Below are 57671 nucleotides of genomic sequence, written 5' to 3' on the forward strand. Positions count from 1 at the left end.
ATCGCTCACTCGGATCGCGGCAGCCAATACGCCAGCGCGAGCTATAGAGCACTGTTGGCCAGAAACGATATGCAGCAGAGCATGAGTCGTAAAGGTAACTGCTGGGATAACTCAGTGATGGAGCGCTTCTTCCTGAGCTTGAAAATGGAGCGGGTATGGCGGCGCGATTATGCCAACCATGCCGAAGCGACACGCGACATCACTGAATATATCGTTGGGTTTTACAATAACGAGCGACTGCATTCGAAACTGGGATATCTGCCACCGACCGTTTACGAACAAACGATGGCGTCGGAACGACCTATCGAGGTGTCCGGGATTAGTTGACCACTACAGTCGGTTGTTGATGAGGGCTTTATCGCGAATAAAGGCTAGGCGCCCCCTTAGCTCCTACAGGTGGGTTAGTCAGCAGGTGTTGTGGGGCTGGCCCCCTCAAGGAGAGGGCCAGAGGGTGACGATCAGGTGCGCAGGATTTCGTTGATTGAGCTTTTTTGCGGGCGCAGGGCGCTGTAGACCTGCCACAGCACAAAGGCCAGGGCCAGGCCGAGGAAGGTGGCGGCAATCGGGTTGGCCAGGAAGGCCAGGAAGTTGCCATCCGAGAGCATCAGGCCACGGCGCAGGTTGGTCTCCGCCATCGGCCCGAGGATAAAGCCGATGATGAATGGCGCCGCTGGCATGCCCGCCTTGACGAAGGCGAAGCCGAGCAGGCCGAACAGCAGGATCGACCAGACGTCGAACAGGCGGCTGGACAAACCGAAGGCACCGACCACGCAGAGCACCAGGATGATCGGCAGGAGGATGTGCTTAGGCACGTCGAGCAGCTTGATAAACAGGCGCAGGCCGTAGAACTCCATAAACAGCATCATGAAGGTGGCGACGATCAGCGCAGCGAAGATGGTGTACACCAGCGGTCCCTGGCTGATGAACAGCAACGGACCGGGCTGGATGCCGTGGATCAGGAAGCCGCCGAGCAGGATCGCGGTCACGGTATCGCCGGGGATGCCCAGGGTCATCAACGGCAGCATGGCGCCGCCGATACCGGCGTTGTTGGCGGTTTCACTGGCGACCACGCCACCGATGTTGCCCTTGCCGTAGGACTCGGGGTCTTTGGCGCGCTTTTTGGCGATGATGTAGGCCACCAGGTTGGAGGTACCCGCACCGATGCCCGGCAGGATGCCGATACCCAGGCCGATCAGCCCGGAGCGTCCGGCGTTGGGCAGTTGTTCGCGAAACTCCTTGAGCGAGAAGCCGAAGCCTTTGATGTTTTTCATGCTCACCGATTTGGCCTTGCCCTGTTGGGCACGGCGACCGGTTTCGGCTACGCGGATGATTTCGGCCACGGCGAACATGCCGATCATTACCGTGAGCATGGCGAAGCCGCCATTCAGTTCGGCGACGCCGAAGGTGAAGCGGCGGACCGCTTCCACTGGCGCAATGCCGACGGTTGAAACGGCGAAGCCCAGGGCGCCGGCGAACAGGCCTTTGACCATGGAGCCGGCCGAGAGGGTGGCGATCAGGGTCAGGGAGAACACGGCGATGGCGAAGTATTCATGGGGGCCGAAGCGCAGGGCTATCTTGGCCAGTTGCGGGGCAATCAGCATCAGTGCAGCAATGCTGAACAGGGTGCCGAGGAACGAGAACACAATGCCGACGCCCAGCGCCTTGACGCCATGACCCTGCTCCATCAGCGGGCCGCCATCGAACACCGTGGCGATGGATGAGGGCGTGCCGGGGATTTTCAACAGGATCGCCGAGATCAGCCCCCCGGAGGTGGCGCCGATAAACAGTGAGACCAGCAGTGACAGGCCGGCTTGTGGGCCCATGGTGAAGGTCAGCGGCAGGCACAGGGCCACGGCCATGGTGGCCGACAGGCCAGGCACGGCGCCGAAGACGATGCCCACGGCCACGCCGATGGCCATCAGCAACAGAATGTTCAGTGAGAAGACAGCGCCGAAGCCTTGCTGCAGTAAGTCGAGCATGGTCGATCCTCCTTAGAACGGCAGCAGCCCGGAAGGCAGCATCAGATCGAAGGCCTCGCGGAACAGCAGGTAGATGAGGGCCGAGGTGACCACGGCGATCAGGGCGTAGAGCAGGTGGTTGCAGCGGGTGTCGAGCGGGGTGAGCACGACGAACTGCAGGTACAGGTAGACCGCGGTCATGATCGGAAAACCGACCGGGTTGAGCAGGGCGACATAGCCGACGATCAGGGTCAGGGTTTTGATCACCGTGGCCACGTCGCTGCGCTCGGCAGGTGCGGCGTCACTTTCACTGTCGCTGGGTGCCACGTTGGCTGGGACACTGGTGAAAGCGCTGAACAGTTGCAGGGCGCCGAGCAGGCAGAGCATCGCGGACAGCAGGGTGGGCACGAAGGCGGCGTCGATGCCGCTGTGGCCCGGCAGCTGCAGGGTCATCAACAGGTAGCCGAGCGCAACGCCGAGCATGACAACGCCGATCAGCAGTTCCTTTTTATTGCAGGTAGCCATCAGAACACCTCGAATAGGGGCGCCGGCCAGCGCGAGCGGGCCGGCGCCATGGCTTACTTGGACTGACGCAGGACGTCCTTGAACTGCATGAAGTCGTCACGGGTCTTGGCCAGTACAGCCTTGGCCTCTTCGGTACCGAAGTAGGCGACTGGCTGCTTGAAGGTTTTCTTCAGCTCATCGGCGTACTCAGGCTTCTCGGTGATCTGCTTCATGATGTCGGCCATCTTGGCCACGATTGCCGGGTCGGTGCCTTTCGGGAACGCCACGACATAGGGCTTGTCGATGGTGAAGTCGACGCCTTGCTCTTTGAACGTCGGGATCTCACCGAGCAGGGCGTTACGCTCGCTGTTGGGTTGGCCAAGGGCGAACATCTGGCCGCCGGTGACGTAGTCCTGTACCGAGCCGTAGCTGATGGCGCCCAGGTCGATACGATTGCCAAGCAGAGCGACGACCTTCTCCGACACGGTGCCGGCATCGACCATCTTCAGTTTCACGCCGGCCAGCTGTTCGAACATCAGCCCCTGGATATGCGAGAAGCTGCCCATCTCGGTGCCGTAGCTGACGCTGTTGGGGTTGGCTTTGGCCTTGTCGATCAGCTCTTGCAGGGTTTTCACCCCGGCGCTCTCGCCGGCGACGAACACGGCGCCTTTGTCCACGCCTGCGATGCAGGAAATATCGAAGGCGTCATAGCTGTCATCCGACAGACCGGCCACTTCGTTGACGATCAACTGGCCGGTGTGGGTGAACAGGATGGTATTGCCGTCCGCCGCCGCGCCTTTTACCTGCTCGGCAGCCAGGGTGCCGCCACCGCCGGCGACGTTGGTGACCACCATGTTCTTGCCGGTGATCTGGGTGAAGTGCTTGGCCATCATGCGCGCGTTGAAGTCGGTGTCACCGCCGGGGTTGGCGATGACCACGACCTGCACCGGGCGAGTCGGCCAATTGACGCTGTCAGCGGCAAAGGTGTGGCTGGCAGTGAAGGTCATGACAGCAGAGAGCATGGATGCGCAGAGTGTTTTTTTCATTGTAGGTCTCCGGTTTTGGTGAAGCCTGTGAGGTGCGGGGTGTAGTCAGTGGGTTTAACGGCCGAGGCTCGGCTGCTTGGGATCGTATTGCCAGCCAGGTACCAGGTACTGCATGGCCATGGCGTCGTCGCGGGCGCCGCTGGCGACCTGTTTGTACAACTCGTGGGCGGCCATGATGCGGTCCATGTCCGGCTCGATGCCCAGGCCCGGTTTGTCGGGCACCTGGACCTGGCCACCGACGATCTGCAGAGGCTCGCGGGTCAGGCGTTCTTCGCCTTCCTGCCAGATCCAGTGAGTGTCGATGGCGGTGATGCGCCCCGGTACGGCGGCGGCCGCGTGGGTGAACATGGCCAGGGAAATGTCGAAATGGTTGTTGGAGTGCGAGCCCCAGGTCAGACCGAACTCTTCGCACACCTGGCCAAGGCGCACGGCGCCCTGCATGGTCCAGAAGTGCGGGTCGGCCAGCGGGATGTCGACGGCTTCCAGGCGCAGCGAGTGGCCCATCTGCCGCCAGTCGGTGGCAACCATGTTGGTGGCGGTGGGGATGCCGGTGGCGCGCTTGAACTCGGCCATCACTTCGCGGCCCGAGTAGCCGTTTTCCGGGCCGCAGGGGTCTTCGGCGTAGGCCAGCACATCACCTTGGCCGCTGCACAGGGCGATGGCCTCGGCCAGCGACCAGGCGCCGTTGGGGTCGAGGGTGACGCGGGCATCGGGGAAGCGTGTCTTGATCGCGCGCACGGCGGCCATTTCATCTTCGCCGCGCATCACGCCGCCCTTGAGTTTGAAATCCTTGAAGCCGTAGCGCGCATGGGCCGCTTCTGCCAGACGGGCGATGGCCTCGGGCGTCATCGCGGCCTGGTGGCGCAGGTGATACCAGTCGTCGGCTGCGCCCTGGCCGGCCAGGTAGGGCAGGTCGGTGCGCTGGCGATCGCCTATATAGAAGAGGTAGGCGAGCATCGGCACCTGGTCGCGCTGCTGGCCGCTGCCGAGTAGGTCGGCCACCGGCACATCGAGGTGCTGGCCAAGCAGGTCGAGCAGGGCGGCCTCCACAGCGGTGATGACGTTGTCCAGGCGCAGGTTGATTTCGTGAGGCTGCTTGAGCACCCGCGCTTCGGCTTCCGAGGTCACCTTGTGCTGGGTGGTCTGCGGTCCTTTGGCCGGGCCGGCGATGGCCTGGCGCAAGCGATTGAGGGTACGGTTATAGCGGCCAATCGGTTGGCCGATGACCAGTTCGCGGCAGCGTTCCAGTGCCTGACGGATGCCTTCGCCGCCCGGTACTTCACCGCACCCGGTGCGTCCGGCGCTGTCGCTGAGCAGTACCAGGTTACGGGTGAAATAGGGTGCGTGGGCGCCGCACAGGTTGAGCAGCATGCTGTCGCGGCCGGCCACGGGGATGACTTGCATGGCGGTGACGGTCGGGGTGATGGCGTGGGGCATGACAGTCGCCTTGGGTCAGGGCGCAGTGCGCGGCAGTGAATGGAGAGGGGCGGGTGTAGCGGCGTGGGCAACCTGGCGAACGGGCGCGGGGCCGCTGACGGAGACGGTCTGGGTGGCCTGCTGAGCGGCGGCTCGTGGGGCCATGGATGCGCAGGAGATCGCAGGCATGGGGCAAAGCTCTGTTTTGTTTTTATTGGTATGTCATAGGTTGTCGTATGACTTGCTGAGGTTTTTACCAGCGCTGTCACGCCTTTGTCAACGCGCACTGGTAGACGGCATGCGTGGCCGCTGGCGCTATCCCTGGGCTCGCGCGGCAGCTGCTGGATGCCTTATATTCCGCTCTAGGCCGGTTATTTCGCCGGTGTCTGGCGGATGCACGACGGGGTGCCAGGAAAGGCGGGGAGATGAGCGAAAACATGCCGTCATGCAAAAGGGGGATGTTTTTTTTATTGTTGTACGATAACGTATCTCTACAGCTGCGGCTGCCGATTCCCACTACAACAACTCGCTTTACAGGGTGTTCGAATAATGAATCCACAAGAACTGAAGTCCATCCTCTCTTCCGGTCTACTGTCTTTCCCCGTGACCGATTTCGATGCTGCCGGTGATTTCCGTGCCGATACCTATGCGCGCCGCCTGGAATGGCTGGCCCCTTACGGTGCCTCGGCGCTGTTCGCTGCTGGCGGCACAGGCGAGTTTTTCTCCCTGACCGGTAAAGAGTATTCGGCGATCATCAAGACCGCTGTCGACACCTGCGCCGGCAGCGTGCCGATCCTCGCCGGTGTTGGCGGCCCGACCCGTCAGGCCATCGAGATGGCGCAGGAAGCCGAGCGCCTGGGCGCCAAGGGCCTGCTGCTGCTGCCGCACTACCTGACCGAAGCGAGCCAGGAAGGTGTTGCCCTGCACGTTGAGCAAGTGTGCAAGTCGGTGAAGATCGGTGTGGTGGTGTACAACCGCAACGTCTGCCGTCTCAACGCCCCGCTGCTGGAGCAACTGGCCGAGCGTTGCCCGAACCTGATCGGCTACAAGGATGGCCTGGGCGATATCGAGCTGATGGTGTCGATCCGTCGCCGTCTGGGCGATCGCTTCAGCTACCTCGGCGGCCTGCCGACCGCTGAAGTCTACGCGGCGGCCTACAAGGCCCTGGGCGTACCGGTGTACTCCTCGGCGGTGTTCAACTTCATCCCGAAAACTGCCATGGACTTCTACAAGGCCATCGCCCGTGATGACCACGAAACCGTCGGCAAGATCATCGATGACTTCTTCCTGCCGTACCTGGACATCCGCAACAAGCGTTCCGGTTATGCCGTGAGCATCGTCAAGGCCGGCGCAAAAATCTCCGGTTACGACGCCGGCCCCGTACGTGCGCCGCTGACCGACCTGCTGCCCGAGGAATACGAGCAGCTCGCGGCGCTGATCAAGGCCCAGGGCGCTCAATAAGCACCGCACCTATCGGGTTGCACGCGGCACATCGCGTTCAGCCCGGCAGGCCGCTCGGGGCCCGTCTCGGCACCTTGCGCACAGTGGAGGTAATGTGTGGCCAATCCCCCGCGTTATGACAACTACATCAACGGCCAGTGGGTTGCAGGTGCGACCTATTTGAGCAACCTCAATCCGTCGGACCTGTCCGATGTGGTTGGCGAATATGCCCAGGCCGATGCCGAGCAGGTCAGCCAGGCGGTCAGCGCTGCGCGTGCCGCGTTCCCGGCGTGGTCGACGGCGGGCATTCAGGCGCGCAGTGATGCCCTGGACAAGGTCGGCAGCGAGATCCTCGCGCGTCGCGAAGAGCTTGGTGTGCTGCTGGCCCGGGAGGAGGGCAAGACCCTGCCCGAAGCCATCGGCGAAGTGACCCGCGCCGGCAATATCTTCAAGTTCTTCGGCGGCGAGTGTTTGCGCCAGTCTGGCGAGGTGCTGGCCTCGGTACGCCCTGGCGTATCGGTCGAAATCACCCGCGAGCCTCTGGGCGTGATCGGCCTGATTACCCCGTGGAACTTCCCCATTGCGATTCCTGCCTGGAAGGTTGCCCCAGCCCTGGCCTACGGCAACTGCGTGGTGCTCAAACCGGCCGATCTGGTGCCGGGTTGCGCCTGGGCGATTGCCGAGATCATCTCCCGGGCGGGTTTTCCGGCGGGGGTGTTCAACCTGGTGATGGGCAACGGTCGGGTGGCGGGGGAGACCCTGGTGCAGCACGCGCAGGTCGACGGCGTCAGCTTCACCGGCTCGGTGGGCGTAGGCCGTACCATCGCCGCCAACTGTGTGGCACGCGGTGCCAAGGTACAGCTGGAGATGGGCGGCAAAAATCCGCAGGTGATCCTCGACGATGCCGACCTCAAGACCGCGGTCGAGTTGTCGGTGCAGAGTGCGTTCTACTCCAGCGGTCAGCGCTGCACGGCTTCCAGCCGTTTGATCGTGACGGCCGGCATCTATGACCAGTTCGTCGCGGCCATGGCCGAGCGGATGAAGTCGATCACCGTCGGCAATGCTTTGGAAAAAGGCGTGGATGTCGGCCCGGTGGTGTCCCAGGCCCAGCTGGATCAGGACCTGCGTTACATCGAGATCGGCAAGCAGGAAGGCGCTCGCCTGGTCTGCGGTGGCGAACGGGTACGCTGCGCGAAGGACGGCTACTACCTGGCGCCGACCCTGTTTGCCGACAGCACCGCCGAGATGCGCATCAACCGCGAGGAAATCTTCGGTCCGGTGGCCAATATCGTGAAGGTCGCCAACTACGAAGAAGCCCTGGCCATGGCCAACGACACCGAGTTCGGCCTGTCGGCGGGCATCTGCACCACCTCGCTGAAATATGCCAACCATTTCAAGCGGCATGCCCAGGCCGGGATGGTCATGGTCAACCTGCCCACTGCCGGGGTGGATTACCACGTGCCGTTCGGTGGTCGCAAAGGCTCGTCCTATGGCAGCCGCGAGCAGGGCAAGTACGCCCAGGAGTTCTATACCACGGTGAAAACAACCTATATCGGATGAGTACTGCAGGTGGATGGGAGGCTGTGGGAGGGGCTTTAGCCGCGACAGTTTGCGAACGGTTTTCGCGGCTAAAGCGGTTCGCCGCCCGGCCCCTCCCACATAGTCTTCGCCACACCTACACCCGCTAACAACAATAAGGGAACGGTCATGAGTACACAGAACACTGCCGGCGCCGTTGCAGGTGCCCCGATCATCACCGAGCTGCAGGTCGTTCCGGTTGCCGGTCACGACAGCATGCTGCTCAACCTGAGTGGTGCCCACGGCCCATTCTTTACCCGCAATATCCTGATTCTCAAAGACAACGCCGGGCATATCGGCGTTGGCGAAGTACCGGGTGGCGAAGCCATTCGCCAGACCCTTGAGGACGCCCGCGCGCTGCTGGTCGGCCAGTCCATCGGCAACTACAACGGCTTGCTCAATCAGGTACGCCAGGCCTTCGCCGACCGTGATTCCGGTGGCCGTGGTCTGCAAACCTTCGACCTGCGCATCGCCATTCACGCCGTTACCGCTGTGGAAGCCGCGCTGCTCGATCTGCTCGGCCAGCACCTCGGCGTGCCCGTCGCCGCACTGCTCGGTGAAGGCCAGCAGCGCGATGCCGTAGAGATGCTCGGCTACCTGTTCTTTATCGCCGACAAGGGCAAGACCGACCTCGGCTACCGCGATGAGCGTGACGCCGACGACGCCTGGTTCCGCACCCGTAACCAAGAGGCGCTGAGCCCGGAAACCATCGTCCGCCAGGCCGAAGCCGCCCATGCGCGCTATGGCTTCAACGACTTCAAACTGAAAGGCGGCGTGTTGCGCGGCGCCGAGGAAGTCGAGGCGATTCGTGCCCTGGCCGCACGCTTCCCCGACGCGCGCGTGACCCTCGACCCGAACGGCGGCTGGTCCCTGGCCGAAGCGGTGCACCTGTGCCGTGACCTGCACGGCGTGCTGGCTTATGCCGAAGACCCCTGCGGTGCGGAAAACGGCTACTCCGGCCGCGAGGTGATGGCCGAGTTCCGCCGCGCCACCGGGCTGCCGACCGCGACCAATATGATCGCCACCGACTGGCGGCAGATGGGCCACTGCATCCAGTTGCAGTCGGTGGACATTCCGTTGGCCGACCCGCACTTCTGGACCATGCAGGGTTCGGTGCGGGTGGCGCAGATGTGCAACGAGTGGGGCCTGACCTGGGGCTCGCATTCCAACAACCACTTCGACATTTCCCTGGCCATGTTCACCCACGTGGCCGCCGCCGCGCCGGGCAAGGTCACCGCCATCGACACCCACTGGATCTGGCAGGACGGCCAGTACCTGACCCACAACCCGCTGCAGATCGAAGGCGGACTGGTGCAGGTGCCGAAGGCGCCGGGTCTGGGTGTGGAGCTGGACTGGGATGCCCTGGCCAAGGCCCACGAGTTGTACAAGGGCATGGGCCTGGGCGCGCGCAACGATGCCGTGGCCATGCAGTACCTGATCTCCGGCTGGCAGTTCGATAACAAGCGGCCCTGTCTGGTGCGCTAGACCGGCAGGCCGACGGGTCTGCTGCCAGAGGGCAGTAGACCCGTCTTATTCGAATTCTTGTCGAGCTCGCCCCATGCAAGCAGTCAAACCTGGCCGGGTGCGTTTCTCCATCCTGCTGATGCTGTTCCTGGTCACCACGGTCACCTTCGCCGACCGCTCCAGCCTGTCGATTGCTGGGGCGGCGTTGCAGACGGACCTGGGCATCGATGCGGTGCTGCTCGGCTATATCTTTTCGGCGTTCGGCTGGGCCTATGTGATCGGGCAGATTCCCGGTGGCTGGCTGTTCGACCGCTTTGGCGCCAAGCGCGTCTACCTGATCACGCTGTTCTGCTGGTCGCTGTTCACCCTGGCGCAGGGTTTTGTCGGTGCGTTGCCGTTGGCTTGGGCGGTGGTCAGTTTATTTGTGCTGCGCCTGGCGGTGGGCTTTGCCGGCGCGCCCTGTTTTCCCGGTAATGCGCGGATTATCGCGGCCTGGTTCCCGACCCGCGAGCGTGGCACCGCCACGGCCATGTCGGCCTCGGCGCAGTATGCCGCCACCGCCGTGTTCGCCCCGCTGATGGGCTGGGTGGTGCAGGACATGGGCTGGCAGTATGTGTTTTTCGTCCTTGGCGGCCTGGGTCTTCTGCTATGCGGTGTATGGCTCAAGGTGATGCATGGCCCGCGCGAGCATCCACGCCTGGGCGAAGCGGAGTTCGCCCATATCGAAGCCGGTGGTGCGCTGCTCGACATGGCCCCGCGAGCGGCCGGGGCGGGCGGCTCGCAGTGGCGCTATTTAAAACTGCTGCTGACTCAGCGCACGCTGATCGGCCTGTACCTCGGCCAGTACTGCAACAATGCGATTACCTATTTCTTCCTCACCTGGTTTCCGGTGTACCTGGTGCAGGCGCGGGGCATGACCATTCTCTCCGCCGGTTTTGCCGCCTCGCTGCCGGCGATCAGCGGTTTCGTTGGCGGGGTGCTCGGCGGCCTGGTCTCGGATGCGCTGCTGCGCCGCGGCTGTTCCCTGACCCTGGCGCGCAAGCTGCCCATCGTCGTCGGCATGTTGCTGGCGAGCAGCATCGTGCTGTGCATCTATGCCGACAGTGATGCGGCAGTGATCGGCCTGATGGCCCTGGCGTTCTTCGGCAAAGGCTTTGGTTCGCTTGGCTGGACTCTGGTGGCCGACACCTCGCCCCGGCAGATCGTTGGCTTGTCCGGCGGGCTGTTCAATACCTTCGGCAACCTGGCCGCGATCACCACGCCTATCGTGGTGGGCTACCTGGTCAGCCTGACCGGCTCGTTCGATGCGGCGCTGCTGTATGTCGGCGCCAACGCCTTGCTGGCGGTGATCAGTTACCTGGTGATCGTCGGTCGTATCAACAGAATCGAGCTGGACGAGCCGCCAGTTCCGGCGGCTGGCAGCACCGTGGCTGCGTCCAGCGCGAAATAAAATAACAGGAGTACATGTCCATGCAGTTGATTCCCCATCAGGATTCGCCGCGCTACATCCGCCTGCACCCGGCCGACAACGTTGGCGTGGTGGTCAATGAGCAGGGCGTGGCCAAGGGCGGTCGTTTTGCCGATGGCCTGGAGGCGGTCGAAGGTATTCCGCAGAGCCATAAAGTGGCGTTGCAGGACATTGCCGTGGGCGGCGACGTGGTGCGCTACGGCGAGGTTATCGGTTATGCCCTGGAGCCCATCGCCGCCGGGCGCTGGGTGACCGAGGCGCAACTGCGTATGCCCGAGGCGCCGGCCCTGGACAACCTGCCCAAGGCGACCCTGGCCGCTGCGCCGGTCGAACCGCTGAGCGGCTACACCTTCGAGGGCTTCCGCAACCCGGATGGCACGGTCGGCACGCGCAATATTCTTGGCGTGACCACCACCGTGCAGTGCGTGGTCGGCGTGCTCGATCACTGCGTCGAGCGGGTGCGCAAGGAGCTGCTGCCCAAGTACCCCTATGTCGATGACGTGGTCGCGCTGTCGCACAGCTATGGCTGCGGCGTGGCGATCAATGCGCCGGATGCGGTGGTGCCGATCCGCACGCTGTACAACATCAGCCGCAACCCCAACCTCGGCGGCCAGGCACTGGTGATCAGCCTTGGCTGCGAGAAGCTGCAGGCCAGCCAGTTGATGGATGGCGACCAGTTGACCAATGGCATGGACGAGGAGGACTGGCTGTTCCGCCTGCAGGATTCCAGCAACGGCTTTGCCGGCATGGTCGAGCAGATCATGCAGATGATCGAGGCGCGGTTGCAGGTGCTGAATGAGCGTCGCCGCGAGACGGTGCCGGCGTCTGAATTGTCCGTTGGCATGCAGTGTGGCGGCAGCGATGCGTTTTCCGGCATCACCGCCAACCCGGCCCTGGGCGTGGCTGCCGACCTGCTGGTGCGCGCCGGTGCCACGGTGATGTTCTCGGAGAACACCGAGGTGCGCGACGGTATCCACCTGCTGACCCCGCGAGCGGCTTCGGTCGAGGTCGCCGATGCGCTGATCCGCGAGATGGACTGGTATGACCGCTACTTGCAGCGCGGCATGGCCGACCGCAGCGCCAACACCACGCCGGGCAACAAGAAGGGCGGGCTGAACAATATTGTCGAAAAGGCCATGGGTTCGATTGCCAAGTCCGGCTCCAGCACCATCGCCGGGGTGGTCTCGCCGGGTGAGCGGGTGCGTGGCAAAGGCCTGTGGTTCTGCGCCACGCCGGCCAGCGACTTTATCTGCGGCACCCTGCAGATCGCCGCCGGGATGAACCTGCATATCTTCACCACCGGTCGCGGCACGCCCTACGGCCTGGCCATGGTGCCAGTGATCAAGGTCGCCACCCGCACCCAGCTGGCCGAACGTTGGCCGGACCTGATCGACGTCGACGCCGGGCAGATCACCAGCGGGCGCATGACCCTGGACGAAATGGGCTGGCACATCTTCCAGCTGTACCTGGATGTCGCCAGCGGCAAGCAACAGACCTGGGCCGAGAAGCACCGCCTGCACAACGACCTGACCCTGTTCAACCCGGCCCCGGTGACCTGAGATGAGCGGACTTTCCGCCGCCCTGGTGCAGGCCCTGCACGCGGTGGTTGGCGACGCCGGCCTGATCCGCGATGCCGAGCGCATGCAGACCTACCTCAGCGACTGGCGCAACGCCTACCGTGGCTGTGCCGCGCTGGTGCTGCGCCCGGCCAGCACCGAGGAGGTGGCGGCGGTGGTGCGCCTGTGCGCCGAGGCAGGCGTGGCGCTGGTGCCCCAGGGCGGCAACACCGGCTTGTGTGGCGGCTCGATACCCGATGACTCGGGCGAGCAAGTGGTGCTGTCGCTGACGCGCATGACCGCCATCCGCGAGGTGGACACGGGCAACGAAACCATCACGGTCGAGGCCGGGGTGATTCTCCAGCGCCTGCAGGAGGCTGCCGCCGAGGTGGGCCGGCTGTTCCCCCTGTCGCTCGGTGCCGAGGGCAGTTGCACGGTCGGCGGCAACCTGGCGACCAACGCCGGCGGCACCGCCGTGCTGCGCTACGGCAACATGCGCGAGCTGACCCTCGGCCTGGAAGTGGTGCTGCCCGATGGGCGCATCTGGCATGGCCTGCGCGGCTTGCGCAAGGACAACACCGGCTACGACCTCAAGCAGCTGTTTATCGGCGCCGAAGGCACCCTGGGGATCATCACCGCCGCGGTGCTCAAGCTCTACCCGGCGCCGCGCAGCTGCAACACCGCCTGGGTCGCCCTGGCGGATGTGGCCGCCGCCATCAGCCTGATCGGGCGCATGCGCCAGCTGTGCGGCGACCGCCTGACCGGCTTCGAGCTGATGTCGCGGCAAAGCCTCGACTTTGTCGTGCGCCATGTGCCGGGCTGCAACGATCCCTTTGCGCAGGTGCATCCCTGGTACGTGCTGATCGAACTCAGCGACACCCAGGTCGATGCCGGCCTCGATGCCCTGCTCGAAAGCGGCTTGGGCGAAGCCTTTGAAGAGGGCCTGGTAGTGGATGCGGTGATCGCCAGCAGCGAGGCCCAGGTTGCCGCACTCTGGGCGTTGCGCGAGGGTATTTCCGAGGCGCAGAACCATGAAGGGCCGAGCCTCAAGCACGATATCAGCGTGCCGGTAAGCTGCATCCCGGCGTTTATCGAGACCACCGACCAGGCCCTGCTGGCGTACCTGCCCGGCGTGCGCATCGTGGCCTACGGGCATGTCGGCGACGGCAACCTGCATTACAACCTGAGCAAGCCACCCGGCTATGCCGATGCCGATTTCAAGGATCAGCAGGCGGCACTGATGCAGATCATCTACGACGCCACCGCGCGCTGTGCCGGCAGCATCAGCGCTGAGCATGGCCTCGGCCAGGCCAAACGCGAGGCCGCCGAGCACTACAAGGACCCACTGGAACGCGAGTTGATGCGCACGATCAAACAGGCGCTGGACCCTCAAGGGTTGATGAACCCCGGCAAGGTGCTCTGACCTATTTTCGCGCCGGCGCTGCCGGCACCCTGCAAGGAGACTGCATGACATCCGTCCTTCAGATCGGCCCTTTGACCGAACGCTTCAACACTGCCCTGGCCGCCGATTACGCGGTGACCTGCCTGTGGCAACAGGCCGACCCTGAGGCCTTTCTGCGCGAGCAGGGCGGCGCATTTGAGGTGGTGGTGACCTCGGCGCGTTTCGGCTGCTCGGCCGAGCAACTGGTGCTGCTGCCTAACTTACAGGCGATCTGCAGCTTTGGTGTGGGCTACGACGCGATTGCCGTGGAGGCGGCGCGGGCGCGGGGCATCCCGGTCAGCACCACCCCCGATGTGCTCAACGACTGTGTGGCTGACCTGGCCATGGGCTTGATCATCGACTGCGCGCGGCGCATCAGCGAGACGGAACGCTTTGTGCGCGCCGGGCGCTGGTCGGATACGCCCTGGACCGGCCTGGGCCGCAAGGTCAGCGGCAAACGCCTGGGCATCGTCGGCCTGGGCCGAATCGGTGAGGCGGTGGCCCAGCGTGCGGCCGGTTTCGCCATGCCGGTGCGTTATCACAATCGCCGGCCCGTCGCCGGTAGCCCCCTGGGTTACGAGGCTAATCTGCTCGATTTGGCGCGCTGGGCGGATTTTCTTGTGCTGACCTGCCCGGGCGGCGCGTCTACCCACCATCTGATCAATCAGGGCGTGCTGGAAGCCCTCGGGCCAAGCGGTTGCCTGATCAATGTCGCGCGCGGCTCGGTGGTCGATCAGGATGCGCTGATCACGGCACTGACCGAAGGCCGCCTGGGCGGTGCCGGGTTGGACGTGTTTGCCGCCGAGCCCGACGTGCCTGGGGCCCTGCGCGGCTTGGACAGCGTGGTGCTGGTGCCGCATATCGGCAGCGCCACCGAAGAAACCCGCCTGGATATGGAGCAGTTGCTGCTCGCCAATCTGCAGGCGTTTGTCGAACAGGGTGCCTTGCTCACGCCACTGTGAGCGGCGCCCGCTGAATACGCGGCGCGGCTGCCCGCCGACCGCCTATACGTCGCCTATGGCCACAAGCCTGGCGGCGTCTTCCCTAAGAGTGTCACCCGCTGCATCCCACCCCGGTTCGCCACAAGCGCACCGGGTTTTTTGTTGGAAGAGCATTTCGGTTGGCTATGTCTCAGTTCGGTGTTGCACGGCGCCGCTGCTTCTCGTAGGAGCCGCGCCTCGCGGCGAATAGCAGCCATTCAGCGGTCTATCAGATAGCCCACAAGCTTCGCGCCGGGGGCGGCGCTCCTACGGTCTGCAGGCGACTGCAACAGTCAATTGGGACATAGCCTTTCGTTTCGTCGCGGCTAAAGCCCCTCTCACGGGCTTCTATTTACGGCAGGCGCTCAAGCACTTCGCAGCTTGCCGGGTAGGGGGCCTTGCAGGCGCTGTCGAACAGGCGGCGGGCCTGGGCTGTGTCCTGGGGTACGCCCTGGGCGCCGCGCAGGTAGAGATTGCCGAGGATGTGCTGGGCCATCGGGTTACCGCCGGCGGCCGACTGGTTGAGGTACTTGAGCATGTCCTGCTGATTGGCAAAGTCCGGGTTATCGCGGCCTGTGTAGAGGTACGCGAGGCTCACTGCGGCCATGGCGTGGCCACGGTCGGCGGCCTGCTTCCACCAGTACTCGGCCTGCTTGAGATCGCGGGTTGGGTTGTCCTGGGGTGGTGGTGGCGTGCCGGGCGGTGCCTGGGCGGCCGGTGTGTTACCGATGAAGTAGGCGCTGCCTAGCTGGAACTGGCTGTCCACGTCACCGCGGTTGGCCTGGCTGCGCAGGGTGCTGAGGGCGTCTGCCGGTGGCTGCTGTTGCGTCTGCGCAGGCGGTTCAGCATCGCCAGAGGGTGCAGTGTCCTGGCTGGCGCAGCCGCCGAGTACCAGCATGGCCACTAACAGGGAAGACAGGGAGGCGCGGGTGCGCAGGGTAGGGGTCATGGTGGTTTCCTTGTGCAAGTAACAATGAGCGTAGTGCGAGATGCAACACCAGACCTTATTTAGCCAAGCAAGTTGCGCCGCCGTGATGCAGCCATGCTGGGTTAGTCGGCCTGGGAAGGGGGGTCATGGGCCACGTGCGCAGGCAGACCATGGCCACTCAAGGTTTGCAAATCATGTCGAAGCCGGTTTTTGCGGGAAAATTGTTGTACAAAGGTTATGCAAAACAAATAACCCTGTATCAGGAGATTCTATGTTTGCTCAAATCAGCACCACCACTCAACGCCTCAAGCGCACCCTCATGCTGGCGACCGCAGCCGTCGCATTCGCTGCGATGCCAGCCCTGGCCCATGAGCACGGTGGCAAGAAAGATATCGTCGACACCGCCGTCGCTGCGGGTCAATTCAACACCCTGGTAACCGCTGTCACTGCGGCAGGTCTGGCGGAAACGCTGAAAGGTGAAGGGCCGTTCACCGTGTTTGCCCCTAACGACGCAGCCTTCGCCAAGGTGCCCAAGGCCGACCTGGATGCCCTGCTGGCAGACAAGGAAAAACTCACCGCCGTACTCACTTACCATGTTGTTCCGGGCAAGCTGATGGCGGCTGACCTGGCGGGTAAGACCAGCCTGAAAACTGTACAAGGTGGTGAGCTGATGCTCGACACCAGCAACGGTGTCACCGTCGACGGGGCCAAGGTCATCAGTGCCGATATCGAGACCAGCAACGGTGTGATCCACGTGATCGACTCGGTCGTATTGCCGAAGTAAATCACCCGCTGCATCGCCTAAAGGCCGGCCCTGTAAAGGGTCGGCCTTTTTTATTGTTGGCAGTCTCGGGCTTGCCAAGTGAAATTTAGCGCGTATATTTTCATGAAATTATAAGTATTTAATTTCATGAGGCGCGTCATGTTCAAGCAATCCGCCCAGCATATCGGCACCTACTACGCCGGCGCCTATCCAGGTCCGATCCCGTTGCGGCCGCGCCTGCAGGAGGCATTGCAGTGTGAGGTGCTGATTGTCGGCGGTGGCTTCAGCGGCCTGCACACGGCGCTGCGCCTGGCGTTGGCAGGCAAGAAAGTGGTGCTGCTGGAAGCCAGTCGCCTGGCCTGGGCCGCCTCCGGGCGCAATGGTGGGCAGGCGCTGCCGGGCTGGTCTTGCGATATGCCGCCGTTCGAAAAGGCCCTGGGCCTGGAACGCGCGCGCCGTCTGTGGGACAGCATGGTCTGGGCCGCCGAAGAAATGCGCGAGCTGCCCGAGCGGCACAGCTTCGATATCGACTACCGCACCGGCGCGATCTACACCGCCGTGCTGCCGCGCCGCGTGCGCCAGTTGCAGGACAGTCTGGAAGAAGCCGAGCAGAAGTACGGCTACACGCAGCTGCGCTTTATCCCCAAGGAGCAATTGCCCGAGTGGATCGCCAGCCCACGCTACCTGGCCGCCCTGCATGACAGTGGCGCCGCCCACCTCAACCCGCTGAAACTGGCCCAGGGGCTGGCCGATGCCATCGAGAAAGCCGGCGGCAAGATCTTCGAGCAGAGCAAGGCGCTCGAATACCACGAAACGGCTGAAGGCTATGTGGCGCGCACTGAACACGGCGAGGTGCGCAGCGACCTGCTGGTGCTGGCCTGCAACGCCTATATCGACAAGCTCGATGCGCAACTGTCGAAGCGCCTGCTGCCGGTCGGCTCCTACCAGGTCGCCACCGCGCCACTGGACCCGGCGCTGGCGCGCTCGCTGTTGCCGCGTGGCACCTGCGCCATCGACAACCAGTTCGTGCCGGACTACTTCCGCGTCACCCCGGACAATCGCCTGCTGTTCGGCGGTGGCTGCACCTACCTCGGCGGCATCCCCAAGGATGTACCAGCTGCCACCCGGCCTTATCTGGAGCGGGTGTTCCCGCAACTGCGCGGCGTGCAAATCGACTACGGCTGGGGCGGGCATATCGACTGCACCATGCACCGCACCCCGGACGTCGGCCGCAGTGGGCAGAAGTACTGGCTGCAGGGCTTCTCCGGCCACGGCATTCTGCCGACCCTGGCTGCTGCCCGCGCGGTCAGCGATGCGATCCTCGGTGATGCCGACCTGCTTGAGCTGTACCAGGGCCTGAGCAACCCGCGCTTCCCCGGCGGCGATCTACTCGCTGCGCCGATCGAGGCGGTGGGCAAGGCGTGGTATCGATTGCGCGATGTGATTTGATGATGAGCAAGCTGCTCTTGTAGGGTGGAAAACCGCGCAGCGTTTTCCACGGGGTGGCCAACCACAGACCCCGGTGGATGAAAAAAGCGTCATCCACCCTACAAGCGCCCAGCCATAGCAAGGAACACCGGATGGATATGCAGGAAGAAGTCGAAGGTCTGGCGATCCTGATTCGCGACCTGCGCAAGCACAAGAACCTCACCCTGGGTGAGCTGGCCGCGCGCATCGATCGTTCGGTGGGCTTTCTCTCCCAGGTCGAGCGCGGTCTGTCGCGTCCGACTGTGGCAGACCTTACCGCCATCAGCGAAACCCTCGGGGTGCCGACCACCTATTTCTACAACCTGAGCAAGCCGCGCGCCGTGCCCTGGGTCACCCGTCCCGGCGAGCGCCGCACGCTGTATTACGCCGGCGGCATCACCGACGTACTGGCCTCGCCGACCATGTCGGGCGGCTTCTCCATGCTCGAAAGCCGTTTGGACCCTGGCGCCACCAGCGGCGAGGGGCATTTGAACGACAGCTCCGAACAAGGCGGTTTTGTCCTCGAGGGCGAACTGACGATTTGGTACGGCGACGCCGCCGAGCCAGTCACCCTCGGTGCCAATGACAGTTTTCAGCTGCCGCCCCACGCGCAGTTTCGCTACGCCAACCTTTCCGACTCCCCGACACGAGTGCTCTGGGTGTTTAACTAACCCGCGCAGATAACCGCCATGACGCTAACAACAGCATTCCCCGACCTGCTCAGCGAAGTCCGCGCCTTCCGCAGCGCCCACCCCGAGGTGCGCTATGTCGACCTGATCAGCCTGGACATCCCCGGGCATTTCTACGGCAAGCGCTACCCCATCGACATGCTGGAAAAAGTTGCCGCGGGCGGCCCGCTGAAAATCCCGCAGAACTGCGTGTTGCTCGGTGTACAGGGCGGCCTGCACCCGATTGGTGATTATTGCTTCAACGACGGCGACCCGGATGCGCCGCGCCGCCTTATCCCCGGCACGCTCAAGCCGGTGCGCTGGGAAAGCCAGCCCCTGGGGCAGATGCTGATCAGCTCCGACGGCACCGAAGCACCGATCGAATTCGAGCCGCGCGAAGTGCTCGCTCGCGTGCTCAAGCGCCTGGAAGCACGCGGCATCCGCCCGGTGGTGGCGTTCGAGCTGGAGTTCTACCTGTTTGATCGCAAGCTGCAGGACGGCCTGCCGCAGTTCCCCCGCGACCCGCTGTGCGGTGACGAAGACGACCAGCCGAATATGCACATCGAGCGCCTGTCGCGCTTTGCCGATGTGCTGCACGAGATTGTCGACGCCGCCAATGAGCAGGGCGTGGACGCCAATGTGATCACCGCCGAACTCGGCCCCGGCCAGTTCGAGATCAACTTTGGCCATTGCGACGACGGCCTACGCGCCGCCGACTGGGCCGCCTTGTTCTGCCGCAGCACCCGTGGCGTGGCGCTCAAGCACGGCCAGCGCGCCAGCTTTATGAGCAAACCCTACCTGCAGGCGCCGGGCAGCGGCATGCATGTGCATGTCAGCCTGTACGACGCGGCCGGCAACAACCTGCTGGCGGCCGACGCGCAACGCCCGCTGCGCCATGCGGTGGCTGGCTGCCTGGAGCTGCTGCCGCACTGCATGCCGATCTTCGCCGCCAACCACAACGCCTTCCGCCGCTACGGCGCCATGGTCAATGCCGCCAGCCGCGCCAGTTGGGGCTATGAAGACCGCGATGCCTGTATCCGCATTCCTGAGTCAGACGGCAAGAACCTGCGCATCGAACACCGTCTGGCCGGCGCCGACGCCAACCCGTACCTGGTGCTGGCGGCGATCCTCACCAGTATGGAACATGGCCTGGATGCCGGTAAGGAGCCGATTGCGCCGCTTAACGAGAATCGCCAGAGCGGCATCGATTTTCCTCAAGACATGCTCAGCGCGGTCAGCGCCATGCGCGACCACCCGGTGGTCAACCAGGGGCTGGGCAGTGAGTTCGTGATGGTCTATTGCGAGAACAAGCGCCAGGACCATCTGGCCTTTATGCAGGAGGTCAGCGCGCGGGAGTACCGTTGGTTTCTCTAGGGTCTGTTGACGTTTCGTTCGCGGCCGCGCCGGAGCCCGTTTTAGCGCGAGGCAAGGCACGAGATGCGAAGTTTAGTGAGCTAAATGAGCCATCGAGAAACGCAGCATCGCGCTAAAACTGGCCCGGCCCAGCGGGTTGCGCGCAAAATCTCGCCATGCGGTGTTGGAGGACTTGGCAAGGGAACAACCATTCCCTGCGTCCTCCGCCTAGCCTGGCGAGATTTTTCGCGGCAACGCGGCTTGCGACGAAACGTCAACAGACCCTAGGAGTACGAAGGGCGCTTGTGCTCGTTACGGCTTCATTAAAATACCTGCGAAATATTCAGCTATGCGCGAATTTAGCTGCACTTTTGCCGATGAAGTCGCTGCGCGATCGCGAATAAATTCGCTCCTACAGCCCCTTCACCGCGGCGAGTCTGGCCTGCCCGTGCAGCCTGTAGGAGTCCCGCCTCGGGGCGAAGATTACCTGGCCAAATGGTTTGCAAGGCAGCGCCTGCCCCTCGTTGTTCGACCTATCAAGCTGAAACACTTTGCAATCAGTAGACGCTTGAGCAGCGTTTGGCGCCTGTTAGATTAGCGCCGCGACGCCGGGCCCCTCTGACAGCTACCCAGCTGCCATGTCGGAGTTGCAGTTTGTATAACTTCGACTTAGGAGGGGCTTATGAGCACCCTAGAACCGTTCTTCATGGCCGAGTTCCTCGGCACCGCCACCTGGCTGTGGCTGGTCTTTATCACCATTGTTGTTAGCCTGCTGGTCTTCGACCTCGGGGTGCTTCACCGTGAGCACCGCGAAATTGGGGTCAAGGAAAGCCTCTTGCTATCCGCCGGCTATATCACTGCCGGTCTGCTATTCGGCCTGTGGGTCTGGCAGGTCAAGGGCGCCACCGACGGTATGGATTTCTACACCGGCTTTCTGATCGAGAAGTCGTTGTCCATGGACAACGTGTTTCTGATGGCAATGATCTTCAGCTTCCTGGCCATCCCGCGTAAGTACCAGCACGAGGTGCTGTTCTGGGGCATCCTCGGGGTGATCGTGCTGCGCGCGATCATGATCGGTCTGGGCGCGGCGTTGATCGCCGAGTTCAGCTGGATCCTCTACCTGTTCGGCGCCTTCCTGCTGCTGACCGGCATAAAGATGCTGTTCAGCAAGGTCGATGACCACCCGGACCTGGCCGAAAACAAGCTGGTGAAGTTCGTGCGTCGGCACATGCGTGTCACCGACCGTCTGCATGAAGGCCGCTTCTTCGTGCGCCAGCCCGATGCCACTGGCAAGTCTGTGGTCTGGGCTACGCCGCTGTTCCTGGCGCTGGTGCTGATCGAGTGTGCTGACCTGGTGTTCGCGGTGGACAGTGTGCCGGCGATCTTCGCCATCACCCAGGACCCGTTCATTGTCTACACCTCGAACATCTTCGCGATCCTGGGTCTGCGTGCGCTGTATTTCGCCCTGGCGGCGATGATCCACCGCTTCGCTTACCTCAAGTACGCCCTGGCCCTGGTCCTGGTATTTATCGGCTGCAAGATCTTCCTGGTCGGCATTATCGGCAAGACTCCGCCGGTGATCTCCTTGAGCGTCACCCTTGGTCTGCTGCTCGGCGGTGTGCTGCTGTCGCTGTGGAAAACCCGCAACGACCCGCCGCTGGTGGACAGTGAAGCGAATCGCCATTAACCCTTTTTTGCCCCGGCGTGCCGGGGCTCTGTTCAGCGTTGGAGATGACCGATGAATACATCATTGATTTCCGCTTGGGGCCTGGTTGCTTTGATCGGGCTGACCCTGGCTGGTTGCGAGGCCGCAGAAGAGTCGGCGCAAAAGCTTACGGAAAAAGCCGAACAGGCCGTACAAGAGTTGGCGCGTGAGGCGGTCAGCGACACCGTCAACGCGTTTAACGAGCAGGTCGATCAGGTGCAGCAGTCGGCCAATGAGCTGTTGGGCAAGCCCAAGGGTGAAGCGGCTGAAGACCAGCCAGAGCGCGACGCCGAGGCACCGCGTGCCGAGTCCAGCGAGGGTGTTGAAACCTGAGTGGGTGTGCGCAAACTGCTGGAGTGGGGGCGTTAGAGACCTGGTGCGCACGGCGCACCCTACCGTTGCAGGCAAAAAAAGGCCCGTCGCAAGGACGGGCCGAAGTGCCGTAACACATGGAGTCAATCAGGTGCAGCTATGCAGCGGTGCAGCCTTACAGAATCGACAGCGGGTAGTTGATGATCAGGCGGTTCTCTTGCAGGTCCGCGCCGACGTCACGACGCACATCGGAGTTGCGCCAGCGGATGCTGAGGTTTTTCAGGCTGCCTTCCTGCAGGGTGTAGGCCAGCTCGGATTCACGGCCCCATTCTTCGGCGTCAGTGCGCCCGCCGGTGTGGATGTTGTCGCCGCTGACGTAGCGGTTCATCAGCGTCAGGCCCGGGATGCCCATGCCGGCGAAGTTGTAGTCATGACGCAGCTGCCAGGAACGCTCTTCCGGGTTGTCGTAGCTGTTGGTGAAACCGTCGTTGACCAGGGTGCCGCCGCTGGCGCCGTCGATGCGCATGAACTTGGTGTCGCCGCTGAGGCGCTGGTAGGCCACGGTGAAGGTGTTGTTGCCGGTCTTGGCCGAGAAGCTGCCCTGGTAGACCTTGTTGTCCAGGTTGCCGGCTTTGGCTGAGCCTTCATCCTTACCCGTGACGTAGCCGAGGTTGGCGCCCAGCACCCAGTCACCGACCGGTTGGCTGTGGGTCAGTTGCAGGTAGCTCTGCTGGTAGACGTTCTCCAGGCGAGCATGCCAGGCGCCGACCATGGTGTTGTTGCCGTTGAACTTGAATTCGCCACCGGCGAAGTTGAAGTCATCACCTTCGACGATGCCTAGGGTCCCGCCGGCGTTGTAAGTCATTTCTTCACGGCTGGCGTCGTTGCGCTGGCTGTTTTTCCAGAACTGGCCGCCGTACAGGGTCAGGCCGTCGATCTCGTTGGAGGTGAGCTGTGCGCCCTGGAAAGTCTGCGGCAGCGAACGACCATCGTCGGCACGCAGGATCGGCAGTACGGCGAACCATTCACCGACTTTCAGTTCGGTCTTGGACAGCTTGGCTTTTGCGGCGACGGCGGTGCGGCCGAAGTCGTCAGCCTGGCGGCCGTCGTTATGCACGGGCGTCAACTGGCTACCCGTGGTGCCACGGCCACCGTCGAGTTTCACCGAGTACAGGCCCAGCACATCGAGGCCGAATCCGACGGTGCCTTGGGTGTAGCCGGAACGGGCGTCGAGAATGAAGCTCTGGGTCCAACCTGAAGCCTGGCCCTGTCCGCTCTGGGTCTGGTTGATGAAGTTACGGTTGAAGTAGTAGTTGCGCAGGCCCAGGGTGACTTTGGCGTCTTCGACGAAGCCGGCGGCCTGGCTGCTCGCGGGCAGGAACAGGGCCAGGCTGGTTGCGCCCAGCAGGGTGAGCGAAAGGGCTTTGTGCGTAGCTTTCATTGTTGTTGTGCTCCTGTTTTTTTATACGAGCGCCACCCGACTGCCGTTAAAGGCAACATCGCTGGGCTGGCTGGTGGTGTGCCCCTTCGGGGCGGCTGGCGTATCTGTCGTGCAGGTACGTCGGTGCTTCGGGCTGGCAGACCCGGTGGGTCAGGCCTGGCCGTTGGCGAATAGGGGGCTACGTAATCGTCCAGCCTGCGGTGGGTGGTCGATATAGCGTGACCGTGCGGGTGCTGCACGGCGAGCGACAGATGGGGTCATGATGAGGCCCTGCTTGTTATTGTTATTTGTGTCATATGTTGTCATACAACTTGGGCGGATTATTCACAGCCCGGCAGATGCTTGTCAACAGGCTACGCGACTAAAGTCGAGCTGCAGCTATTGCATTGCAAGGGCTTGCTAGGAATAGTCGGCTACTGAAGGCTGATGCTGCGCGCGGTTCAGTGATTGGCGGGAAGGTGTTGTTGTGCGATAACGTATGACAAATAAGCCGGAGCCGCCCTATGCCGCATTGCTTGATCGAAGCCTCGAACGCGGTACTCGCGTTGATCGAACCCGCCGAGTTGATGCAGAAGGTGCATGACAGCATTGTCGCGACGGGCATCTGCTTACCGGCCGAGGTCAAGGTGCGCGTGCAACTGTATGAGCACTACCGGGTGGCCGGCGAACAGGCGGATTTCGTCCACGTCACCGCCTCTCTGCTCGATGGCCGCACGGCGCTGCAGAAGAAGCAGGTGTCGATGAGTGTGGTCGGCGCATTGCTCGCGCGCCTGCCGACGGTGCAGGCGATTTCGGTGGATGTGCGCGACATGCAGCGCGAGGTGTTCAGCAACCGCCGCAGCTGGCAGGAAGTCGGTATTTGAGCTGAGCGTAGCGTGTAGGGTGGATCACGCTTTATCGATCCACCGTCCTGTACGCCACCTCATCCCTGACGACCCAGTCCACCGCCGCTTGTGTGCACGACGGTGGTTCAGGACGACGGCTTCAGCCGCGGTAGTAGCGCTGCGGCACAAACGGGGTCTTGGCGACTTTCATGGCCACGCGCTTGCCGCGCACCATGGCCCATACCTCGCTATCCAGGGCGACATGGCTGCTCTGCAGATAACCCATGGCCACCGGCGCGGCGAGGGTCGGGCCGAAGCCGCCGCTGCTGACGCGACCGATCACAGCGCCGTCGGCATCGACGATGTCTGCGCCTTCACGTACCGGCACGCGCTCCTGCGGCAACAGACCGACGCGCTTGCTGGCAACACCTTCCTGCTGCTGGGCGAAGATTCGCGCAGCGCCAGGAAAGCCGCCGGCCCGTACGCCATCGGCGCGGCGTGGTTTGGACATGGCCCACAGCAGGCTGGCCTCGATCGGTGTGGTGCTGGTGCTCATGTCATGGCCATACAGGCACAGGCCGGCTTCCAGGCGCAGGGAGTCGCGCGCACCGAGGCCGATGGCCTCGACTTCCGGTTCGGCCAGCAGGCTGCGCGCCAGGGTTTCGGCATGTTCAGCCGGCACGGAAATCTCGAAGCCGTCTTCACCGGTGTAGCCCGAGCGGCTGACGAAGCAGTCAACGCCCAGCAGGCGGATCACGCCGACCTGCATAAAGGTCATGGCGCCGACTTCCGGCGCCAGTCGCTTGAGCACCTCGACCGCCTTTGGGCCTTGCAGGGCGAGCAGGGCGCGGGCCTCGAACAGTGCCTCGATCTCGCAACGTGCGCCGATGTGCTGGCGCAGATGGGCCAGGTCCTGGTCCTTGCAGGCGGCGTTGACCACCAGGTACAGGGTGTCGTTGCCCAGGTTGGCGACCATCAGGTCATCGAGGATGCCGCCGTTTTCGTCGGTGAACAGGGCATAGCGCTGCAGGCCGACCGGCAGGTCGAGGATGTCGACCGGCACCAGGGTTTCCAGGGCCGCGGCAGCGTCGCTGCCGCGCAGCAGGATCTGGCCCATGTGCGAGACATCGAACAGGCCGGCGGCGTCGCGGGTGTGCAGGTGCTCTTTCATCACACCGAGCGGGTATTGCACCGGCATGTCGTAGCCCGCAAAGGGCACCATGCGCGCGCCGAGTTCCAGGTGCAGGGCGTGCAGCGGAGTTTTCGCCAGGGTTTCAGTAGTCATGAGGGTTTCCTGTAGGGTGCGCCGCGCGCACCGGTTTAGCAGCGATGGTGCGCACAGCCTGGATGACCGCACACACAGTAGGCTTTCAGCACTCGACGATATTCACCGCCAGGCCGCCGCGTGAGGTTTCCTTGTACTTGCTCTTCATGTCGGCGCCGGTCTGGCGCATGGTGCGGATGACCTTGTCCAGGGAGATAAAGTGCTGGCCGTCGCCGCGCAGGGCCATGCGTGCGGCATTGATCGCCTTCACCGAGCCCATGGCGTTGCGTTCGATGCACGGCACCTGAACCAGCCCGCCGACCGGGTCGCAGGTCAGACCGAGGTTGTGTTCCATGCCGATTTCGGCGGCGTTTTCCACCTGATTGACGTTGCCGCCGAGCACCTCACAGAGCGCACCGGCGGCCATCGAGCAGGCCACGCCGACTTCACCCTGGCAGCCGACTTCGGCGCCGGAAATCGAGGCATTTTCCTTGTACAGAATGCCGATCGCAGCGGCCGTGAGCAGAAAGCGCACCACGCCGTCGTCGTTGGCGCTGGGGATAAAGCGGCTGTAGTAGTGCAGCACGGCCGGGATGATGCCGGCGGCGCCATTGGTGGGCGCGGTCACCACGCGCCCGCCGCTGGCGTTTTCTTCATTTACTGCCAAGGCGTAGAGGTTGACCCAGTCGAGTACGCTCAAGGCGTCACGCAGGCCCGCTTCCGGGTTTTTGCACAGCTGCCGGTGCAGGGCGGCGGCGCGGCGTTTGACCTTGAGCCCGCCGGGCATGATGCCCTCGTTCTGGCAGCCGGCGCTGACGCAGTCCTGCATCACCTGCCAGATGTGCAGCAGGCCGGCGCGGGTCTCGGCTTCGCTGCGCCAGGCGCTTTCGTTGGCCAGCATCACCTGGCTGATCGACAGCTGGTGCTCGGCGCAGTGGGCCAGCAGTTGCTTGCCGGTGGTGAAGGGGTATTGCAGGGGCGTGCGGTCTTCGACGATGCGATCAGTGCCAGCCGCTTGCTCATCGACCACAAAACCACCGCCCACTGAATAAAAGGCGCGCTCGCGAATCTGCAAACCCGAGGCGTCGAAGGCGCGGAAGATCATGCCGTTGGGGTGGAACTCCAGCGGCTTGCGAATCAGCGCCAGGTGTTCCTTTTCGATAAAGCGGATCGTGCGTGTCCCCAGCAGATTCAGTTCGCCCTGCTGGCGGATGGTGGCCAGGCGTGGCGCCACGCTGGCGATCTCCACGGTGTCCGGTTGCGCGCCTTCCAGGCCCAGGAGCACCGCAGTGTCGCTGCCGTGGCCCTTGCCGGTGGCGCCGAGGGAGCCGTACAACTCGGCTTTGACGCTATGGGTCTGGTCGAGCAGGCCATCGTCGCGCAGCCCCTCGGCAAACCGGGCAGCGGCGCGCATGGGGCCGACGGTGTGCGAGCTGGACGGCCCGATACCGATTTTGAATAGATCGAAAACGCTGAGTGACATGCTGTACTCCGCTGGGCAAAACGTGCCTGCAGAGCGAACTTATTCGCGAAAATCGTGATGCTATTGAGAAATCCTCAACGCCATCACAACGTCATCGCGAATAAAGGCTAGGCGCCCCCTTCGCTCCTACATAAGTCCGTTGGGCGCCACGCGCCGCAGCGCGTGGCGCTCAGCCGCTTTAGGCGTCCTGATAAGCCTCGATGGACGGGCAGGCGCAGACCAGGTTGCGGTCGCCGAAGACGTTGTCCACGCGGCCGACCGGTGGCCAGTACTTACCATCGATCAGGGTCGCGGTGGGGTACACGGCCTGTTCGCGGCTGTACGGGTGAGTCCACTCGCCGACCAGTTCCAGGGCGGTGTGCGGGGCGTTTTTCAGCGGGTTGTCGTTGGCGTCCAGGTGGCCGGCTTCGACGGCGCGAATTTCTTCGCGAATGGCGATCATGGCGTCGCAGAAGCGGTCCAGCTCTTCCTTGGATTCGCTTTCGGTCGGCTCGATCATCAGCGTGCCGGCTACCGGGAAGGACATGGTCGGTGCGTGGAAGCCGAAATCGATCAGGCGCTTGGCCACGTCGTCGACGCTGATGCCGCTGCTGTCCTTGATCGGGCGGATGTCGAGAATGCACTCGTGGGCCACCAGGCCGCCTTCACCGGTGTAGAGCACCGGGTAGTGTTCTTCCAGGCGCCGGGCGATGTAGTTGGCGTTAAGAATCGCCATCTGCGAGGCGCGCTTGAGGCCTTCGCCGCCCATCATGCTGATGTACATCCAGGTGATCGGCAGGATGCTGGCGCTGCCGAACGGCGCAGCGCTGACGGCGCCTTCCTTGCGGGCCATCTGGCCGTGGCCGGGCAGGAAGGGAATCAGGTGCTCTTTCACGCCAATCGGGCCGACGCCTGGGCCGCCACCGCCGTGGGGGATGCAGAAGGTCTTGTGCAGGTTCAGGTGCGAGACGTCGCCGCCGAACTGGCCTGGGGCGCAGAGGCCGACCATGGCATTCATATTGGCGCCGTCGATGTACACCTGGCCGCCGTTGTCATGAATGATCTGGCAGATCTCGCGGATGCCTTCCTCGAACACACCGTGGGTAGACGGGTAGGTGATCATCAGCGCGGCGAGGCGGTCCTTGTGCTCCTCGGCCTTGGCGCGCAAGTCGGCAATGTCGACGTTGCCCCGTGCATCACAGGCGGTCACCACCACGCGCATGCCGACCATGCTGGCGGTGGCCGGGTTGGTGCCGTGGGCCGACTGCGGGATCAGGCAGATGTCGCGCTGATCATCGCCACGGCTGAGGTGGTAGGCACGAATCGCCAGCAGGCCGGCGTACTCGCCCTGGGAGCCGGCGTTGGGCTGCAGGGAGATGCCGTCGTAACCGGTGGCGGCGCAGAGCATGGCCTCCAACTCGTCGGTCAGCTGCTGGTAGCCCTGGCTCTGCTCGGCCGGGGCGAAGGGGTGCAGGTTGCCGAATTCGGCCCAGGTCACCGGGATCATTTCGCTGGCGGCGTTGAGCTTCATGGTGCACGAACCCAGCGGGATCATGCTGCGGTCCAGGGCCAGGTCCTTGTCGGCGAGCTTGCGCAGGTAGCGCATCAGCTCGGTTTCCGAGTGGTAACGGTTGAACACCGGGTGCTGCAGGATTGGCGTCTGCCGCAGCAGGCCCTGGGGCAGGCGCGAGGCGACGCTGGCGGCCAGCTCGGCGAAGTCCGGCAGGCTATTGCCCGGCTCGGCGAAGACTTCCCACAGGCGTTCGATGGCAGCCTGGTCGGTGGTTTCATCCAGCGACAGACCGAGACTCTGGCTGTCGATCTCGCGCAGGTTGATGCCCATCTCACGGGCCTGCTGGTGCAGGTGTGCAGTACGTGCGCCGCTGGCGACGGTGAGGGTGTCGAAGAAGTGCGCTTGCTCCACGCTCAGGCCGAGTTTGCTCAGGCCCTGGGCAAGAATCGCGGTCAGTTGGTGGGTGCGCTGGGCGATCCGGGTCAGGCCTTTGGGGCCGTGGTAGACCGCGTACATGCTGGCGATATTGGCCAGCAGCACCTGGGCGGTGCAGATGTTGCTGGTGGCCTTCTCGCGGCGGATATGCTGCTCGCGGGTCTGCATGGCCAGGCGCAGGGCCGGCTTGCCGAAACGGTCGACCGACATGCCGACCAGGCGGCCCGGCATATCGCGCTTGAACGCATCGCGGGTGGCGAAGTAGGCGGCATGCGGGCCACCGAAACCCAGGGGCACGCCGAAACGCTGGGCGCTGCCCAGGGCGACGTCGGCGCCGAATTCGCCGGGCGGGGTCAGCAGGGTCAGGGCCAGCAGGTCGGCGGCGACGGCGACCAGGGCGTTGGCAGCGTGAAAGCGCTCGATCAGCTCGCGGTAATCGAAGATATCGCCATTGCTTGCCGGGTACTGCAGCAGGGCGCCGAAGTAGGCGCTGGCGTCGCTGATCGCCGCTTCGTCGCCCACCACGACTTCAATACCCAGGGGCTCGGCACGGGTGCGCAGCACGTCGAGGGTTTGCGGGTGGCAGTGTTGTGAGGCGAAGAAGGCGTTGCTGGCCTTGTTCTTCGACAGGCGCTTGCAGAAGGTCATGGCTTCGGCGGCGGCGGTGGCTTCGTCGAGCAGCGAGGCGTTGGCGATCGACAGGCCGGTGAGGTCGATGATCAGGGTCTGGAAGTTCAGCAACGACTCCAGGCGGCCCTGGGAAATTTCCGGCTGGTACGGGGTGTAGGCGGTGTACCAGGCCGGGTTTTCCAGCAGGTTGCGCAGGATAGGGCTTGGCGTATGGGTGCCGTAATAACCCTGGCCGATGTAAGTCTTGAATTGCTGGTTCTTGCTGGCGATGGCCTTGATCTTGGCCAGGGCGTCGGCTTCCGACAGGCCCGGCTGGTCACCCAGCACGCTGCTGCCCTTGATGCTCTCGGGGATGACGTCGGCGGTCAGGGCGTCAATCGAGTCGTAGCCCAGGGTCTGCAGCATGGCCGCAGTGTCGGTCTCGCGCGGGCCGATATGGCGGGCGATAAATTCATTCAGGGTGGTCAGCTCGCTCATCGTCATCTCCTCAGGCGTCAGCATTGGCGTTGAGCAGGCGCTCGTAGGCGGCCTGGTCGAGCAGGCCATCGAGGGCGCTGGCATCGGCAGGGCGGAAGCGGAAGAACCAGCCCTGGCCCAGCGGGTCTGCGTTGACCTGCTCCGGTGCGCCTTCAAGGGCAGCGTTGGTTTCGACCACTTCACCGTCCAGGGGCATGGTGATGTTGCTGGCAGCTTTTACCGATTCCAGCACTGCGACTTCGTCGCCCTGAGCGTAGGTCTGCAGCTCTGGCAGTTGCACGAACACCACGTCACCCAGGGCATCCTGCGCGTAAGCGGTGATGCCTACGGTAACCAGGCCATCGGCATCCTGACGCAGCCATTCGTGCTCGACGGTAAAACGCAATTCGCTCATGGGGATTCCTCGGTGTCGGACTCACCCGTGCCGCTGACGGGTGACTGAAAGAGCTCATGCCAGGCATGAGAGATAAACAAACCCTTAGCAAGTGCGGTGCCATTCAGATAAATTTCTTATAAATCAATTACTTATTAATTATTCTGGTTGGTCATGGCAATAGCCTTGTATCGAAAACGATACGGAGAGTTGCCGATTTATCCTCAGCCTGGCGCAGCAAGGGATGTCGCGGCTAATACGCTACGTGTCGCTTTCAATACGGCGTATCGAAAACGATACGCAGGTTTGGCCTTGCAGGGCGACCCTTGTCGCTGCGGACTATTCAGGCCGCCCATAAGGACTTATCAGGCATGTCTGTCCAGCGCCGGCAGAACGCCCGCTGACCCGGGCATTCACTCTTTTGGCTGACCCGGCAAATCCCTCTTTTGGGCGCTTAACCACCAGTGGGCGACTGGTTAGCGTGACGGCTCAACACCTAACCACGTTTTTCAGGAGAGCCGCATGACAACAAAAACAACACATGCCATCTTCCAGCCCCGCGCTCTGGCTGTTGCCGTGGCGCTGGGCTGTGTCGCCCCGGCGCAGGCGATTTCTTTCAATATCGGCGAGGTGGAGGGGCAGTTCGATTCTGCTTTGTCGGTTGGCGCCAACTGGGCGGTGCGCGATGCGGATCGCGATTTCATCTCCACCGCCAGCGGTGGCCAGGCGTCTTCGCGGACCTCCGATGACGGCCGGCTGAATTTCGAGAAGGGCAAGACCTTCTCGAAAATTTTCAAAGGTATTCACGACCTCGAACTGAAGTACGGTGACACCGGCATCTTTATTCGCGGCAAATACTGGTATGACTTCGAGACCAAGGACGAAGGGCGCGAGTTTTATGATATCGACGACAGCAACCGCAAGACCGCGGCGCAGTCTTCGGGCGCGCAGATTCTCGATGCCTTTATCTACCACAACTACAACCTGGGCGACTTGCCCGGTAGCGTGCGTGTCGGCAAGCAGGTGGTCAGCTGGGGCGAGAGTACCTTTATTGGTAACTCCATTAACTCCATCAACCCGGTCGACGTTGCAGCGTTTCGCCGCCCTGGGGCTGAGGTCAAGGAAGGGCTGATTCCGGTCAACATGCTCTATGTGGCCCAGAGCCTGACCGACACCCTGAGTATGGAAGCGTTTTACCAGCTGGAGTGGGACCAGACCGTGGTGGACAACTGCGGCACCTTCTTCTCCACCGCTGATGTACTGGCTGATGGCTGCGAAGACCGTCTGGCTGTTTTCGGACCTGACCTGCCGCCGGGCGTATCGAACAACAGCCAGGCGTCTAACCTTTATATCCCTCGCGCGCCTGACCGTGATGCCCGTGACAGTGGCCAGTACGGCATCGCCTTGCGGTGGTTTGCCGAATCGCTGAACGACACCGAGTTCGGCGTCTATGCGATGAACTACCACAGCCGTGGCCCGGTATTCAGCACCATTCGCACCACCGCACCGAGTGCTCAAGTCACTCCTGGCGCGCCGAACGCGCGCTACTTTGTCGAATACCCCGAAGACATCCGTCTGTACGGCCTGAGTTTCCAGACCAACCTGGGCGGCACCGCGCTCTCGGGTGAAGTCAGCTACCGACCGAACATGCCGCTGCAGATCAACTCCACCGACCTGTCGTTCGGCGCTCTCGGGCTGCCGGTCAGCCCGATCTTCGAGAGTGGCCATGCGCAGAACGAGGCGGGCGCAGACCTGCACGGTTATGACCGCCGCGCGGTGACCCAGGCTCAGCTGTCGGCAGTGCAGTTTATTGATCGCGTGCTCGGTGCCAGTCGCCTGACCCTGGTAGGTGAGGTGGGCTACAACCATATCGCCGGCATCAGCGATGACATTGGCGAACTGCGGTTCGGCCGCGACCCTATCTATGGGCCGGGTGAATACAGTGCGCCTGGGGTGTGTGCGTTATTCAACGCGCCTAACCCCGACGAGTGTCAGGGTGATGGGTTCTATACCACCAGCTCCTGGGGCTATCGCGCCCGTGCCAACCTCGACTACAGCAACGTCTTTGCCGGCATCAACCTGAGCCCGAACGTGGCCTGGTCCCATGACGTGGACGGTTACGGCCCGAACTTCAGTGAAGGCAACAAGGCCATCAGCATCGGCATTAACGCCGACTACAAAAACACCTACAACGCCAGCCTCAGCTACACCGACTTCTTCGGCGGCGACTACAACACAACCACTGACCGTGACTTCGTTGCCCTGAGTTTCGGTGTGAACTTCTGATCAACCTTGCGCTAAGGATCCGTAAACGATGAAAACAACAAGAATCCTGCAAACCGGTGCCCTGGCCCTGACCTTGCTCGCAGGCAGTGTGTGGGCTGCAGTCTCCGAACAGGAAGCCGCGCAACTGGGCACGACCCTCACTCCGCTGGGCGCGGAAAAAGCCGGAAATGCCGATGGCAGCATTCCGGCCTGGGCTGGCGGTCTGTCGACCACTGCGGCGGCGGTGGATGGCAAAGGCTTCCTTGCCGATCCGTTCGCCAACGAGCAGCCGCTGTTCACCATCACCGCGGCCAATGCTGCGCAGTATCAGGACAAGCTGTCAGCCGGGCAGTTGGCGATGTTCAAGCGTTACCCCGAGACCTACAAGATTCCGGTGTACAAGACCCATCGCACGGCGGCGGTGCCCGAGGCGATCTATACCGCCGCGCGTACCAGTGCGCTGAAGACCACACCGGTCGATGGTGGCAACGGTTTGCAGAATTTCGGCGACAGTCGCTACTACGCGTTTCCGATTCCCAAGACCGGGGTGGAGGTGGTGTGGAACCACATCACCCGTTACCGCGGTGGTAACACCCGTCGCGTAGTGACCCAGGCCACGCCCCAGACCAATGGCTCCTACAGCCTGGTCAAGTTCGAAGATGAGGTGGCCTTCCCGGCTGACATGCCCGACCTTGATCCGGCAAAAGGCGCCAATGTCCTGCTGTACTTCAAGCAGCAGGTGACCGCGCCGTCGCGTCTGGCCGGTAACGTGCTGCTGGTGCACGAGACCATCGACCAGGTCAAGGAGCCGCGCCTGGCGTGGATCTATAACGCCGGCCAGCGCCGTGTACGCCGCGCACCGCAAGTCGCCTACGACGGCCCCGGCACTGCCGCCGATGGCATGCGTACTGCGGACAACTTCGATATGTTCTCTGGTGCGCCTGACCGTTACGACTGGCAACTGGTGGGCAAGAAGGAGATGTACATCCCTTACAACAGCTACAAGCTCGATTCCCCGTCGCTGAAATACGACGATGTGATCAAGGCTGGGCATATCAACCAGGACCTGACCCGCTATGAGCTGCACCGCGTCTGGGAAGTGGTCGCCACGCTGAAGTCCGGCGAGCGCCACATCTACGCCAAGCGTCATATGTACGTCGACGAGGACACCTGGCAGATCGCCCTGGTTGACCACTACGACGGCCGTGGCCAGCTGTGGCGCGTGGCGGAAGGGCATGCACAGAACTACTTCAACCATCAGGTGCCGGGCTACACCCTCGAAGCGTTGTACGACCTGGTGGCTGGCCGCTACCTGGCGCTGGGCATGAAGAACGAAGAAAAGTCGGCCTACACCTTTGGTTTCAAGGCCTCGGCCGCCGACTACACCCCGGCGGCACTGCGTAGCTCTGGCGTGCGCTGAGTCACCGCTGAACGCGGCCTGCCGTACACCCGCGACGGGTGAGCGGCAGGCGTCAGTCCGGCGCCCTGGGCGATTACGTAAAAGGCCCGCTCGGGCCTTTTTTTATTGTTGGGCATCAGGCCGACTGATGGAGCTGTGCGTGCCGCGCGAAGGGGGCTAGCCTCAGTCGCAGTCTCGCATAACAACAATCACGAGCTGTCATGACCGCCTACGCGCCTCCTTCACCGTTTGCGGCGTCGCCTTGCAGCAAGCAGACTCCGCCACGCCAGCCCCCCGGCCATATCAGTCGCCAGGCCTTGCAGCAGCGCCTGTTGCAACAGGACTGCCGGCTGCGTCTGCTGGTCGCGCCTGCTGGGTTCGGCAAGTCGGTGCTGCTGGCCGATTGCGCGCGATCCTGTCCATCCGGCATCACCCCGTTGTGGCTCAACTGTGCCGGCCTGGCGCCAGGCAGTGAGGCCTTCTGCGAGGCGCTTGGCCGTGTGCTTGGTTACCCAGCAGGGATTGGCGAGCGCGGCTTGCTCGATTACTTGGCGCAGGAACAACGGCCGTTGTGGCTACTGCTCAACGACTATGCCCGTGACCCCGATGAACAGCTCGATGCCTGCCTGGATCGGTTGATCGCGGCTGCCTCGGCGAGCCTGGTCTGGTGGTTGGGCAGTCGGCGGCGCCCGGCGTGCAACCTGCCGCGCTTGCTGCTCGAAGGTGAACTCTTCGAGGTCGGTGCTGACGAGTTGGCGTTCAGTGCCGAAGAAGTTACCCAGTGGCTGGGACCCGCCCAGGCAGGCCTGGCGGATGCGTTGCACGGCATGACCCAGGGCTGGCCTGCGGCATTACGCCTGCGCCTGTTGGCCGGGCAGGGTGAGCGCGAAGGGTCGCAGCCGCTGGCCGATGAGCATGGCGCTTTGCTTTGCGACTATGTCGAGCACGAGGTGCTGCATGGCTTGCCGGACGAGTTGCAGCAGGTACTGATACAACTGGCGCAGTTACCGCGCTTCAACGCAGCCTTGTGTGATCACCTGCTTGGTGTAGGTGAAGGCGCCGCCTGGCTGCAGGCGCTGCGGGCGCGGGGGCTGTTTATCGACGCTCTCGACGACACGGGCGATTGGTTCACCCTGTTTGCGCCCCTTGCTCAGGTTTTGCAGCAGCGCGGCAAGGCGCAGCCGTGCAACAGCCTGCACGTGCATGCCAGCCAGTGGTTTGCGGCTGCCGGCGATGTGCGTGCCGCGGTCGAACATGCGTTGCATGGTGGGCAGCCGGAGGTGGCTGCCAGTTTTCTCGAACGCTTTACCGAAGAGCAATTGCTCCAGGGCCAGGCGTTGAACCTGATCCTGCGTTGGCGCAGCGAGTTGCCCGAAAGCCTGCTACTCAGCACCCCGCGGTTGATTCTGCTGAATAGTTGGGCGCTGCTGCTGGTCGGTCGTCTTGACGAAGCGCTGGCCTGCGCCGAGCAGGTGGCGCGTTTTCAGCCGCGTCCGGATGCCGAGCGCACCCGCGAGCTGTTCGCCCAGTGGCAAGCGTTGCGGGGCCTGGTAGCCGCTGGACGCTGTTGCGCCGAGCCGGCACGCCTGCACATTGGTCAGGCGCTTGAGGGGCTGCCGGCGGGGGCCTGGGCACAAGCGCTGCTGTGCCGTGCGGCGTTGACCCAGATGGCGATTGGCGAGGGTGCGCTGGAAGAGGCCCAGCGCCTTTGCCACGCGGCGCTCAAGCAGGCGCGCCTGAGCGGCAGTGCGGTGTTCGAGGTGCTGCTTGAGCTGGACCACGCCCTGTTGCTCGAAGGGCGTGGCGAGTTTTCCCGTGCCCAGGCATTACTCCAGCGTCAGCTGGCGCAGCTCGATCCACACAGCGTTCGGCAGACACCGGTGTGGGGGCGTATTCACCTGCGCCTCGGGCGTCTCGCGTTGCGCCTGGGGCAGGCCGAGGAGGCGGCGCAACTGCTGCACAGCGGTTTGCAGGATGCCCTGCGTTTCGGTGATCCGGGCGCGTTCTACGGTTACCTGGGGCTGGCCGAACTGGCCGCGCGGCAGCAGGACTTGGCCGGCGCATTCAGCCTGCTGGCTCAGGCCGAACGGTTGATGCAGTGCCAGCATGTTGCAGAAACCCTCTACCGCGGACCACTGTTGCTAGCCAGTAGCCGACTCTGGTGCCGCCAGGGCCATCCCGAGCGTGCTCGGGTGGCCGTTACCCGAGTGCTTAGTTATCACCAACGCGACGGTGCGGTCCTGCCGCCCAGCCACTTTCCTGAACTGATCCCGCGCTTGCAGGCGCTGCTCGCCAGTCTCGACTTGCAGGCCGGTGAGGACGTCCGCGAGCGCCTTGCGGTTTTACTGCAGCACAGCCAGCTGCAGGGTCGCCAGGCCCTGAGCTGCGAACTGGGCCTGGCTTATGCCCAGGCCTGCGCGGCTGCCGGCGACCCGCTCGCCGCCAGCCAGGCCAGGCAGCAAGCCGAAGCGCTGCGTGCCCGGCTGAACCTGCGCTGGCTGTGGTTTGCCTGTGACGAGGAACCAGCGCACAAAGAACCAGAGCCTGTCGAAGCGCTGCTCAGCGGCCGCGAACTGGCAGTGTTGCGCCTGATTGCCCAAGGTTGTTCCAACCTGGAGATTGCCGAGCAGCTGTTTATTTCCCTGCACACGGTCAAGACCCACGCACGGCGCATCAACGGCAAGCTGGGCGTGTCCCGGCGAACCCAGGCGGTGGCCCAGGCCAAGGCCAGGGGGCTGCTTTCTTGATAGTGATCATTGCTGCGCCAATCTGAGTTATACAGGCGCGCTCGGTAGCCTGGGTCGAGCGCAGCGACACCTGGGGAGTGCACGTTGCCCTAACCGGGTTTATGGCTGTCTTAAGGGTGTGTCCCCATTGGCTGTGGCAGTCGAATGCAGGTCATAACGCAACTCCAGTAGGAGCGCCGCCCCGGCGCGAAGCTTTTGGACTATTCGCTATACCGTTCAATGGCTGCTATTCGCCGCGAGGCGCGGCTCCTACGAGAAGCAGCGACGTCGTGCAACACAAAACGAGGACATAGCCTTCTCAATGCACCGCCCGAGGCGCCTGTAATTGGCGCAAGCGCTCGCCCAGCAGCATGCGTTGTGCGGGGTCGTCGCACAGCAATAGGGCATGCTGCACATCGAAGCGTTCGGCCTGCGGACAGTCCAGGTACTGGTACAGCTCGGCTCTTGCCAGGTGGTCGGCCATGCTGGGCGGGGCAAGTTGCAGCACCCGTTCGGCATCCTTGAGGGCGGCCAGGTAATCACCGGCCAGGCGATGCAGTTGGCGCAGGTTGCGTGACAGGCGCACCAGCATGTCCTGGGCGCTGCAGGTTTGCATGTGGCCGGCTTGCAGAACGGTGTCCGCACCCTGGCTACGGCTGAGCAGCTCGCGGCAGTCGCGTGGGTACAGACGCCTTCCGCCACAGGGGTCGAGCAGGTGATCGGCACCGGGGACACGCAGTAGAAAATGCCCAGGAAAGTTCACGCCCAACAACGGGATGTCCAGGCGTCGTGCCAGCTCCAGGGCAATCAGCGCCAGCGACAGGGGCTGGCCCCGGCGGCGCAGCAACACCTGATGCAGCAGGGCGCTATGCGGGCGCAGCGGGCTGTCGTCGTCCTCATGAAAGTCCAACTCACCGAGGCGTCGTAGTAACGCCTGGGCCAGCTCATTTGCCGGCAAGTTCGGCAGGCTTGCGCCAATGCGTTGCTGCAGGCTGTTCAGGTCACGCAGAACCTGATCCGGCTGCAGGCTGGCATCGTGCTCGGCAGCGACCCACAGGGCTGCTTCGAACAAGGCAGGCGGCTGACGCTCCAGGCAAGCGAGGCAGAACTGGCGTGGACTCATGGGCACCCCCGGTACGATCAGCTGTATGCTTTGTGCACAGGCTGTTTGTAGCCGGAGGTGGTCTTGCCGTCCAGTCGCTTGTGCAAAGCCCCTGGCTTACTCGGCGGCGGTCGTGCTCAGTTCACCGAGCGCATCAGGCTGGTTCTTGAAGGCTTTGGCGAACACTTCACGGTGGCGAGCCATATAGATACCCAGCTCTTCACCCTGTTGCTCGCTCAGCGAGGGGACGGCCTTGTGCAGAACATCAGTCAGCAACTCGGCCAGCTCGAGCATCTTGTCATGACGATCCGCTTCGGCTTTATCCATGAATAAACGCTCCAAATCTCGGCTGCTGCGGTACACCACTTCGACGGCCATTCATCACCTCTATGCCTTCATGCTCTGGGTTTATAGTACTGGTTGCATATACAGCTTGCGAGCATAAACAACTGCGCGCGTTTTGACCAGCCGCCCTGCAGGGTAGATGAGCGGGCGCTCCTGTGCAGTAAACATGATTCACAGGTAAGGAGGTGTTTTGGATTGGGCGAGACAGCACCTGGCAAGGCTGTATGGAATGTGTACATGACTTGTACAATTATTCTGGCGAGGGTAATGGCTTATAGCTATCCTCAGCGTGGGGTGAGTCCGTATCGGCTCTCCGGTATCCATGCAGGCAACCGCTTAACCGCGACTTTGCGAGGTGCATCATTCTATTATCCGCAGGCCGTGCCGAGCGCAAACTCCTGGCATTGATCGCCATTGCTTACCTGAGCCTGTTCGTCGTGGCGGGTGCCATCTGGGGCAGCCGTGTTGATCGGCTCGACGGGCAGCGAGCCGAGGCCCTGCATGCGTCGCTGTACAACCTGGCCAATACCCTGTCGCTGCTCAAGGATGCCGAAACCGGTCAGCGTGGTTATCTGTTGACGGGCGACCCGGACTACTTGGAACCCTATGACAGGGCGGTGCAGCGTCTGGAAAAGCAATTCAGTCAGCTGCGTGAATCCCCAGCGCTGCAAGCCTACGACACCGACTTGATGGTGACTGAACGGCTGGTCAGGCTGAGGATGGCCGAGCTTCGCGAAACCATCGATCAGTATCAGATGCTTGGTGCACAAAGTGCTCGGCAGCGCGTGCGTGATAATGAAGGGCGTCTGTATATGCGCGAATTGCGCTGGCGTATCAAAGCGCTCGAAGAGGGGGTTAGCCAGGAGTTGGAAGCACTGCGTGCGAGCAGTAATACCCGTACGCATATTGCCTTCTGGGGGGGCGGAACAGTCGCGTTGTTGATGCTTGCGCTGCTGGGCTTGGTTTATCGCGAGTTGCGGCGCGACCTGCGTGATCGTGACGAGCTGCTTGCGCGACTGGAGTATGAGTCGCAGCACGATGCACTGACCCAATTGCCTAACCGGCGTGCCTTCAATGACCAGCTCGACCAGGCGCTCGCCCTGGCGCGGCGGGCAGATCGACAGGTGACGCTGATGTACCTGGACCTCGACGGCTTCAAGCCGATCAATGATGCCTACGGCCATAGCATGGGCGATCAGGTGCTTAAAGCCACTGCCCAGCGTTGGCGCGCGTTGGTGCGCGAGGGCGAGGTGCTGGCGCGGTTGGGGGGCGACGAGTTCGCGGTGATTGCCGAGGGCGAGCCCGCGGCCCTGGAGTCTCTAGCCACCCGCATGATCGCGGCACTGGATGCGCCGGTGTTCGATGAGATGCCCGCCCTGCGGGTAAGCGTCAGCATCGGTATGGCGCAATTTCCTCGGCATGGCGAGGACGGTCGGCGTTTGCTGGCTGCTGCCGATACTGCCATGTACCGCGCCAAGGCAGCTGGTAAACACTGCTTTGTCTGGCCGCCAGCATCCAGCGCGGCATCGGCCCCGCTACTGACTGCTACTGACTGACTGCGACAGACTGACACGTCTGGGCAAGGTGTCTTTGTCACGTTCCGCCCCCTATCCTTTGCGCTGGCCTTTTTCCTGCATGATGCGGGCACCTTTCTGGCGCGCCTTCTAGCGCCAACTCATGGAGTCACCTGAACGTGAAACACACTGCTGCCGAACGCGCCCGCGAGCGCATGCACGGGCTCGCCGAGTCCCTGGGCAATCTGCTGATGGAGGCGTTCCATTACCTTGCCCTGTTTGCCATTGGTGCAATTACCGCCTGGGGCGGCTTGATGGCCTTTATCGGCATGCTCGACAAGGGACAGATCACGGTCGATGACATTCTGCTGCTGTTCATCTACCTCGAGTTGGCAGCGATGGTGGGGATCTACTTCAAGACCAACCACATGCCGATCCGCTTCATGATCTATGTGGCGATCACCGCGCTGACGCGGTTGCTGATTTCCGATATTTCCCATCATCACCGCCCGGATGTGGGGGTGGTCATGGTGTCGGGGGCGATTCTATTGCTGGCCCTGGCGATTCTGGTGGTGCGCTATGCCTCGGCGCGCTACCCCTCGGTGCAGGCCGACAGCGGGCGGCGGCACAAGCGCAACTCGGCCGATGATGCCGCCGAGCGCGACGATACCCAAAGCGACGACTGAACCTACGAGCGGCGCGTCGGCTCAGGGGCCTTCGAGCGGCGCGAACAGCGCCTGTAGATCGTCTTCGCTGAGCTGCCACTGCGCCTGGCTGCCGCCCTCCAGCACGCCGCGCGCCAGGTTGGCTTTGCCCTGTTGCAGCTGCTGGATCTTCTCCTCGACGCTGCCGCGGGTGATCAGTTTGTAGACGAACACCGGTTTGTCCTGGCCGATGCGGTAGGCGCGGTCGCTGGCCTGGGCTTCGGCGGCCGGGTTCCACCAGGGGTCGACATGGATCACCGTGTCGGCAGCGGTCAGGTTCAGGCCCGCACCGCCGGCCTTGAGGCTGATCAGAAACACCGGGTAGGCGCCGGCCTGGAACTGCTGCACCGGTGTGCGGCGGTCCTGGGTGCTGCCGGTGAGGCGGGTGTAGGCGATCTGCCGGGCCTCCAGCTCCGGCTCGATCAGTTCGAGCAGCGAGGTGAACTGGGAAAACACCAGCACCCGCCGACCTTCGCCGACCAGCTCTTCGAGCATGGCCAGCAGTGCGCTGAGCTTGCCCGAGTCGGCAGCCGTCAAGCCGCTGGCGTTGCCGTCGAGCAGGCGCAAATCGCAGCAGGCCTGGCGCAGACGCAGCAGGGCTTCAAGGATGACGATCTGGCTCCGCGCCATGCCCTGGCGGGCGATTTCTGCACGCACCTTTTTGTCCATGGCCAGGCGCAGGGTTTCGTAGCGGTCGCGCTGCAGCGGGCTGAGCTCGACCCAGTGGGTGATCTCGGTCTTGGGCGGTAACTCGCTGGCCACCTCCTCCTTGCGCCGGCGCAGCACGAACGGGCGAATACGTCCATGCAGGTGCGCCAGGCGCTGGGCATTGCCCTGGCGCTCGATGGGCAGACGGTAGTCCTGGGTGAAGGCTTTGCTGTCGCCCAGCCAGCCGGGCATGAGGAAGTTGAACAGCGACCACAGCTCGCCCAGGTGGTTTTCCAGCGGCGTACCGGTCAGGCACAGGCGCTGACGCGCGTGCAGTTGGCCGGCGGCCAACGCTGCCTTGCTGCGCGGGTTCTTGATGTTTTGCGCCTCGTCCAAAATCAGCAGCGGGTACTGGTATGCGCCTAGGGTCTTGAGGTCGCGGGGCAGCAGGGCGTAGGTGGTGAGCAGCACGTCGTGCTCGGCGATCTGCTTGAACAGTTCGCGGCGCTTGGCGCCGTGCAGGGCCAGGACGCGCAGTTGCGGGGTGAAGCGTGCCGCTTCGTCCTGCCAGTTGGGGATCAGGCTGGTGGGCATGATGATCAGCGCCGGCTGCTGCAGGCGCCCGGCCTGTTTTTCGGCGAGCAGGTAGGCCAGGGTCTGCAGGGTTTTGCCCAGGCCCATGTCGTCCGCCAGGATGCCGCCGACTTCCAGCTCGCCCAGGGTCTGCATCCAGGCTACGCCGTGCAGCTGATAAGGGCGCAGCTCGGCGTGAAGGCCGGCGGGCGCGCTGATCGGGGCCAACTGGCGGGCCTGCAGGCGCTGGGCGAAACCGCGCAGGCGCTCGCCGCCTTGCCAACTCAGCGTTGGCCCCTGCTGCAGGGCGCCCAGGCGTGCAGCATCGGCCCGTGGCAGGCGCAGGCGTTCGCTGTTCTCGCCGGGTTCGCGAAAGAACAGCTCGCCCAGGGTGCCGAGCAGTGGCTTGAGGCGCGCGTAGGGCAGGGCGGCGCGCTGCGTGCTGTGCGGCAGGCTGACCAGCAGCAGTTCGTCGTCCGCACGCTTGGCCAGGGTTTCGCCGCTGAGCAGGCCAGGGGTGCGACGGATTGCTTGCAGCAGAATCGGTAGCAGGCTGATGCGCTGGCCGTCGACCTCGATACCCAGCTCCAGATCGAACCAGTCGTGTTCGCGGGTTTCCTCGACCTCGGCGTACCAGTCGTCGATCTGCGCCAGGTTGTACTGGAACTCCGGGTGCATCTGAATATGCCAGCCGTCGCGGCGTAGCTGCGGGACCACATGCTGGACGAACTGCAGCCAGGCCACCTCGCCGGGCAGCTCGAAGTGTTCACCAGGGTGATTGGCCAGGGCTTCGCTCTGGCGCAGGGCCACTTGCAGGCCGGCGTCTACCAGGCGCTGACGCAGGCGCGCTTCGCCGTTGGCATCACGTTCAATGCGCAAGGTGGCGGCGCCGGGCTGGCGCACCAGCAGGTCTTTGTTGGCCCGGCCAAAGGCCGGGTGGCCCAGGTAGGTGAACGCCAGGGCGGCGCGGTGTTGGGTCTGCTCGTGCATGCGCCCTTTGCGCGCATCGAAGTGCACGCGTACGTGGCTGCCGAGCGTCAGCAGAGCCTGGGGCGCGAGGCCACGCAGGTGCTGTTCGGGCACCTCGAGAGTGTGTAGGTGAGGACGGTCCTCGGTCATCAAGCGGGCAACCTGCTGGGCGTGATCTATCGACCCCGATGCCGTGACACCAGGTAAAGCAGCCGATTCTGGCACAGCCGCAGGGGGTTGCGGCAATCAGTCGGGTTAAACCTGCTGCTCAACCGTTGCGCTGTTTTACATAGGCCATAAAGGCTGCCAGCGGCACTGGTTTGCTAAACAGGTAACCCTGGTATGCCTGGCAGCCATTGCTGGCGAGAAACTGGCGCTGCGCCTCGGTTTCCACGCCTTCGGCAATCACGTTCATACCCAGGCTATGGCCAAGGGCGATGACCGTGCGCACGATGGCTGTGCTGTTGGCATCGCTCGGCAGATCGCAGATAAATGAGCGGTCGATCTTCAGGGTGCTCAGGGGCAGGCGTTTGAGGTGGCTCAGGGATGAGAATCCCGTGCCGAAGTCATCCAGCGAGAAGCGTACGCCCTGGTCGACGAGGGCGGTCATCTTGCGGATCAGGTCGTCCATGTCCTGCACGATCAGGGTTTCGGTCAGCTCCAGTTCCAGATGCTGGGCGTCGATCCCGTAGGACCCGATCAACGTCAGGACGCCGCTAACGAACTCTGGCCGGCGCAGCTGCTTCTGACTGATGTTCACCGCCAGACCCAGGTTGCCGTAACGCGGGTCCACCTTCCAGGCTTGCAGCTGGGCGCAGGTTTGCGCCAGCACCCACTGGCCAATCGGGATAATCAGCCCGGTTTTTTCCGCGTGGGCGATGAATTCGCCAGGAGGGATAAGGCCGCGTTGAGGGTGTTGCCAGCGGATCAGCACCTCGGCGCCGGTCACCTGGTCGTGGCTGTTCAGCTGCGCCTGGTAATACAGCACAAACTGCTCCTCGCGCAGGGCCGCGCGCAAGTCGCTGTCCAGTGCCGAGCGCTCGGCGGCATCGCTTTGCAGAATATGCAGCAGGGTAAAGAGCATCGCCATTGCGGCAATACCTTGCACCCAGGAGCCGACCACCCGGACATCATCCGGCAAGCTGTAAGCGTAGGTCGGTGCCCAGGTCGAGGAGGCCAGGCCGGTAAACAGCAGCAGACACAGCAGTGCCGCGCCATAGCGCAGCCACATGGGCTCATCGCGAAAAGCCATCAGCGCCGCCACGGCGACTGGCAGCAGGTACAGGTGGGTCGCGCGGGGCGCAACGGCGTTGGGTGGGTCCAGGAGCAGGGTCATGCCAACGATGATCACGATCACGGTACCGAACAGCAGCAGGTTGGCCTGGCGCGCATAGTTGCGCAGGGTCAGCAGCAACACGCCAAGGCCGCAGGCAATCAGCAGCACGTCCATCAGTACGATGCTCCAGGCACCGCGCAGGCTGAATACGCAGGCCCAGAACACACCCATCACGATCATCACCAAGCTCGCCAACAAACGCATGCGTCGCTCGCGGCGCTGACCGATCAAGGCAAGATCGCGCGCCTGCCAGAGCTGCAGCAGATGCTGGAAAAACGTGGACAGGACGCTCATCGAAACTCCCGAAGTGGCCCGTTCAGTCTTGAGGAAGCTGAGCCGAATGCAAGGCGGGCGTTGTCTTTTTTGCCGTTCGCGGGTTGTCTATCCTGTACCTAAGCCCAGTGCGACCGCTCAGTCAGCACTTTACACTGACGTCTCGGCTATAAGGCTGAGTCAGTGAGGAGTAGGCATTGCGAAAGTGGTGGTTTGGCATGGTATTCGGTGCTCTGTGCAATGCGTTAGCGCTAGCCGCGCCGGTGTGCCCGGCTGGGCAGCAGCCGATTTGCGTGCTGGTGTGTTTCTGCGCGCCGGGTACGCCAGAGACCGAGGTCATGGCCGAGCAGGTTAGCCAGGCGGCGGCCGTGGCCTTGCAGCAGTGGTTGTTGCGTGCGCGTGAGGTGGCGGTGGCGCGAGGTGTGCAGCCAATGCCGTTGCATATTCGGGTGCAGCTTGAACCGTTCTACCCGGCCCATGTGCTGAATGCCGCGCGTTATCGCGTTGGCGGTGCCGAGGAGTTGAATGCGGCTAACGCGGTATTACAGAACCCGGATGTCAGTGCGGTGACCTTGGTGGATGTGGTGATCTTCCGCCATGCCGCTGACGCCGAAGACAACCTGGTGCTCTGGGTGCACGAGCTGACCCATGTCGAGCAGTACCAGCAATGGGGCGTGGCGCAGTTCGCCGCGCGCTATATCCGCGATTACCAGTCAATCGAGGCGCCGGCCTACACCAAGCAGCGCGAGGTGGCCGAGGCGCTTGGCCTCACCTCGGGGCGTATGCCTGAGCCGTTGCCATTGCTCCAGCAGTAGCTGCGATGCGCTTTAACGCCGTTTGACGACTGCCAGCCAGGCGCACAGCGGATAGCAGGCGTAGTGCACGGCGAGGATCAGCAGGCCCATTGGGCTGGGGTCGTCCTTGATCAGCATCATGCCGAGCAGGCCTAAGTAGAGCAGGCCAAGGCCGCCGCCATAGAGGACGACCAGTTGCCAGCCTTCGCTCGGTTCAGGGCGGCGCGCCTGTCGCCAGTTGAACCACAGGGCCATGCCGGCGGCGACTGCGGCGGCGATCACTAGGGTGGTCAGCGGCCCGCCCAGGCGCACGAAGGTGCGCAGCAGCAAGTTGAGTATCACGACGGCAGCGATGCCGCTCAGCGCCAGGCGGATCATGCTTTGCTCACAGGGTGCGGTCTAAGCCGAAGCGCTTTTTCAGAACGCGTTCGAGCAGGGCCTTGGGCAGCATCGCCAGCAGCGGCAGGGCGCGGCTGCCGTTACCAATGCGCAGCAGGCGCGGCGGTTTGTTGCTTTGTACGGCGGCGAGCAGGTTGCGGGCGAAGTGGCTGGCTGGAGTGGGGTTGTCCTGGGAGGCGCGGGCACGGGCGCGGATACCTTCGCGGATCGGCCACCAGGGCGAGCCTTCGTCGAGCAACTGCTCGGCCTCGCGGCTGGCGTTGGCGCCGAAGCTGGAGGCAATGGCGCCGGGCTGCACTTCCATCACGTCGATGGCGAAGGGCGCCAGTTCCATGCGCAGGGCGTCCGAGAGGGCATGCACGGCGGCCTTGGATGCGCAGTAGGCGCCGGCGAAGGGGGTGACCAGAACGCTGGAGACACTGCCAATATTCACCACCAGGCCTTTGTTGCGGCGCAGATGGGCGAAGCAGGCGCGGGTGACGCCGACGAGGGCGAATACGTTGGTCTCGAACTGCCGGCGCATGGCTTCGGCACCGCCGTCGAGCAGCGGTCCCATGGCGCCGTAGCCAGCGTTGTTGATCAGTACGTCGAGGCCACTTTCGGCTTCGTCCAGGCGCGCGACCAACTGGGCCAGTTCGGCCGGATTGTTGACGTCCAGGGCTATGGCAGTAAAACCGGCTGCTTCAAGTGCAGCCAGGTCTTCGGCCTTGCGTGCCGTTGCCCAGACGCGGTAACCCGCCTGCTGAAACTCAGTGGCCAGGGCACGGCCAATGCCGCTGGAGCATCCGGTGATCAGGGCGACAGGCTGGGTCATGGGTTAGGTTCCTTGTGGGCGGGCTGGTAGTGCAACACGACTAATCTATCGCGTTTTGTGGGAGGGGCGGGCGGCATCCCGCTTTAGGCGTGATTGACTCTTAAAGCGTCGCGGCTAAGGCTCCTCCCACACACCTCGTCGATATCTGGCATCGGCGCTAGCGGCTAAAACTGCCTTGCACACGCTCGGCCCGGAACTGCAGGGTCTCGGCGCGGTAACCGCTGCGCAGGGTTGGCAGGGGCTGGCAGGATTGCCAGCTGGAGCCGGGCAAGAGTTCGCCGGGGCCGCTGTAACGTGGGGATTCGTAGAGGCGTTCAGCCAGATTGATGGTGTCGCCGGGACGGTAGGCGGCGACCTGCCAGTGCAGTTCGAGCAGTGCGGCGCTGCTGCCGTTTTTCAGTTCGACGGACAGCGGACGGTCAGCGGGGCAGTCCGTGGGCGCGTAGTTGAGGCGCAGTTCGAGGTGGGCCAGGTGACGGTTCTCGCGGCTTTCCTGCCAAAGCACCCAACTGGCGACCAGGCCCAGGCCAACCAGGGCGGCCAGGGTGATGGGCAGGGCTTTGCTGGGATAGCGGATCAGCAGGATCAGCCAGCTCAGTACCAGTATTGCGCCGTACAGCATGGGCAGCTCCTGTGTAGAGGGATGGGTTCATCCTACACAAGCTGTGCCCTGGGGTCTGCCGACCATATGGCCGACAGTGCCTGAGAGGCAGTAGAGGCCCGCCCGGCAAGGGGCGGGCGAGTGTTTCAACGTGCTGCGATCTGCACGACTTCGACGTTATCGGTACGCCCGTAAACGTCCTCGAAACGTTCGATGTCGTCTTCACCGAGGTAACCGCCGGACTGCACCTCGATGATCTCCAGCGGAATCTTGCCTGGGTTACTCAGGCGGTGCACGGAGGTCATGGGGATGTAGGTCGACTGGTTTTCGGTGAGCAGGAAGGTCTTGTCGTCGCAGGTGACCTCAGCCGTACCGGAGACCACGATCCAGTGTTCGGCACGGTGATGGTGCATCTGCAGCGACAGCTGCGCGCCGGGCTTGACGGTGATGCGCTTGACCTGGAAGCGTCCGCCGGTGTCCACCGAGTCGTAGGAGCCCCACGGACGGTAGACCTCGCAGTGGTTCTGGGTTTCGCTGCGGCCCTGGGCGTCGAGTTGGTTGACCACGGTTTTGACGTCCTGCACGCGGTCCTTGTGGGCAATCATCATGGCGTCTTTGGTTTCCACCACCACGATGTCGTCCAGGCCAATCACCGAGACCAGTTTGCCGTTGCCATGCACCAGGCAGTTGCGGCTGTCGTGCACGGTGACGTCGCCTTTGGTGACGTTGCCGTTGGCATCCTTGGCATGCACGTCCCAGATCGACGACCAACTGCCGACGTCGTTCCAGCCGGCGTTCAGCGGTACTACGCAGGCCCGGTTGGTGCGCTCCATCACGGCATAGTCGATGGAGTTGTCCGGGCAGCATTCGAAGGTGGCCACATCGATGTTGACGGTGTCGCCATCGGTTTCGCTGCGTTCCAGGGCCAGCAGGCAGGTGTCGTAGATATCCGGCTCGTGGCGCTGCAGCTCTTCCAGGTAACGGCTGGCGCGGAACAGGAACATGCCACTGTTCCAGAAGTAGTCGCCACTGGCGACGAACTCGCGGGCGCGGGCTTCATCAGGCTTTTCAACGAACCGCTGCACGCGGATAACGCCCTCAGGCAGGGCGTCATCGGCCACCGACTTGATGTAGCCATAGCCGGTTTCCGGGCGGGTAGCGGGGATGCCGAACAGCACCATCTCGCCTTTCTCGGCGGTTTCACGCGCCAGGTTCAGAGCTTTCTGGAAGGCCGGCTGGTCTTCGATCACGTGGTCGGCGGGCAGCACCAGCATCAGCTCGTCGCGGCCCTGGCCTACCAGCTTCATCGCGGCCATGGCCACCGCCGGGGCGGTGTTGCGGCCGAAGGGTTCGAGCAGCAGGGCTTGGGACGCCAGGTTCTGCGCCTGCAGCTGTTCCTGGACGATAAAACGGTGCTCCTTGTTGCACACCAGGATAGGCGGCTGGATGCCATCGAACGCCAGGCGTTTGAGGGTCTGCTGGAACAGCGTGTCGGTGCCGGTCAGGGCGAGGAACTGCTTGGGGTATTGCTTGCGCGAAAGAGGCCAGAGTCGCGAGCCGCTGCCACCGGAAAGAATTACTGGGATCATGTCGATTCTCCTGACGCGTTCAATGCATTCGGTTGGGCTCCCCGCGGATGCGGGAAGCCCCTGCTGCCCTGCCGGTTGGGCAGGGGGAACCTCTCCATTGCGTCCCTGCGTGGGGGCGCTGTTCTTGTGCTCGTGCGGACATCGTTTAGACAAAAAAACGGGTATCAATCTGTACGTGCCGGGCGCTTGACCCAGACCGGCGAACGCTGCTCGCCGCTGCCGGTGATGTAGAGCGCCACGACTTCGCCGCGGGCCAGGGTCACGGGCTTGAGGTCACTGATCTTGCGGTCGCCATCGAACAACGCCAGGCTGATCTTGACCGGGTTGACCTCGCGCTCGCCGCTGCCGTTCGGTGCCACGGCCTCGACCACGGCGGCCTTGCCGTCGGCGGTTTTCAGGCTGAGCGGGCTGTCGGACAGGTTCTGCACGCGTAGCAGGGCTTTCTGCTTGTTGTTGAAGGGCGCCTCGGGCACCAGTTTCGGCGCGCTGCCGGCCTGGTTGACCAGGGTGTAGTAATGGTCGGCTTCCAGGGTCACTGGCAGGGTGGTGTTGCCCACCTGGGCGCTGTAGCTGCCGGCGGGCAGGTAGCTGAAATCACTGGAACCCAGGGGCGCGATGTCGTTCAGCGCGGTGTTGCCGACGCTGACATCGAGCTCGCTGTTGCCCGCGTTGTAGGCGCGCACGAAGGCTGAGCCCTTGGGCGCATTCGGGGCGTACAGGCCACCTTCGCCGGCCAGGCTGGGCAGGCTGGCAAGGCCCAGGGAAAGGGCGACGGCGCAGGACATCCAGCTGCGTTGGGTGTGTCGGGTCATGGTGTTCCTCCATTGGGTGGTTCAAGGCTGCTAAGCCGTTGTTGGGTGAGCGGCGTGCCGCTCGGCTTTGTTCGTCAGGGGTTGTTGGCCAAACGTTGCGTTGCCGGGGTCGCCTTTAGGGTGGCGACCCAGTCGGCATCGAAGCCGCTGAGGTCAGGAGCCATCGGCAGGTAGCGCTCGGGGAACTCCCAGATCACCACCTGCGGTGCGCCTTGTTCTAGGGCATCGCTGTTCAGGTACTTGAGCATCGGCACGATTGGCCCTTGGCCGTCTTCGGCGTAATTGGCCAGGTCGCGCTGCAGGTGTTCGCGCAGGGCACCCTCGAAGTTCCAGTTGGGGTTGGCGCTGTAACTGGTGCCCACCAGGGCCACCGGGATTTGGTTATCGGCGAACAGCGCGTCGGCACTTTCCGGGTTATCGGTGACGCCTTCGGCCGGGTGGGTATCGCGGCGTTGCAGGCGGTCCTGCTCGGGCATCAGCGTGCTGAACAGCGGGTCCATGGGCAGGAAGCTGGTGAGGTCGCCCTTGTAGCGCTGCTCGGCGCGGGGTTGGGTCACGTAAGTCTGGGCTTCACCGTTGAGGCGCACGCTGGCCTGCACCGCATCGGCCAGGGCACGGGCGACCAGGTCAGCGCCCTGGGGGGTCCAGTGGGTGTCGGTACGCAGGAACAGCGCCCCGTCATCCTTGGCCGGCTGCAAGCGGGCAAGCAAGTCCGGCGCATTCAGCCCGGCCTGGCGCACGGCCTGGTGGAACTGCTCATACAGCGCCTGGTGTTGGCTGCTGACAGCGTGCTCGCCGACGAACTCGGGATAGAGGCGGCGTTTGGCCGGGACGATGGCCAGCACCAACTGCACGTCATGCCGGGCCAGCTCGTCGCGTACCCCGCGGATGATCGCCAGGTTGTCGCGCTGGTGCTGCTCGCCGCCGGCCACCGGGTTGAATTCCTCGTCGGTGTAGAGCCAGTCGCGCTCACCGACCACGACGCCCGGCCGGCCTTCACCGAACAGCAGGTAGTCCAGGGCGGCCCAGACGTTGGTGCCGATGTCCTTGACCGGAAACTGCTTGTCGTAGTGCTGCTCGAAGGTCTTGGCCAGGCCGCCATCGAGCACGCTGATGGTGGGCGGCAACTGGTAGCTGGCGAAGCTGCGCAGCGACCAGATAAACAGCAGGCCGAGCACACCCAGGAACAGGGCGATATAGAGTTTGCGTAGCTGACGGGTCATGGTCGCCTCACTCAGAACTGGAAGTAGAGGAAAGGGCTGAAGCTTTGTGCCGAGAGCTTCAGCACCGAGGCGCAGAACAGCACCAGCAGTAGCGCACGCACGGCATAGCGCGGTATGGCAGCGCTCCAGCTCGGTGCCTGAACCTGTACGGCGCCGCCGGCGACCACCAGGCCAGCGTCGTCACCCGGTACGGCCTTGACCATGCGCGGCTGCGCGGTGGCCGGGCCGTCGGCGCGGCTGTCGTTACTCTGGCGGTTGTGCCGGTAGAACTGGCGCAGGCCGCAGAACGCCAGTACCGCATAGGCCAGTACCAGGGTGGCGATCTGCAGGTCGGTAACCTGCGCGGCGTTGAGCTCGCTCAAGGCCCAGCCGTTGAAGCTGAACAGGGCGGCGTACATGCGCCAGGCCACGTCGAGGTTTTCCGCGCGGAAGATCACCCAGCCGAGCATCACCAGGAAGAAGGTGAAAGCCCATTTCAGCGGGTTGATGACCTTGGGCGCAGCGTTGACCCCCAGTGCGCGCTCGATGGCCAGCCAGGCACCGTGCCAGGCGCCCCAGATCAGAAAGGTCCAGTTGGCGCCGTGCCAGAAACCGCCCAGCAGCATGGTCAGAAACAGGTTGCGGTAGGTGTTGAAGGTACCTTTACGGTTACCGCCCAGGGGCACGTACAGGTAGTCGCGCAGCCAGGTGGAGAGGCTGATGTGCCAGCGCCGCCAGAACTCGGTGATCGACTGGCTGATGTAGGGCTGGTTGAAGTTTTCCATAAAGCGGAAACCCATCATCAGCCCCAAACCGATGGCCATGTCGCTGTAGCCGGAGAAGTCGAAATACAGCTGCGCGGTGTAGGCGATCATGCCCAGCCAGGCATCACCGGTGCTGGGGTTTTCCAGGGCGAAGCAGTGGTCGACCAATGGCGCCAGGCTGTCGGCGATAAAGACCTTTTTCACAAAGCCCTGCATAAAGCGCGTGGCGCCTTCGCTGAACTTGTCGACGCTGTGGGTGCGGTCGGTGAACTGGTCGGCCAGATCCTTGTAGCGCAGCACCGGCCCGGCAATCAGTTGCGGGAACAGGGCAATAAACGCCGCGAAGTTGATCAGGTTTTCCGTGGGCTTGGTGTCGCCGCGGTAGACGTCGATCAGGTAGCTGATGGATTGGAAAATGTAGAAGGAAATCCCAATCGGCAGGATCACGTGGGTCAACAGGAACGGCTCGAAGCCGGCGGCTTCCAGGGCTGCGTTGATATTGGCCATGCCGAAGTTGGCGTACTTGAAGTAGGCCAGGGTCGCCAGGTTGCCGACCACGCCCCACAGCACCCAGCGCTGTGCGGCTTTGCTGCCGATTCCGGCGCGGTCGATACGTAAGCCGAAGATGTAGTTCCACAGGGTCACGGCGACGAAAAGCAGGAGGAAGTCCACCCGCCACCAGGCGTAGAACAAGTAGCTGCCGATCAGGATCAGCAGGTTGCGGTAGCGGTTACTGCTCAGGTAGTACAGGCCGAGAAAGATCGGCAGGAACAGGAACAGGAACACATTGGATGAAAAGACCATCCTGGATCTCCGGTGAGTCACACGGGGGATAAGCCCCCCATTCCCCCCGCTGGCGGGGGGCGTTTTCAATACAGTGGAGTGGCTGCTGACCGACTCCGCTCAAGCATGCAGACGGGCGTTGCTATCAGCTGTCGTCAGCCTTTTTGGGGTTGAACACCTGGCTCACGTCGCCACCCAGACGGAAGGTCTGGAACGGCCCCATCTTTTGCTCGCGCTCACGGGTCAGCGGCGTGCAGTCATAGAGCGTGCAGTAGGGCGCCAGCCAGGCGAACTTGAAGTGCTTGTGCAGCTCTTCCATGTCCTGCTTTTGCCCGGTGCGCTTGTTGAAGTCATCGGGCTTTTCCATATCGTCCAGCACTCGCTCGGCCAGGCGCTTGAGGGCGCCATGGTTCTCGCCGCGCAGGTCGACACCGTTGGCCTGGGCGAAGGCGGCGACCATCACCAGCGGCGGCAGGCTGTAGTTGTGGTAGGCCAGGGCGCGCTGACGACGCTTGAGCTCGTTGGGCAGGAAACCCTGCTCGTCGACCTGGTTGGCGCCCACGCGGAACTGCTCCACGGCCCAGTCGAACAGGTCGCGACGGTCGCTGGCCACCGCGGTGGCCATGACCGACCAGGCGGCCCAGTAACTGTGGTTGTTGATCTTGCGCAGCGGCAGATCGCTCCAGTCGTGCACCGTCTGTTCGGCCATGCGCACGAACCAGTCTTCGATCAACTTGCTCTGCTCGGCATAGGGCGCCAGCGGCCGAGACTCGGAGAACTTCAGCCGCAGGTAGCCCGAAGACAATGTGCCCAGCGCCCATTTGCGGATCGATTTGCCGGTGTGGTTGTACTCCGGGCTCATCAGGGCATCGGCCTGGGCCCAGGTGCTCATCCAGTTCAGTGCGCACTCGAGTTGCTGACGGTCGCCGCCACGCATGTAGTTGAGGATCTGTCGGTTGACCCCGCGCTCCAGCTTGGTGATGTCTGCGGTGCTCTCGCGGAAGGCTTTTTCCGAGGACTTGTTGAGGGTTGCGCGGGCGCTGTCCGAGCCTTCGTACTTGCTGCGAAAGTCCAGCTTGGCGGTGTACGGCTTGGGCGGCGCATCACAGCTGCGCGAAGGCTTGTCGCGTTGCTCGACAGCGGCGTAGTAGCCGCTGGGCGGTACCAGCGGCGCGGCCAGGGCGGTCTGTGCGAGCAGGCCGGCACCGAGCACGCAGGGCAGCCACAGCCAGCGACTGAGGCTGGCGTAACGAGGGCGAGTGGTCGGGTTGACGCCTTGCATGGTCTCTCCTTGCCTCACTGTGCGTGTGCCGCGACCTGGGCTTTAGCGCCAGGGCGCTTGCACAGAGTGGCTTCTACGCTCAGGTTGGCGGGCATGTTGTCCGGCCCCTGAATTTCCAGGGCGAGCAGGTTGAGGTCGGCCCAGTCAGGGTCATTGCGCAGCTCGAAGACATAGCGCCCGCCGGTGTCGACGCGGTCGCTCTGTTCGAGTTTGAACTGCTCCCGGCGGCCGTTGAGGTACCAGAGCACCGCCTGGGCCTCGTGCACCGTCGGGTCGCTGAAGGTCAGGTCGATCTGGTAGTCGCGCCCCGGCAGGTCGCGCAGCGGTGCGGTATCGCCGTTGACCAGAATCTCGTTGGCGCCGGGCTTGAGCGTGACCTTGTTTGTCATCGCGGCCGGTTGGCCGACGCAGCCGTTATCCACCAGCGGAACGGCCTGGCGGTAGAAGCTCGCTTGCGCCAGGTCGTAGTGGGTGGCGAATTCCCAGATAAGGATTTTCGGCGGGTTGTCATGGAATTCCTGGCTGCTCATGTACTGCAGCAGGGCGCTGTCGAAGCCGCCACCGGGAACCGCCAGGTTGAGCACGTCGGCGCCGCTGTACTGCTGCAGGAAGCCGGCGAAGTTATAAGCCGGGCCACTGTTACTGGTGCCGACCAGGGCGATCTGCGGGTTGGCCTCATCGCCGAACAGGCTGTCGGCACTGGCCTCGCCAACCGGCTCGGTCTCGTAGCGATCGACATACTGGGTGGCGTAGGTGGTGCCGCAGAATTGCGCGGCGGTCTTGTGCAGGGTACCGGCCTTGGGCAGCAGGCCAGTGACGGTGCTGGCGAACTCTTTCTTCTCGATGTCGGCGAAGCCAGGCACATCCTTCAGGGTCTCGGCCACCAGACGCGCCGTGCGCTCGGCGCCGGCTGGGGTCCAGTGGTGGTCGGCCTGGAAGTAGTAGGGCGTTTCCACATCGCGCTCATCGAACAGCGGTGAAAGGTCCGGGGTCCAGATCCCAGCCTTGCGGAAGCCTTCGATGGATTTTATGTAGTTGGCCTTGGCCAGGTCGAAGTTGAAGCGGGCCTTTTCCTCATCGGTCAGGTGCTCGCGGTTGACCAGGCCGCGGGTCGGTTGGTAGACGACCATCAGCTCGACGCCTTTGCGCTTGAGTGCATCGCGCAGCTTCTTGAACTGCTGGTAGCCGTAGGCGCTGGTGCCGAAGTCGGTGCGCAGGTCGTAACGGCTGCGGAACAGCCAGTCACCCTTACCTTGCACCAAAGCGGTGAAAAAACTCAGGTACTTGGTGTTGTACTGGGCCGGGTCCTGGGCAATCGGGCACAGAGGGCCGACGCGCTGCACCTGGTACTGCGGGCCAGGCAGCTCGGCCTGGGCCATGCTGGACAGGCCGAGCAGGCTGCAGGCCAGGGCCAGGTGGCGGAGTTTGAAATGGCGTGGGGTCATGATCACTGCGTCCTCAATCCTGAAGTTCGGCCTGGCTTTCGACGGGGTCGATGAGCACGGCGAGATCGCGGCGCACCATCAGGTCGAGGATCTCTTCCTGCTTTTCCCCGAGGATGCCGGCGAAGCTGATGCCGGTGCTTTTGCTCGGTGCCAGTAGCTGTACGCGGTACAGCTCGACCGACAGCGGCGAGTCGATGGACAGTGGGCTGGAGCCGTTGGCCGCAAGGGTGCCGCCAACCACGATCATCGAAATCTTCGCGTCGAAGGGGTCCAGGTCGAAGTTACGGTCGGTGTCGGAGAGGTCCTTGATGTGGCCGTAGACACCGGTCAAGCCGTTGGCCGCCGAGACGTTTTCGTAGAGCTTGATGTCGACGCTGTTGCGCACGCGGATACCGTGGCGCTTGTTGTTCAGCACCTGGTTGCCCCACAGCAGGTTGTGGGAGCTCTCGTAGAGGGTGATGCCGTCGGAGTGGTTCTGATACACCTCGTTGTAGGCGATCAGGTTGCGCACGCTATTACGGTCGATGACGATGCCCGAGAGCTTGTTGTCGTAGCTCTTGTTGTTGATGATCCAGCTGTCGTCGACCTCACGGGAGATGATGATGCCGTGCTTCTGCTTGGTCCCGTGCACGGTGTTCTCGGCGATGATCAGGCCGTGGGAACGGTCGTGGGGGTCGATGCCGTAGACGATGTTGTCGCGGTAGGTGTTGCCCTTGATCACCACGTTCTGCGCTTCGTAGCAGTAGAAGCCGTACCAGTGGTCGACGAACTCCGAGTCGATCAGCCAGCCGGTAGGCTCGGCGCGCTGCAGGCGCTCATGCATGCCGGGGGTGTACTGGGTGATGGAGACGCCGTAGCTCTTGCTGTTGTCGTAGCCGAGGCTGGTGACCACGCTGCTGGCGATATACAGCTCGCTGCCACCCCAGGACACCAGAAACGGACGGAACTCCTTGCCTTCGCGGAACGTCGCCGGGGCATTGTCGGTTTCGCGCCAGGCGGTCAGCCGGGTGCTGGTGATAAACAGCTTGCCGTCGTTGACCAGAAACGCGCCGCGCTCCTGGGACAGGCGCAGATCAGTGGTTTGCGGGTCGACATGCAGGGTTGCACCCTGGGCCACGACGATCGGCAGGCGGGCCAGGTAGACGCCCGGCTCGACTTCGCTGAACTGGTTATCCGGCAGGGCGCGGGCAAGGTCGGCCGGGGTTACGTAGCCGTCTTCGATAAAGATCGCGTGGGGCATGCCGCCCTGGCGCGTCACCCATTCACGCAGGCGCTCGTCACCGCCGATAAAGTCCTTCAGGGCGTCCTGCTGGAGCATGCGGCGAACCACCACACGGCCTTTGACGTTGCGTTCGATCTTCGCGTTCACCGCCTCCAGGGTGTAGCCGCTAAGGTCGGGCAGGGTGGGCGTGGGCAGGTGCAGCGGTTCGACCGGTGCACTGGTCACGGTGTAGTTGCTGGTTTCCTTGAGGCGCTGGGCCGCGTCGGTTTCTTCCGCGGCCTGAACCCAGGGCGCGGCGAATTGCAGCGCGCCGAGAAGCAGGCCGCTGCCGAGCAGGGCCAGGCCGATCTTGCGTTTGACTGTCTGTGGCTGATGCGTCATTGCGGTGCCCTCAGAAGCGCCAGATAAAGTCGACAAAGGCCCGGTGCATCAACGAGTCAGCCTCGCTGCCATAGGCATCGCCGGGCTTGAACACGCCGCCGCGAAAGCGCACCAGCGCCGAGCGCTCGTCGAGCTGTTCGCTGACTGCGGCCGGTAGCAGGCCCTGTTTGAAGTAGCGGGTGACCACCAGGTCGAGTTCCTGGCCGATATCGGCTTCGCCGTCTTGCAGCGGCGCGATGATCCCGCTGTCGCCGATGTCCTGGTTGTCATCCACGCGCCAGAAGCGGTGGTAGACCAGGCTGGCGTCGTAGTCCTCGCCGAAGGTCATCGAGCTGAAGGCGCTGGCCACTTGCAGGTTGGACAGCTCGCCGCGGAAGGCCTCGCCGAAGCGATGCATGCGCGACTGCACGCCGGTGAAGCTTGAGCGGTTGCTCTCCAGCCCGGTCTGCATGAACTGCTTGGAGCTATCGTCATCACCGCCGCCGCTGCCGCGGGCATAGGCGCCGCCGACCTTCCAGCGTTCGTCGAGGCTGTAGCGCAGGCCCAGGTCCAGGCCCCAGGCGTTGACGTCCTGATTGCGCGAGCCGCTGGCGATGCGTTCGTCGCCGACGATGCTCTGCTCCAGTTGGTCGGTGTCGCCGGTCAGCCAGGTGACCTGGGCCCAGTAGTTCAGCGGGTTGCTCGAACGTGGGTTGAAGAAGTCGCCGTCGGCGTGCAGGCCGAGCCAGGTCAGGTCACCGGTGTAGCGTTTGCTCAGCTCGTCGACGCGCTCGCCGGCACGCGGCAGCTGGCCGTCGTCACGGCTGTGGTGCAGCTTGACGCCGACCCAGTGGCCAGGTGTCCACTGGGTGGCCACGTCGGCGAACAGGTGGGTGCGGTCTTCGTCTTCAGGGGCCAGTTCGTCGAGGTCGGTGCGGTACTCGGAAAAACGCTGGGCGACGCCGACCTGGGCATTCAGCAGGGTGGTGTCGAAGCTCCAGTTGAGCGCCTCGATATTGGTGTCGCGCCAGGTGCCTTCGTCGCTGCGCAGGCGTTGGCGGCCCAGGCGCAGGTGCTCGCCGGGGTAGGCAGTGAGGCCGGCGTAGTCGACCCAGAATTCGCGCAGGGCGAGGTAGCTCTTGTCCGGCACGCGGCCGTCATTGCTGCTGCCGCTGTCTTCGCTATCCAGGTCGTTGTTGTCCAGGGTGTCGGTTTCGATGATGTCAGTGGCCGACACTGCCTGGCCCATGGCGAAAGCGCTCCAGTCGCCGCGCTGGGCATACA

45 protein-coding genes and 2 pseudogenes (1 of these 47 running past the window's edge) are annotated in these 57671 nt (G+C 63.5%); 22 read left to right on the forward strand and 25 right to left on the reverse strand.

The features are described 5' to 3' along the window. A partial coding sequence (locus BMW49_RS06970; protein WP_139205695.1) for an integrase core domain-containing protein occupies positions 1 to 327 on the forward strand: 327 nt, incomplete at its 5' end. A gap of 131 nt (positions 328 to 458) precedes the next feature. On the opposite strand, the gene BMW49_RS06975 is transcribed toward BMW49_RS06970, so the two are convergent. The 4 genes from BMW49_RS06975 to BMW49_RS06990 are packed head-to-tail and all read right to left on the reverse strand — an operon-like array spanning position 459 to position 4945. Beyond that, positions 459 to 1979 (reverse strand): tripartite tricarboxylate transporter permease, encoded by a 1521-nt coding sequence (locus tag BMW49_RS06975; protein WP_069519991.1) that lies wholly within the window; start codon positions 1977 to 1979, stop codon positions 459 to 461. Positions 1980 to 1991: 12 nt separating this feature from the next. Beyond that, positions 1992 to 2483 (reverse strand): tripartite tricarboxylate transporter TctB family protein, encoded by a 492-nt coding sequence (locus BMW49_RS06980; RefSeq protein ID WP_069519992.1) that lies wholly within the window; start codon positions 2481 to 2483, stop codon positions 1992 to 1994. Positions 2484 to 2536: 53 nt separating this feature from the next. Then, the gene (locus tag BMW49_RS06985; protein WP_069519993.1) at positions 2537 to 3508 is read right to left on the reverse strand and encodes a tripartite tricarboxylate transporter substrate binding protein; all 972 of its coding nucleotides are present in this window, start codon (positions 3506 to 3508) and stop codon (positions 2537 to 2539) included. 54 nt (positions 3509 to 3562) lie between these two features. Continuing rightward, positions 3563 to 4945 (reverse strand): enolase C-terminal domain-like protein, encoded by a 1383-nt coding sequence (locus BMW49_RS06990; RefSeq protein WP_069519994.1) that lies wholly within the window; start codon positions 4943 to 4945, stop codon positions 3563 to 3565. 528 nt (positions 4946 to 5473) lie between these two features. Here BMW49_RS06990 and kdgD point away from each other — a divergent pair. From kdgD to BMW49_RS07025, 7 genes are all read left to right on the forward strand, one after another. Next, positions 5474 to 6385, forward strand: a complete 912-nt coding sequence (gene kdgD, locus BMW49_RS06995; RefSeq protein ID WP_069519995.1) for a 5-dehydro-4-deoxyglucarate dehydratase — start codon at positions 5474 to 5476, stop codon at positions 6383 to 6385. Between the two features lie 96 nt (positions 6386 to 6481). Next, the gene (locus BMW49_RS07000; protein WP_069519996.1) at positions 6482 to 7924 is read left to right on the forward strand and encodes an aldehyde dehydrogenase family protein; all 1443 of its coding nucleotides are present in this window, start codon (positions 6482 to 6484) and stop codon (positions 7922 to 7924) included. A gap of 147 nt (positions 7925 to 8071) precedes the next feature. Continuing rightward, on the forward strand, positions 8072 to 9427 hold the full coding sequence (gudD, locus tag BMW49_RS07005; RefSeq protein WP_069519997.1) for a glucarate dehydratase: 1356 nt from the start codon (positions 8072 to 8074) through the stop codon (positions 9425 to 9427). Between the two features lie 73 nt (positions 9428 to 9500). Beyond that, entirely contained in the window at positions 9501 to 10856 is a 1356-nt protein-coding gene (locus BMW49_RS07010) for an MFS transporter (RefSeq protein ID WP_069519998.1), read from the forward strand. Positions 10857 to 10876: 20 nt separating this feature from the next. After that, positions 10877 to 12433: a galactarate dehydratase gene (gene garD / locus BMW49_RS07015; RefSeq protein WP_069519999.1), complete on the forward strand. Its 1557-nt coding sequence runs from the start codon at positions 10877 to 10879 to the stop codon at positions 12431 to 12433. 1 nt (position 12434) lies between these two features. Further along, positions 12435 to 13853, forward strand: coding sequence for an FAD-binding oxidoreductase (locus tag BMW49_RS07020; protein WP_069520000.1), 1419 nt, complete (start codon positions 12435 to 12437; stop codon positions 13851 to 13853). 44 nt (positions 13854 to 13897) lie between these two features. Beyond that, positions 13898 to 14833 (forward strand): 2-hydroxyacid dehydrogenase, encoded by a 936-nt coding sequence (locus BMW49_RS07025; RefSeq protein ID WP_069520001.1) that lies wholly within the window; start codon positions 13898 to 13900, stop codon positions 14831 to 14833. 370 nt (positions 14834 to 15203) lie between these two features. On the opposite strand, the gene BMW49_RS07030 is transcribed toward BMW49_RS07025, so the two are convergent. Continuing rightward, positions 15204 to 15800 carry a tetratricopeptide repeat protein gene (locus tag BMW49_RS07030; RefSeq protein WP_069520002.1) on the reverse strand — a complete coding sequence of 199 codons (597 nt, stop codon included), beginning with the start codon at positions 15798 to 15800 and terminating at the stop codon, positions 15204 to 15206. Positions 15801 to 16050: 250 nt separating this feature from the next. Between BMW49_RS07030 and BMW49_RS07035 the strand changes: the two genes are divergently transcribed. From BMW49_RS07035 to BMW49_RS07060, 6 genes are all read left to right on the forward strand, one after another. Then, a complete protein-coding gene (locus BMW49_RS07035; RefSeq protein ID WP_069520003.1) occupies positions 16051 to 16563 on the forward strand; it encodes a fasciclin domain-containing protein in 513 nt (170 codons plus the stop codon). 138 nt (positions 16564 to 16701) lie between these two features. Further along, positions 16702 to 17991 carry an NAD(P)/FAD-dependent oxidoreductase gene (locus BMW49_RS07040; RefSeq protein WP_069520004.1) on the forward strand — a complete coding sequence of 430 codons (1290 nt, stop codon included), beginning with the start codon at positions 16702 to 16704 and terminating at the stop codon, positions 17989 to 17991. Positions 17992 to 18122: 131 nt separating this feature from the next. Further along, positions 18123 to 18680, forward strand: a complete 558-nt coding sequence (locus BMW49_RS07045; protein WP_069520005.1) for a helix-turn-helix domain-containing protein — start codon at positions 18123 to 18125, stop codon at positions 18678 to 18680. Positions 18681 to 18698: 18 nt separating this feature from the next. Further along, the gene (locus tag BMW49_RS07050) at positions 18699 to 20051 is read left to right on the forward strand and encodes a glutamine synthetase family protein (RefSeq protein WP_069520006.1); all 1353 of its coding nucleotides are present in this window, start codon (positions 18699 to 18701) and stop codon (positions 20049 to 20051) included. 661 nt (positions 20052 to 20712) lie between these two features. Then, complete coding sequence (locus BMW49_RS07055) at positions 20713 to 21717, forward strand: TerC family protein (RefSeq protein WP_069520007.1); 1005 nt, start codon at positions 20713 to 20715, stop codon at positions 21715 to 21717. A 51-nt stretch (positions 21718 to 21768) separates the two neighbouring features. Continuing rightward, positions 21769 to 22068, forward strand: coding sequence for a hypothetical protein (locus BMW49_RS07060; RefSeq protein WP_069520008.1), 300 nt, complete (start codon positions 21769 to 21771; stop codon positions 22066 to 22068). 154 nt (positions 22069 to 22222) lie between these two features. Here BMW49_RS07060 and BMW49_RS07065 read toward each other — a convergent pair whose 3' ends face one another. Next, entirely contained in the window at positions 22223 to 23488 is a 1266-nt protein-coding gene (locus BMW49_RS07065) for an OprD family porin (protein ID WP_069520009.1), read from the reverse strand. Positions 23489 to 23991: 503 nt separating this feature from the next. On the opposite strand from BMW49_RS07065, the gene BMW49_RS07070 reads away from it, so the two are divergent. Then, positions 23992 to 24351, forward strand: coding sequence for a 5-carboxymethyl-2-hydroxymuconate Delta-isomerase (locus BMW49_RS07070; protein WP_069520010.1), 360 nt, complete (start codon positions 23992 to 23994; stop codon positions 24349 to 24351). Between the two features lie 121 nt (positions 24352 to 24472). Here BMW49_RS07070 and gcvT read toward each other — a convergent pair whose 3' ends face one another. The 4 genes from gcvT to gcvH all read right to left on the reverse strand — a co-directional run bounded on the left by gcvT (position 24473) and on the right by gcvH (position 30487). Then, positions 24473 to 25597: a glycine cleavage system aminomethyltransferase GcvT gene (gene gcvT / locus BMW49_RS07075; RefSeq protein WP_069520011.1), complete on the reverse strand. Its 1125-nt coding sequence runs from the start codon at positions 25595 to 25597 to the stop codon at positions 24473 to 24475. 85 nt (positions 25598 to 25682) lie between these two features. After that, the gene (locus BMW49_RS07080; protein WP_069520012.1) at positions 25683 to 27059 is read right to left on the reverse strand and encodes an L-serine ammonia-lyase; all 1377 of its coding nucleotides are present in this window, start codon (positions 27057 to 27059) and stop codon (positions 25683 to 25685) included. A 178-nt stretch (positions 27060 to 27237) separates the two neighbouring features. Then, complete coding sequence (gene gcvP, locus BMW49_RS07085; RefSeq protein WP_069520052.1) at positions 27238 to 30099, reverse strand: aminomethyl-transferring glycine dehydrogenase; 2862 nt, start codon at positions 30097 to 30099, stop codon at positions 27238 to 27240. Between the two features lie 4 nt (positions 30100 to 30103). Beyond that, positions 30104 to 30487 carry a glycine cleavage system protein GcvH gene (gene gcvH / locus BMW49_RS07090; RefSeq protein WP_069520013.1) on the reverse strand — a complete coding sequence of 128 codons (384 nt, stop codon included), beginning with the start codon at positions 30485 to 30487 and terminating at the stop codon, positions 30104 to 30106. Positions 30488 to 30988: 501 nt separating this feature from the next. Between gcvH and BMW49_RS07095 the strand changes: the two genes are divergently transcribed. The 4 genes and pseudogenes from BMW49_RS07095 to BMW49_RS25570 all read left to right on the forward strand — a co-directional run. Further along, on the forward strand, positions 30989 to 32752 hold the full coding sequence (locus tag BMW49_RS07095) for a DUF1302 domain-containing protein (RefSeq protein WP_069520014.1): 1764 nt from the start codon (positions 30989 to 30991) through the stop codon (positions 32750 to 32752). 28 nt (positions 32753 to 32780) lie between these two features. Next, positions 32781 to 34151: a DUF1329 domain-containing protein gene (locus BMW49_RS07100; RefSeq protein ID WP_069520015.1), complete on the forward strand. Its 1371-nt coding sequence runs from the start codon at positions 32781 to 32783 to the stop codon at positions 34149 to 34151. 806 nt (positions 34152 to 34957) lie between these two features. Next, positions 34958 to 36577, forward strand: a pseudogene (locus BMW49_RS25565) (winged helix-turn-helix domain-containing protein); the annotation flags it as partial. 108 nt (positions 36578 to 36685) lie between these two features. Further along, positions 36686 to 36877, forward strand: a pseudogene (locus BMW49_RS25570) (response regulator transcription factor); the annotation flags it as partial. A gap of 298 nt (positions 36878 to 37175) precedes the next feature. On the opposite strand, the gene BMW49_RS07110 reads toward BMW49_RS25570, so the two are convergent. Both BMW49_RS07110 and BMW49_RS07115 read right to left on the reverse strand, forming a co-directional pair. Continuing rightward, positions 37176 to 37979, reverse strand: a complete 804-nt coding sequence (locus BMW49_RS07110; protein WP_069520017.1) for a SirB1 family protein — start codon at positions 37977 to 37979, stop codon at positions 37176 to 37178. Between the two features lie 96 nt (positions 37980 to 38075). Further along, positions 38076 to 38336, reverse strand: a complete 261-nt coding sequence (locus BMW49_RS07115) for a YebG family protein (protein ID WP_069520018.1) — start codon at positions 38334 to 38336, stop codon at positions 38076 to 38078. A gap of 371 nt (positions 38337 to 38707) precedes the next feature. On the opposite strand from BMW49_RS07115, the gene BMW49_RS07120 reads away from it, so the two are divergent. Further along, positions 38708 to 39859 (forward strand): diguanylate cyclase domain-containing protein, encoded by a 1152-nt coding sequence (locus BMW49_RS07120; protein WP_069520019.1) that lies wholly within the window; start codon positions 38708 to 38710, stop codon positions 39857 to 39859. 173 nt (positions 39860 to 40032) lie between these two features. Next, on the forward strand, positions 40033 to 40503 hold the full coding sequence (locus BMW49_RS07125) for a phosphate-starvation-inducible protein PsiE (protein ID WP_069520053.1): 471 nt from the start codon (positions 40033 to 40035) through the stop codon (positions 40501 to 40503). 21 nt (positions 40504 to 40524) lie between these two features. On the opposite strand, the gene BMW49_RS07130 is transcribed toward BMW49_RS07125, so the two are convergent. Together BMW49_RS07130 and BMW49_RS07135 are read right to left on the reverse strand one after the other, a co-directional pair. Next, positions 40525 to 42861: a DEAD/DEAH box helicase gene (locus BMW49_RS07130; protein WP_069520020.1), complete on the reverse strand. Its 2337-nt coding sequence runs from the start codon at positions 42859 to 42861 to the stop codon at positions 40525 to 40527. A 118-nt stretch (positions 42862 to 42979) separates the two neighbouring features. Next, positions 42980 to 44341 carry a putative bifunctional diguanylate cyclase/phosphodiesterase gene (locus tag BMW49_RS07135; protein ID WP_069520021.1) on the reverse strand — a complete coding sequence of 454 codons (1362 nt, stop codon included), beginning with the start codon at positions 44339 to 44341 and terminating at the stop codon, positions 42980 to 42982. Positions 44342 to 44538: 197 nt separating this feature from the next. On the opposite strand from BMW49_RS07135, the gene BMW49_RS07140 reads away from it, so the two are divergent. Further along, positions 44539 to 45135: an eCIS core domain-containing protein gene (locus tag BMW49_RS07140; protein ID WP_069520022.1), complete on the forward strand. Its 597-nt coding sequence runs from the start codon at positions 44539 to 44541 to the stop codon at positions 45133 to 45135. Between the two features lie 12 nt (positions 45136 to 45147). On the opposite strand, the gene BMW49_RS07145 is transcribed toward BMW49_RS07140, so the two are convergent. The 11 genes from BMW49_RS07145 to BMW49_RS07195 all read right to left on the reverse strand — a co-directional run. Continuing rightward, entirely contained in the window at positions 45148 to 45492 is a 345-nt protein-coding gene (locus BMW49_RS07145) for a hypothetical protein (protein WP_069520023.1), read from the reverse strand. 7 nt (positions 45493 to 45499) lie between these two features. Beyond that, entirely contained in the window at positions 45500 to 46327 is an 828-nt protein-coding gene (locus BMW49_RS07150; RefSeq protein ID WP_069520024.1) for an SDR family oxidoreductase, read from the reverse strand. A 157-nt stretch (positions 46328 to 46484) separates the two neighbouring features. Next, entirely contained in the window at positions 46485 to 46949 is a 465-nt protein-coding gene (locus BMW49_RS07155) for a multidrug transporter (RefSeq protein ID WP_069520025.1), read from the reverse strand. A gap of 125 nt (positions 46950 to 47074) precedes the next feature. Beyond that, complete coding sequence (locus BMW49_RS07160; RefSeq protein ID WP_069520026.1) at positions 47075 to 48517, reverse strand: mannose-1-phosphate guanylyltransferase/mannose-6-phosphate isomerase; 1443 nt, start codon at positions 48515 to 48517, stop codon at positions 47075 to 47077. A 164-nt stretch (positions 48518 to 48681) separates the two neighbouring features. Next, entirely contained in the window at positions 48682 to 49329 is a 648-nt protein-coding gene (locus tag BMW49_RS07165; RefSeq protein WP_069520027.1) for an alginate O-acetyltransferase AlgF, read from the reverse strand. Between the two features lie 74 nt (positions 49330 to 49403). Next, positions 49404 to 50552 (reverse strand): alginate O-acetyltransferase, encoded by a 1149-nt coding sequence (locus BMW49_RS07170; protein ID WP_069520028.1) that lies wholly within the window; start codon positions 50550 to 50552, stop codon positions 49404 to 49406. Between the two features lie 11 nt (positions 50553 to 50563). Beyond that, positions 50564 to 52099, reverse strand: coding sequence for an MBOAT family O-acyltransferase (locus BMW49_RS07175; protein WP_069520029.1), 1536 nt, complete (start codon positions 52097 to 52099; stop codon positions 50564 to 50566). A gap of 124 nt (positions 52100 to 52223) precedes the next feature. Then, positions 52224 to 53360 (reverse strand): mannuronate-specific alginate lyase, encoded by a 1137-nt coding sequence (locus tag BMW49_RS07180; RefSeq protein ID WP_069520030.1) that lies wholly within the window; start codon positions 53358 to 53360, stop codon positions 52224 to 52226. A gap of 14 nt (positions 53361 to 53374) precedes the next feature. Continuing rightward, positions 53375 to 54805: an alginate O-acetyltransferase gene (locus BMW49_RS07185; RefSeq protein ID WP_069520054.1), complete on the reverse strand. Its 1431-nt coding sequence runs from the start codon at positions 54803 to 54805 to the stop codon at positions 53375 to 53377. Between the two features lie 13 nt (positions 54806 to 54818). Beyond that, positions 54819 to 56408 (reverse strand): mannuronan 5-epimerase AlgG, encoded by a 1590-nt coding sequence (algG, locus tag BMW49_RS07190; protein WP_069520031.1) that lies wholly within the window; start codon positions 56406 to 56408, stop codon positions 54819 to 54821. Between the two features lie 10 nt (positions 56409 to 56418). Continuing rightward, a protein-coding gene (locus BMW49_RS07195) for an alginate export family protein (RefSeq protein ID WP_069520055.1) crosses the window boundary here: on the reverse strand, positions 56419 to 57671 show its 3' portion. It continues 199 nt past the right edge of the window; the window shows 1253 of its 1452 coding nt (coding positions 200-1452); the start codon falls outside the window, past its right edge — the gene reads right to left on this strand; it ends in the stop codon at positions 56419 to 56421.

The organism is Pseudomonas cuatrocienegasensis (genome assembly GCF_900110925.1).
GTDB lineage: Bacteria > Pseudomonadota > Gammaproteobacteria > Pseudomonadales > Pseudomonadaceae > Aquipseudomonas > Aquipseudomonas cuatrocienegasensis.

What these genes read in the sequence shown, in the direction of transcription:
- BMW49_RS06975 (WP_069519991.1), bottom strand. Translation starts at nt 1,979, where the DNA reads ATGCTCGACTTACTGCAGCAAGGCTTCGGCGCTGTCTTCTCACTGAAC.
- BMW49_RS06980 (WP_069519992.1), bottom strand. Translation starts at nt 2,483, where the DNA reads ATGGCTACCTGCAATAAAAAGGAACTGCTGATCGGCGTTGTCATGCTC.
- BMW49_RS06985 (WP_069519993.1), bottom strand. Translation starts at nt 3,508, where the DNA reads ATGAAAAAAACACTCTGCGCATCCATGCTCTCTGCTGTCATGACCTTC.
- BMW49_RS06990 (WP_069519994.1), bottom strand. Translation starts at nt 4,945, where the DNA reads ATGCCCCACGCCATCACCCCGACCGTCACCGCCATGCAAGTCATCCCC.
- kdgD (WP_069519995.1), top strand. Translation starts at nt 5,474, where the DNA reads ATGAATCCACAAGAACTGAAGTCCATCCTCTCTTCCGGTCTACTGTCT.
- gudD (WP_069519997.1), top strand. Translation starts at nt 8,072, where the DNA reads ATGAGTACACAGAACACTGCCGGCGCCGTTGCAGGTGCCCCGATCATC.
- BMW49_RS07010 (WP_069519998.1), top strand. Translation starts at nt 9,501, where the DNA reads ATGCAAGCAGTCAAACCTGGCCGGGTGCGTTTCTCCATCCTGCTGATG.
- garD (WP_069519999.1), top strand. Translation starts at nt 10,877, where the DNA reads ATGCAGTTGATTCCCCATCAGGATTCGCCGCGCTACATCCGCCTGCAC.
- BMW49_RS07020 (WP_069520000.1), top strand. Translation starts at nt 12,435, where the DNA reads ATGAGCGGACTTTCCGCCGCCCTGGTGCAGGCCCTGCACGCGGTGGTT.
- BMW49_RS07025 (WP_069520001.1), top strand. Translation starts at nt 13,898, where the DNA reads ATGACATCCGTCCTTCAGATCGGCCCTTTGACCGAACGCTTCAACACT.
- BMW49_RS07030 (WP_069520002.1), bottom strand. Translation starts at nt 15,800, where the DNA reads ATGACCCCTACCCTGCGCACCCGCGCCTCCCTGTCTTCCCTGTTAGTG.
- BMW49_RS07035 (WP_069520003.1), top strand. Translation starts at nt 16,051, where the DNA reads ATGTTTGCTCAAATCAGCACCACCACTCAACGCCTCAAGCGCACCCTC.
- BMW49_RS07040 (WP_069520004.1), top strand. Translation starts at nt 16,702, where the DNA reads ATGTTCAAGCAATCCGCCCAGCATATCGGCACCTACTACGCCGGCGCC.
- BMW49_RS07045 (WP_069520005.1), top strand. Translation starts at nt 18,123, where the DNA reads ATGGATATGCAGGAAGAAGTCGAAGGTCTGGCGATCCTGATTCGCGAC.
- BMW49_RS07050 (WP_069520006.1), top strand. Translation starts at nt 18,699, where the DNA reads ATGACGCTAACAACAGCATTCCCCGACCTGCTCAGCGAAGTCCGCGCC.
- BMW49_RS07055 (WP_069520007.1), top strand. Translation starts at nt 20,713, where the DNA reads ATGAGCACCCTAGAACCGTTCTTCATGGCCGAGTTCCTCGGCACCGCC.
- BMW49_RS07060 (WP_069520008.1), top strand. Translation starts at nt 21,769, where the DNA reads ATGAATACATCATTGATTTCCGCTTGGGGCCTGGTTGCTTTGATCGGG.
- BMW49_RS07065 (WP_069520009.1), bottom strand. Translation starts at nt 23,488, where the DNA reads ATGAAAGCTACGCACAAAGCCCTTTCGCTCACCCTGCTGGGCGCAACC.
- BMW49_RS07070 (WP_069520010.1), top strand. Translation starts at nt 23,992, where the DNA reads ATGCCGCATTGCTTGATCGAAGCCTCGAACGCGGTACTCGCGTTGATC.
- gcvT (WP_069520011.1), bottom strand. Translation starts at nt 25,597, where the DNA reads ATGACTACTGAAACCCTGGCGAAAACTCCGCTGCACGCCCTGCACCTG.
- BMW49_RS07080 (WP_069520012.1), bottom strand. Translation starts at nt 27,059, where the DNA reads ATGTCACTCAGCGTTTTCGATCTATTCAAAATCGGTATCGGGCCGTCC.
- gcvP (WP_069520052.1), bottom strand. Translation starts at nt 30,099, where the DNA reads ATGACGATGAGCGAGCTGACCACCCTGAATGAATTTATCGCCCGCCAT.
- gcvH (WP_069520013.1), bottom strand. Translation starts at nt 30,487, where the DNA reads ATGAGCGAATTGCGTTTTACCGTCGAGCACGAATGGCTGCGTCAGGAT.
- BMW49_RS07095 (WP_069520014.1), top strand. Translation starts at nt 30,989, where the DNA reads ATGACAACAAAAACAACACATGCCATCTTCCAGCCCCGCGCTCTGGCT.
- BMW49_RS07100 (WP_069520015.1), top strand. Translation starts at nt 32,781, where the DNA reads ATGAAAACAACAAGAATCCTGCAAACCGGTGCCCTGGCCCTGACCTTG.
- BMW49_RS07110 (WP_069520017.1), bottom strand. Translation starts at nt 37,979, where the DNA reads ATGAGTCCACGCCAGTTCTGCCTCGCTTGCCTGGAGCGTCAGCCGCCT.
- BMW49_RS07115 (WP_069520018.1), bottom strand. Translation starts at nt 38,336, where the DNA reads ATGGCCGTCGAAGTGGTGTACCGCAGCAGCCGAGATTTGGAGCGTTTA.
- BMW49_RS07125 (WP_069520053.1), top strand. Translation starts at nt 40,033, where the DNA reads ATGCACGGGCTCGCCGAGTCCCTGGGCAATCTGCTGATGGAGGCGTTC.
- BMW49_RS07130 (WP_069520020.1), bottom strand. Translation starts at nt 42,861, where the DNA reads ATGACCGAGGACCGTCCTCACCTACACACTCTCGAGGTGCCCGAACAG.
- BMW49_RS07135 (WP_069520021.1), bottom strand. Translation starts at nt 44,341, where the DNA reads ATGAGCGTCCTGTCCACGTTTTTCCAGCATCTGCTGCAGCTCTGGCAG.
- BMW49_RS07140 (WP_069520022.1), top strand. Translation starts at nt 44,539, where the DNA reads ATGGTATTCGGTGCTCTGTGCAATGCGTTAGCGCTAGCCGCGCCGGTG.
- BMW49_RS07145 (WP_069520023.1), bottom strand. Translation starts at nt 45,492, where the DNA reads ATGATCCGCCTGGCGCTGAGCGGCATCGCTGCCGTCGTGATACTCAAC.
- BMW49_RS07150 (WP_069520024.1), bottom strand. Translation starts at nt 46,327, where the DNA reads ATGACCCAGCCTGTCGCCCTGATCACCGGATGCTCCAGCGGCATTGGC.
- BMW49_RS07155 (WP_069520025.1), bottom strand. Translation starts at nt 46,949, where the DNA reads ATGCTGTACGGCGCAATACTGGTACTGAGCTGGCTGATCCTGCTGATC.
- BMW49_RS07160 (WP_069520026.1), bottom strand. Translation starts at nt 48,517, where the DNA reads ATGATCCCAGTAATTCTTTCCGGTGGCAGCGGCTCGCGACTCTGGCCT.
- BMW49_RS07165 (WP_069520027.1), bottom strand. Translation starts at nt 49,329, where the DNA reads ATGACCCGACACACCCAACGCAGCTGGATGTCCTGCGCCGTCGCCCTT.
- BMW49_RS07170 (WP_069520028.1), bottom strand. Translation starts at nt 50,552, where the DNA reads ATGACCCGTCAGCTACGCAAACTCTATATCGCCCTGTTCCTGGGTGTG.
- BMW49_RS07175 (WP_069520029.1), bottom strand. Translation starts at nt 52,099, where the DNA reads ATGGTCTTTTCATCCAATGTGTTCCTGTTCCTGTTCCTGCCGATCTTT.
- BMW49_RS07180 (WP_069520030.1), bottom strand. Translation starts at nt 53,360, where the DNA reads ATGCAAGGCGTCAACCCGACCACTCGCCCTCGTTACGCCAGCCTCAGT.
- BMW49_RS07185 (WP_069520054.1), bottom strand. Translation starts at nt 54,805, where the DNA reads ATGACCCCACGCCATTTCAAACTCCGCCACCTGGCCCTGGCCTGCAGC.
- algG (WP_069520031.1), bottom strand. Translation starts at nt 56,408, where the DNA reads ATGACGCATCAGCCACAGACAGTCAAACGCAAGATCGGCCTGGCCCTG.